The organism is Streptomonospora alba (assembly GCF_000826685.1).
Lineage (GTDB): Bacteria > Actinomycetota > Actinomycetes > Streptosporangiales > Streptosporangiaceae > Streptomonospora > Streptomonospora alba.
Genome location: NZ_JROO01000024.1, coordinates 1 through 44450 on the forward strand (window position 1 = coordinate 1; position 44450 = coordinate 44450).

The 44450-nt window shown below is 69.5% G+C and carries 44 protein-coding genes; 23 read left to right on the forward strand and 21 right to left on the reverse strand.

What is annotated here, in order from left to right; translation table 11 throughout:
• A partial coding sequence (locus LP52_RS27760; protein ID WP_394298201.1) for a flavin-containing monooxygenase occupies positions 1-775 on the forward strand: 775 nt, incomplete at its 5' end.
• 79 nt (positions 776-854) lie between these two features.
• Here LP52_RS27760 and LP52_RS12840 read toward each other — a convergent pair.
• Positions 855-1604 carry an SDR family NAD(P)-dependent oxidoreductase gene (locus tag LP52_RS12840; RefSeq protein ID WP_238580896.1) on the reverse strand — a complete coding sequence of 250 codons (750 nt, stop codon included), beginning with the start codon at positions 1602-1604 and terminating at the stop codon, positions 855-857.
• 116 nt (positions 1605-1720) lie between these two features.
• On the opposite strand from LP52_RS12840, the gene LP52_RS12845 reads away from it, so the two are divergent.
• Positions 1721-2332, forward strand: a complete 612-nt coding sequence (locus tag LP52_RS12845; RefSeq protein WP_040273611.1) for a TetR/AcrR family transcriptional regulator — start codon at positions 1721-1723, stop codon at positions 2330-2332.
• A gap of 355 nt (positions 2333-2687) precedes the next feature.
• Here LP52_RS12845 and LP52_RS12850 read toward each other — a convergent pair whose 3' ends face one another.
• Together LP52_RS12850 and LP52_RS12855 are read right to left on the reverse strand one after the other, a co-directional pair.
• Positions 2688-3545 (reverse strand): class I SAM-dependent methyltransferase, encoded by an 858-nt coding sequence (locus tag LP52_RS12850; protein ID WP_040273613.1) that lies wholly within the window; start codon positions 3543-3545, stop codon positions 2688-2690.
• A 137-nt stretch (positions 3546-3682) separates the two neighbouring features.
• A complete protein-coding gene (locus LP52_RS12855) occupies positions 3683-4288 on the reverse strand; it encodes a helix-turn-helix transcriptional regulator (protein ID WP_040273615.1) in 606 nt (201 codons plus the stop codon).
• A 101-nt stretch (positions 4289-4389) separates the two neighbouring features.
• On the opposite strand from LP52_RS12855, the gene LP52_RS12860 reads away from it, so the two are divergent.
• Complete coding sequence (locus LP52_RS12860) at positions 4390-5397, forward strand: NAD(P)/FAD-dependent oxidoreductase (protein WP_238580897.1); 1008 nt, start codon at positions 4390-4392, stop codon at positions 5395-5397.
• A 387-nt stretch (positions 5398-5784) separates the two neighbouring features.
• On the opposite strand, the gene LP52_RS12865 is transcribed toward LP52_RS12860, so the two are convergent.
• The gene (locus tag LP52_RS12865; RefSeq protein ID WP_040273617.1) at positions 5785-6393 is read right to left on the reverse strand and encodes a TetR/AcrR family transcriptional regulator; all 609 of its coding nucleotides are present in this window, start codon (positions 6391-6393) and stop codon (positions 5785-5787) included.
• A 74-nt stretch (positions 6394-6467) separates the two neighbouring features.
• Here LP52_RS12865 and LP52_RS12870 point away from each other — a divergent pair, with 74 nt between their 5' ends.
• Entirely contained in the window at positions 6468-7289 is an 822-nt protein-coding gene (locus LP52_RS12870; protein WP_040273619.1) for an SDR family NAD(P)-dependent oxidoreductase, read from the forward strand.
• A gap of 93 nt (positions 7290-7382) precedes the next feature.
• Here LP52_RS12870 and LP52_RS28760 read toward each other — a convergent pair whose 3' ends face one another.
• Together LP52_RS28760 and LP52_RS12875 are read right to left on the reverse strand one after the other, a co-directional pair.
• Entirely contained in the window at positions 7383-7511 is a 129-nt protein-coding gene (locus LP52_RS28760) for a hypothetical protein (RefSeq protein ID WP_274518811.1), read from the reverse strand.
• Positions 7512-7565: 54 nt separating this feature from the next.
• The gene (locus LP52_RS12875; RefSeq protein WP_040273620.1) at positions 7566-8369 is read right to left on the reverse strand and encodes an SDR family oxidoreductase; all 804 of its coding nucleotides are present in this window, start codon (positions 8367-8369) and stop codon (positions 7566-7568) included.
• A gap of 97 nt (positions 8370-8466) precedes the next feature.
• On the opposite strand from LP52_RS12875, the gene LP52_RS12880 reads away from it, so the two are divergent.
• From LP52_RS12880 to LP52_RS12905, 6 genes are all read left to right on the forward strand, one after another.
• Entirely contained in the window at positions 8467-9240 is a 774-nt protein-coding gene (locus LP52_RS12880; RefSeq protein ID WP_040273622.1) for a helix-turn-helix domain-containing protein, read from the forward strand.
• Positions 9241-9403: 163 nt separating this feature from the next.
• Positions 9404-9667: a hypothetical protein gene (locus LP52_RS12885; protein WP_052809789.1), complete on the forward strand. Its 264-nt coding sequence runs from the start codon at positions 9404-9406 to the stop codon at positions 9665-9667.
• 60 nt (positions 9668-9727) lie between these two features.
• Complete coding sequence (locus LP52_RS12890) at positions 9728-10414, forward strand: ArsR/SmtB family transcription factor (protein ID WP_040273623.1); 687 nt, start codon at positions 9728-9730, stop codon at positions 10412-10414.
• A 48-nt stretch (positions 10415-10462) separates the two neighbouring features.
• Complete coding sequence (locus tag LP52_RS12895; RefSeq protein WP_157036315.1) at positions 10463-11740, forward strand: MFS transporter; 1278 nt, start codon at positions 10463-10465, stop codon at positions 11738-11740.
• 127 nt (positions 11741-11867) lie between these two features.
• On the forward strand, positions 11868-12458 hold the full coding sequence (locus LP52_RS12900) for a class I SAM-dependent methyltransferase (RefSeq protein ID WP_084723156.1): 591 nt from the start codon (positions 11868-11870) through the stop codon (positions 12456-12458).
• A 190-nt stretch (positions 12459-12648) separates the two neighbouring features.
• A complete protein-coding gene (locus LP52_RS12905) occupies positions 12649-13104 on the forward strand; it encodes a GNAT family N-acetyltransferase (protein ID WP_052809790.1) in 456 nt (151 codons plus the stop codon).
• Between the two features lie 636 nt (positions 13105-13740).
• Here LP52_RS12905 and LP52_RS12910 read toward each other — a convergent pair.
• Together LP52_RS12910 and LP52_RS12915 are read right to left on the reverse strand one after the other, a co-directional pair.
• Positions 13741-15258, reverse strand: a complete 1518-nt coding sequence (locus tag LP52_RS12910) for a serine/threonine-protein kinase (protein ID WP_040273627.1) — start codon at positions 15256-15258, stop codon at positions 13741-13743.
• A gap of 41 nt (positions 15259-15299) precedes the next feature.
• Positions 15300-18398: a type I restriction endonuclease subunit R gene (locus LP52_RS12915; protein WP_040273629.1), complete on the reverse strand. Its 3099-nt coding sequence runs from the start codon at positions 18396-18398 to the stop codon at positions 15300-15302.
• Between the two features lie 194 nt (positions 18399-18592).
• Here LP52_RS12915 and LP52_RS12920 point away from each other — a divergent pair, with 194 nt between their 5' ends.
• The 3 genes from LP52_RS12920 to LP52_RS26560 all read left to right on the forward strand — a co-directional run bounded on the left by LP52_RS12920 (position 18593) and on the right by LP52_RS26560 (position 20367).
• Entirely contained in the window at positions 18593-18862 is a 270-nt protein-coding gene (locus LP52_RS12920; protein ID WP_040273630.1) for a hypothetical protein, read from the forward strand.
• Positions 18855-19472, forward strand: coding sequence for a DUF6879 family protein (locus LP52_RS12925; RefSeq protein ID WP_040273631.1), 618 nt, complete (start codon positions 18855-18857; stop codon positions 19470-19472). Before LP52_RS12920 ends, LP52_RS12925 begins: the two co-directional genes overlap by 8 nt.
• An 88-nt stretch (positions 19473-19560) precedes the next feature.
• The gene (locus tag LP52_RS26560) at positions 19561-20367 is read left to right on the forward strand and encodes a DUF6082 family protein (RefSeq protein WP_238580898.1); all 807 of its coding nucleotides are present in this window, start codon (positions 19561-19563) and stop codon (positions 20365-20367) included.
• Here the strand turns inward: LP52_RS26560 and LP52_RS12930 are convergent.
• The 3 genes from LP52_RS12930 to LP52_RS12940 form a co-directional block, all read right to left on the reverse strand.
• A complete protein-coding gene (locus tag LP52_RS12930; protein WP_040273633.1) occupies positions 20276-22483 on the reverse strand; it encodes a GmrSD restriction endonuclease domain-containing protein in 2208 nt (735 codons plus the stop codon). The genes LP52_RS26560 and LP52_RS12930 overlap by 92 nt on opposite strands.
• A gap of 150 nt (positions 22484-22633) precedes the next feature.
• Positions 22634-22834 carry a DUF397 domain-containing protein gene (locus LP52_RS12935; RefSeq protein ID WP_040273634.1) on the reverse strand — a complete coding sequence of 67 codons (201 nt, stop codon included), beginning with the start codon at positions 22832-22834 and terminating at the stop codon, positions 22634-22636.
• A gap of 11 nt (positions 22835-22845) precedes the next feature.
• Positions 22846-23694: a helix-turn-helix domain-containing protein gene (locus LP52_RS12940; protein ID WP_040273636.1), complete on the reverse strand. Its 849-nt coding sequence runs from the start codon at positions 23692-23694 to the stop codon at positions 22846-22848.
• Between the two features lie 175 nt (positions 23695-23869).
• On the opposite strand from LP52_RS12940, the gene LP52_RS12945 reads away from it, so the two are divergent.
• Both LP52_RS12945 and LP52_RS12950 read left to right on the forward strand, forming a co-directional pair.
• Positions 23870-24256: a hypothetical protein gene (locus LP52_RS12945; protein WP_040273638.1), complete on the forward strand. Its 387-nt coding sequence runs from the start codon at positions 23870-23872 to the stop codon at positions 24254-24256.
• On the forward strand, positions 24256-24726 hold the full coding sequence (locus LP52_RS12950; RefSeq protein WP_052809791.1) for an ATP-binding protein: 471 nt from the start codon (positions 24256-24258) through the stop codon (positions 24724-24726). The genes LP52_RS12945 and LP52_RS12950 overlap by 1 nt, the downstream gene beginning before the upstream one ends.
• Before the next feature lie 48 nt (positions 24727-24774).
• Here the strand turns inward: LP52_RS12950 and LP52_RS26565 are convergent, their stop codons facing one another.
• The 3 genes from LP52_RS26565 to LP52_RS12960 all read right to left on the reverse strand — a co-directional run bounded on the left by LP52_RS26565 (position 24775) and on the right by LP52_RS12960 (position 30206).
• A complete protein-coding gene (locus LP52_RS26565; protein WP_238580900.1) occupies positions 24775-26061 on the reverse strand; it encodes a restriction endonuclease subunit S in 1287 nt (428 codons plus the stop codon).
• Positions 26061-28052 (reverse strand): type I restriction-modification system subunit M, encoded by a 1992-nt coding sequence (locus LP52_RS12955; RefSeq protein WP_040273639.1) that lies wholly within the window; start codon positions 28050-28052, stop codon positions 26061-26063. Before LP52_RS12955 ends, LP52_RS26565 begins: the two co-directional genes overlap by 1 nt.
• A 93-nt stretch (positions 28053-28145) precedes the next feature.
• Positions 28146-30206 (reverse strand): N-6 DNA methylase, encoded by a 2061-nt coding sequence (locus tag LP52_RS12960; protein ID WP_202966102.1) that lies wholly within the window; start codon positions 30204-30206, stop codon positions 28146-28148.
• 164 nt (positions 30207-30370) lie between these two features.
• Here LP52_RS12960 and LP52_RS12965 point away from each other — a divergent pair, with 164 nt between their 5' ends.
• From LP52_RS12965 to LP52_RS12975, 3 genes are all read left to right on the forward strand, one after another.
• On the forward strand, positions 30371-32068 hold the full coding sequence (locus LP52_RS12965) for a TIGR04141 family sporadically distributed protein (protein ID WP_040273641.1): 1698 nt from the start codon (positions 30371-30373) through the stop codon (positions 32066-32068).
• Positions 32069-32290: 222 nt separating this feature from the next.
• Complete coding sequence (locus tag LP52_RS12970) at positions 32291-32530, forward strand: heavy-metal-associated domain-containing protein (protein WP_040273643.1); 240 nt, start codon at positions 32291-32293, stop codon at positions 32528-32530.
• A gap of 32 nt (positions 32531-32562) precedes the next feature.
• Positions 32563-33036, forward strand: a complete 474-nt coding sequence (locus tag LP52_RS12975) for an HAD-IC family P-type ATPase (protein WP_274518812.1) — start codon at positions 32563-32565, stop codon at positions 33034-33036.
• 157 nt (positions 33037-33193) lie between these two features.
• Here LP52_RS12975 and LP52_RS12980 read toward each other — a convergent pair whose 3' ends face one another.
• Both LP52_RS12980 and LP52_RS12985 read right to left on the reverse strand, forming a co-directional pair.
• Complete coding sequence (locus tag LP52_RS12980; protein ID WP_052809793.1) at positions 33194-33433, reverse strand: helix-turn-helix domain-containing protein; 240 nt, start codon at positions 33431-33433, stop codon at positions 33194-33196.
• A 114-nt stretch (positions 33434-33547) separates the two neighbouring features.
• Entirely contained in the window at positions 33548-34186 is a 639-nt protein-coding gene (locus LP52_RS12985) for a TetR/AcrR family transcriptional regulator C-terminal domain-containing protein (protein WP_040273646.1), read from the reverse strand.
• A 69-nt stretch (positions 34187-34255) separates the two neighbouring features.
• Here LP52_RS12985 and LP52_RS12990 point away from each other — a divergent pair, with 69 nt between their 5' ends.
• From LP52_RS12990 to LP52_RS13000, 3 genes are all read left to right on the forward strand, one after another.
• Positions 34256-35218 carry a quinone oxidoreductase family protein gene (locus LP52_RS12990; protein WP_040273648.1) on the forward strand — a complete coding sequence of 321 codons (963 nt, stop codon included), beginning with the start codon at positions 34256-34258 and terminating at the stop codon, positions 35216-35218.
• A gap of 35 nt (positions 35219-35253) precedes the next feature.
• Positions 35254-36441 (forward strand): FAD-dependent monooxygenase, encoded by a 1188-nt coding sequence (locus LP52_RS12995; RefSeq protein WP_040273650.1) that lies wholly within the window; start codon positions 35254-35256, stop codon positions 36439-36441.
• A 516-nt stretch (positions 36442-36957) separates the two neighbouring features.
• Positions 36958-38412, forward strand: a complete 1455-nt coding sequence (locus tag LP52_RS13000) for an MFS transporter (RefSeq protein WP_040273651.1) — start codon at positions 36958-36960, stop codon at positions 38410-38412.
• A gap of 180 nt (positions 38413-38592) precedes the next feature.
• Here the strand turns inward: LP52_RS13000 and LP52_RS28370 are convergent, their stop codons facing one another.
• On the reverse strand, positions 38593-38805 hold the full coding sequence (locus LP52_RS28370) for a hypothetical protein (RefSeq protein ID WP_238580899.1): 213 nt from the start codon (positions 38803-38805) through the stop codon (positions 38593-38595).
• A 601-nt stretch (positions 38806-39406) separates the two neighbouring features.
• On the opposite strand from LP52_RS28370, the gene LP52_RS13010 reads away from it, so the two are divergent.
• Positions 39407-40198, forward strand: a complete 792-nt coding sequence (locus LP52_RS13010; RefSeq protein WP_040273652.1) for a DUF2637 domain-containing protein — start codon at positions 39407-39409, stop codon at positions 40196-40198.
• Positions 40199-40345: 147 nt separating this feature from the next.
• Positions 40346-41860: a hypothetical protein gene (locus LP52_RS13015; protein ID WP_040273653.1), complete on the forward strand. Its 1515-nt coding sequence runs from the start codon at positions 40346-40348 to the stop codon at positions 41858-41860.
• Between the two features lie 146 nt (positions 41861-42006).
• On the opposite strand, the gene LP52_RS13020 is transcribed toward LP52_RS13015, so the two are convergent.
• From LP52_RS13020 to LP52_RS28040, 4 genes are all read right to left on the reverse strand, one after another.
• Positions 42007-42342: a hypothetical protein gene (locus tag LP52_RS13020; protein ID WP_040273654.1), complete on the reverse strand. Its 336-nt coding sequence runs from the start codon at positions 42340-42342 to the stop codon at positions 42007-42009.
• A 123-nt stretch (positions 42343-42465) separates the two neighbouring features.
• Entirely contained in the window at positions 42466-42624 is a 159-nt protein-coding gene (locus LP52_RS27270) for a hypothetical protein (RefSeq protein WP_157036316.1), read from the reverse strand.
• A 75-nt stretch (positions 42625-42699) separates the two neighbouring features.
• Positions 42700-42843 (reverse strand): hypothetical protein, encoded by a 144-nt coding sequence (locus tag LP52_RS27275; RefSeq protein WP_169775367.1) that lies wholly within the window; start codon positions 42841-42843, stop codon positions 42700-42702.
• A 79-nt stretch (positions 42844-42922) separates the two neighbouring features.
• Positions 42923-44450: alpha/beta fold hydrolase (locus tag LP52_RS28040; RefSeq protein ID WP_202966103.1), on the reverse strand; the 1528-nt coding region annotated here is incomplete at its 5' end.

Consider the following 44450-nt stretch of genomic DNA (forward strand, 5'->3'; position numbering starts at 1 on the left):
GTTCCTCCACGGCAAGATCCGGGAGAAGGTCCACGACCCGGGCGTAGCCGAGCAGCTGCTGCCCAGGGGATACCCCCTGGGCGGCAAGCGGATCTGCGTGGACACCGGGTACTACGAGGCGTTCAACCGGGACAACGTTCACCTCATCGACATCAAGGACACCCCTATCGACGCCGTCACGCCGCGCGGACCGCTGGTCGACGGCGTCGAGTACCCAGTGGACGTCATCGTGTTCGCGACCGGTTTCGACGCGATGACCGGTGCCCTGTCGCGGATCGAGATCCGCGGACGCGGAGGAGCCGCTCTCAGCGAGAAGTGGGCCGCCGGGCCGACGTCCTACCTCGGGCTGGCGGTCTCCGGCTTCCCCAACCTGTTCCTCGTCACCGGGCCGGGAAGCCCCTCGGTGTTCGGCAACGTGATCGTGTCCATCGAACACGACGTCGACTGGATCACCGAGGCCGTCGCCCACCTTCGCGAGCGGGACCTGGCGCTGATGGAGGCGACGCAGGACGCCGAGGACGCCTGGGTCCAGCACGTCGGCCAGGTCGCCGACAGCACCCTGCTGGCGGACGTCGGTTCCTGGTACACCGGCGCCAACGTGCCGGGCAAGCCACGTGTGTTCATGGGCTATGCCGGCGGCGCCGGGGAGTTCCGTCGGCGCTGCGAGAAGGTCGCCCGGCAGGGCTACACCGGTTTCGCGCTCAGTGCGGAACCGCCGCGCAGCAGGCCGTTCGGCGACGGCGCGCCCGGCCCGAGTCGGCGGTTATCACCTTGAGTCGGCCAGGTTGGAACAGGACCGACTACGGCCCCTGGCTTGGCGCGATGAATGGGAGCGCATAACGCCTCGGATGGGTTCACAACTGGTTCTCCCCGCCGTCGACATAGAGGTTGGCGCCGAGGACGAAACTGCTCTGGTCCGATGCGAGGAAGGCCACCGCGGCGGCGACCTCTTCGGCGGTTCCCATCCGTCCGACCGGGACCTTCGCCGTGAACTCGGCTCGGACCGCCTCGAGTTCCTCCGCGAGCACCATTCCGGAGAGCGCGGGCGTGTCGATCGTGCCGGGCGAGACCGCGTTCACGCGGATGTTGCGGGCCTTGAGCTCGTTGGCCCAGGTCCGGGTGTAGGACCGCAGGGCCGCCTTCGAGGCGGCGTAGGTCCCGAACCCCTCGACCCCGTCGTCGGCGCGGACTGACGAGTTGATGATCACCGAGGCTCCCTCGTTGAGCAGCGGCAACGCCTTCTGGACGGTGAACAGGGTGCCCCGCAGGTTGGCGTCGATGATCCGGTCGACGTGCTCTTCGGCCGTCTCCGCCAAGGTCGCGAACCCGGCCGCCCCCGCGTTGGCGAACACCGCGTCCAGCCCCGTGCCCCGCGCTCGGACCGCGTCGTAGAGCCGGTCCAGGTCGGCCGGGTTCGAGATGTCGCCCGGCACCGCGGTGGCGGTACCGATCGTGTCGACCGCCGCCTTCAGCTCACTCTCGCGCCGGCCGGTGATGAAGACGTGCGCGCCTTCCGCTGCCAGCCGCTTCGCGGTCGCCAGCCCGATTCCGGCGCTGCCGCCCGTCACCACTGCAGTCTTGCCGTCGAACTGTCCCATCGTCATTGACTCCGCTTCTGAGGGGGTGGTCTGCGGCCACGCGGTTGTTATGTACCGGTCGGTACTGAATGAGAGCGTAGCACAATGTGTACCGATCGGTGCTGAATGGGTAGGATGGTTGCATGCGGGCTCAGCAGAAGGCGCAGCCAGGCCGGCCTCGAGGATTCGATGCGGACGTCGCGCTCGACCGCGCGATGCGCGTGTTCTGGGAGCACGGGTACGAGGGGACGAGCCTGAGCGACCTCACGGACGCGATGGGCATCACGCGGACGAGCATGTACGCGGCGTTCGGGAACAAGGAGGAGCTGTTCCTCAAAGCCCTTCAGCGCTACACCGACGGGCCCGCGTCATACGCCTTCCGAGCACTTCGAGAACCCACGGCTCATGCGGTCGCCGACGCATTCCTCGCAGGGGCGGTCGAGGCCACGACACACCCCGGAGACCCAGCGGGGTGCCTCGGGGTTCAGGCCGGCCTGGCCGTGGGGCCGGCATCACGCCGGACTCAGGAAAGGCTCGCGACATGGCGAAACGACGCCACCGCACTCCTGGCTGATCGATTCCGCCGCGCCGTCGGCGAGGGCGACCTCCCGCAGGACGTCGATCCCGAGCTCCTGGCCCGCTATCTCATGACAGTCGCGAACGGCATCGCGGTCCAGGCCGCCGGCGGCGTCGAGCGCGAAACTCTTCGGCACGTCGCGGATCATGCTTTGCAGACGTGGCCCGTGAGCACGTGACGCGCCGTGGACCGGCTCGGCACGCCCGCGCGAGACCCGCGTCGACGCCTCTGACCGCTGCTCTCAGCCGGTCAGTCCTGCCGGCCGGTCGGCGTCCGGCGAGTCGGCCGCCGCGCTGAACACCACCACCCGCAGATCCGCCGGGTTCACCGTCAGCACGTCCTGTCCAGCGTGAAGGGAGATCAGGGGCGTCGACGGTGAGTAGTCGGTCCGAACCGGGTTGCGGCCGGTCCGCCGCGACCCACGGACGGGCGATCTCACCGCCGACCTCGCGCAGGTCGCGGACGAGGTCGCGCAGTTCGGAGCCGGCAGGGTAGCGGCGGGCCGCGGTACACAGAACTCCGCCCGGACGGAGTCAGAACCGGCGCGCGGCCCAGACGGTTCTCTCGGTGCGTAGCGCGAGGTCGCTACGGCGCAGGATGCTGTGCGGGCTGTCGGTGTCGAGCAGCCGGTCGAGCGCGGTGAGATCCTCTTCCGCAAGCTCGGCTGCGGCGGCGCCGCGGATGCGCTGCAGCACGCCCAGGGCGTAGCGGCCGATCTCCGGGTTGCGGAACCCCTCGATCTCGACGGCGACGGTGAGCTCGTCCGCCACAGCGAATCCAGCGGCGTCGAGCTCGGGTCCCCAGTCGGCGCCGCGGTGGGGCACGTGCTCTGCGTGGAGGCGGTCGGCCGCGGCGTGGACGCGCTCTTCCAGACCGGGCCGGTCGGCAGGGGCGTTCTCGGGCAGGAAGCGGGGGTGGCCGGCCAGCTCGACGACGGCGAAGAGGCCGTCGGGCGCGAGCAGGCCGCGGACGGTGCGCAGGGCGTGATCGGGGTCGGCCATGTGGTGCATGGAGGCCGATGCCCACACGAGGTCGGGCGTCCCGAGGTCGGGCCAGGCGGTGTCGTCGAGGTCGGCCGGCACGGTGCGCACGTGCTCGCCCACGCCGCGGGCGCGCGCCTTCTCCCGCAGCCGCTGGAGATGTTCGGGCGAGGCGTCGACGGCGGTTACGTGCGCTTCGGGAAAGCGCTCGAGGAGTGCGAACGTGCCCGCGCCCGTACCGCAGGCCAGGTCCACGATCCGACGCGGGCGGCTCTCCAGCGGCAGCCACCGGGTGATGACGGTGGTGTGCTCGGCGAGGACCTCCGCGTCCAGGTCGAGGATCTCCGCCTGCCCGTTGCGGGCGTCGTGCTGCGGGTGGGCGTGTTCGTGGTGGGAGTGCTTTTGCGACATACCGCAACGGTAGGCGCGTCATGCGGATTCGGCACATACTATTGCGGATTGCGCAAGGAGATCGTTCGGTGTGCTGCCGGGCGCGCAAGGCGCACCCGTGCGTCGGCTGCATCGGCCGGTGGACGGCGCCGATGTGGCTAGGGGCCGGAGTCTTCCCTGCCGCTGTCGCCGTTCTCGCGCTGACCATCGGTCTCGCGATGTCCGCGGCGGGCGTCGCGGTCGAAGATGAACATCACCTCGCAGGGGCCGCCCTCGGCGCCGATGGCGTGCGGCAGCATCGTCGGGAACTCGGCGGCCTGGTCGGTCTCGATACGCAAGCGGCGTTGGCCCAGCAGCAGAACCGCGGTGCCGGACAGCACGACGAGCCATTCCCGGCCGGGGTGGGCGCGCATCTTGGAGGGATTGCCGGGTGGCGGCTCGGTGAGCCGCCGACGCATGACGCTCATGGCCGGGTCGCCCTTCATGGGCCAGCTCAGGCCGTGGGTGCCGTGGACCATGGGGTTGACGACGACCTCGTCGGCGGCGTTCTCGACGAGCTGATCGAGGGTGGTGTCCAGGGCGCGGGCCAGGGTCACGAGCTGGTCCAGCGCCAGGCGGCGCCGTCCGCTCTCGATGCGGCTCAGCGATGACTGGCTGAGGTGGGCCCGGGCGGCCAGTTCCTCCAGGGACAAGCCCTGCGCCACCCGCAGAGCGCGGATGCGCTTGCGTACGAGGCCGTCTAGCGCACCTTCTTCTTGCGTCATGGGCAACATGGTATGCCAGTTCGGCAGTTCGTGCGTAACGTCGAAGACAGTCGGCCGGGATCTCCGGCTGCGCACGACAGAAGGGGCGTGAGGAGATGTCCGTGCAGACGTCCGCGTACACGAGCGACGCACTGCCGGGTGCGACTGTGGACGCCGTGGTGATCGGCGGCGGCGCCGCGGGCTTGAACGGTGCGCTGATGCTCGCCCGCTCCCGCCGCTCCGTCGCCGTGATCGACAGCGGCACACCCCGCAACGCGCCGGCCGAGGCCATGCACGGCTTCATCGTGCTGGACGGTACGCCGCCCACCGAGATCCTGGAACGCGGCCGGGAGCAGGTGCGCCGGTACGGCGGCCGGGTCGTCTTCGCCGAGGTGGCCTCGGCGGAGCCTGCCGCCCCTTCGGCCGACGGGGATCTGCGGTTCACCGTCACCCTGGCCGACAACCGAGCGATCACGGCGCGCCGCTTGCTGGTGGCCACCGGCCTGCGAGACGTGCTGCCCGACGTGCCCGGGTTCGCGGAACACTGGGGGCGCAGCGTCGTGCACTGCCCGTACTGCCACGGATGGGAGGTACGCGACGAGCCCATCGGCGTCCTCGCCACCGGCCCTGCATCCGTCCACCACACCCTGCTGTTCCGCCAGTTGACCGAGGACCTCGTCTACTTCACCCGCGGCACCGCGCTCGACGAGAACACTCGCGCGCGCTTCGCCGCCCGGAACATCCGTGTCGTCGACACCCCCGTGAAAGGGGTCGAGAAGGCCGCCGACGGCGGTGTCGCGGGCGTGCGCCTGGCCGACGGCGCGTTCACGGCCCGCCGCGTCCTCGCGGTCGCCACCCGGATGCAGGCCCGCACCGAGGGCCTGGCCGGACTGGAGCTGCCCATGGAGGACCTGCCCGAGGACACGGGTCGCCGCTTCGCGTCCGGCATGGCCGGAACCACCGATGTCCCGGGGGTCTGGGTGGCCGGAAACGCCACCGACCTGTCCGCCCAGCTCGGCGCTTCCGCCGCGGCCGGTGCCCTGGCGGCATCCCACATCAACAGCGTGCTGGCCGCGGCCGATACCGACGCGGCCCTCGCCGCGACCCGGAGCGGCACCACCGCCGCCTGACGTCCGCGGCGCGCCTCGCCTCCTTCCACCCGTGTTCGGGCTTCCGGGCAGAGCCGATCGGCGTCGCCGGAGGCGGCGGCGTCCTGGGCATGCTCCGGTCCGCGCTTCTCGCCGATGTCGCGGACCGGAGCTGGCCGTCCGTGCTACCGATGGCCCTGGTCGGCATAGCCCTGGGCATGACGCCGACGTCGGCGACCTCCTGTTGAGGCGCACGCCGCCTCCGAGCGGTCGGCCGATCGAGCGGTCGTCATGGCTCGGCTGCGCCGCTCAGGGGCGGGACGGCGAAGGTTGGAGGCGCGTCGCGGTCACACAGCACCCGGCAGGTCGCCGGTGTGTTCGCGCACGCGGGGTGGTACGTCGTGCGTCGGGTGTGCGTGCAGGGCGGTGTCATGATCTGACGGCGGTGACGGCCTCGTCCCAGAGGTCCTCTAGGGGCACGGTGCCGTTGCGGTGTACCCATGCTTCGGTGGCGACGTCGAGGCAGGTCAGGGCGGTGGCGATGATCGCGGTGGCGTGGTGGGTGGCGCGCATTTCGTCGATGTCCGCCGCGGCGCGCAAGCGTCGGGTGAGTTCGGGGACGAGCATCTCCTGCCAGGCGAGGTGCTTCTCCAGGTGGCGTGCGCGCAGGGACGGCGCCTGGAACAGCATCCGGGCGATGCGCAGCTCTGTCTCCGTGCCGGCCCACGCTTCGTCGCGTAGCTCCAGAAGCGCGGAACGGATGGCGGTCCAGGGTTCTTCCCCGGGAGGGCGTTCGGAGAGTGCGGTACGGACGCGGTGCCCCCGGTCGATCAAATCGCCCAGGACGACGTCCTCCTTGGTGGCGAAGTAGCGGAAGAACGAACGTCGGGAGATCCCGGCGGCCTCGGCGATCTGATCGACGGTGATCTCCTCGAAGCCGTGTTCGAGGAAGAGGGCCATGCCGGTCTCGGCGATCTCCCGGTGTATCGCACGGCGTGTGCGTTCGCGCAGACCGGGCTTGGCTTCTCCACTGTTCACGGAGTTCACCCTATAAGACGAGTCACTTAGCGCCGAGTATGGCACTCGGTGTCATCTTGGCATACGGTGTTGTCATGGCTATCGACCATTCCTCCCAGACCACGCTCATCACCGGCGCCAGCTCCGGGATCGGGGCCGACCTGGCCCGCAGGCTCGCCGAACGCGGCACCGCCCTGGTGCTCGCCGCACGCCGCACCGAACGACTGGATGCTCTGGCTGCCGAACTGCGCACGGCGCACGGTGTCCGGGTCGAAACCGTGTCCGCGGACCTCGCTCGGCCCGGGGCGGGCCGGGACCTGGCCGCCGAGGTGGACCGCCGAGGCGTCCGCGTGACCAGCCTGATCAACAACGCGGGGATCGGTTCGGACGGAGCCTTCGCCGATCAGGACCCGGACGAACTCGAAGCGCTGCTCGCCCTCAACGTCACCGCCCTCGTGGACATCACCCGAGCCTTCATCGACCGACTGAGCCGGGCAGAGGGCGGATACCTGGTCAACATCGCGAGCGGGGCGGCCTATCAACCGATCCCGGGCATGGCCGTCTACGCGGCGAGCAAGGCGTTCGTGCTGAACTTCACCGAGGCGCTGTGGTGGGAAACGCGCGGGAGCGGACTGCGCACCATGGCGTTCTCGCCGGGGCTCACCCGCTCGGAGTTCTTCGACGAGATCGGCACGCAGGGGTACGGGAGCGGATTCCAGACCCCCGACGAGGTCGCACGGGCGTTGGTGCGTGCCCTCGACCGGGACAGGTCCGTGCCGAGCACGGCGGCACGAGCCAGTACCGCCTTCGCCGCAGGGCTGGTACGGCTCTTCAGCCGTAAGGCCACTGTTCTGCTCACGGCGCGCGGGGCGGGGTCGGCCGGTCTGATGAGTAAGCGGCGCCCTGTCGCACCGTGAGCGGGGTATGCGTTCCAGGCGCATACCGTCCGTCGGGACGGGTGAACACGACCGCGGTCACGGGTGCGGTGCAGGAGGCGCAGGAGCGCTCGATCATCGCCCGGGCCGACCGGGGCTTGGTCGCAGACCTGCGGTCTTCGCACGGCGGGGGATCGAGGAGAGGACCTCGGCGCAGAGCGCGTCGAGGTCCTCGCGCAGCTCGTCGACGGCGGCCGGATCCACGACTGCGATCGTTCCGGATCGGCACGCGGAATTCCGGCACGTGACGAAGTGCTGCTAGATGATCTGCTCGGTCGGAAGGATGGTGATCTCCGTGAGGTTGACGTGCTTGGGGACCGCACTCATGAAGGCGACCGTCTCTGCTATGTCTTCGGACTGGAGGACGTCGATCTGGGCGATCAAGTCGGCCATCAGTTCGGTCGCCGCCGGGTCGGTGACGTGGTCCGGGAGCTCGGTGTTCACCATGCCCGGTTCGATCGTCGCCACGCGGATCTTCTTGCGGCCCAGTTCGGTGCGGAGCAGTCTGGCCAGCTGGGTGACATAGGCCTTGCTCGCCGAGTAGACCTGGAAGCCCTCCAGGATCCGGACGGCGGCGATCGAGGACGTAGTGATGAGGTCGGCCCTCCGGTCGGCGGCCGCGGCCGCTTCCAGCGACGGCACGAAGGCCTGGATGGTGTTCATGACGCCGTTGATGTTGAGGTCGATCTGGGCGTCCCAGTCCGCTGTCGCCAGATCGGTGATCCCGGAGATCAGCTGTACGCCGGCGTTCGCGAAGACCAGGTCGACCCGGCCGAGCTCGTCGGTGATCCGGTCGGCGGTCTCCAGGACGGCGGCGCGGTCGGTGACATCGGTCGGCAGGGACAATGCGGTACCGCCGTCGGCGCGGATGCGGTCCTCGACCTTGTCGAGCCGGTCGCCGCGGCGGGCCACCAGCGCGACCTTCGCCCCGAGTTCCGCGAAGCGTGCGGCGGTCGCTTCGCCGATGCCGCTCGACGCACCGGTTACGACGGCGACGCGTCCGGCGAGCGGCGTTCCGGAGACGACACGGACGGGGGACTGGTTGCTCTGCGTTGTGGTCATACCGAAGAGCCTGCATGCGGTGCGGGCGATTCGGGGGGTAGCGATACGGCCCCCCGCCGACCCGGTCAGGAAGCCTGTTGGCAACTAGAATCTCCGCATGTCGCGCACCGATTTGGGCGAGTTCCTCATGACACGGCGTGCCAAGGTCGCGCCGGAAACCCTGGGAATGCCCGCGGTGGGCGATCGCCGTGTCCCCGGTCTGCGCCGCGACGAGGTCGCCGCCGATATGGGAGTCAGCGTCGACTACTACCGCCGTCTGGAACAGGGCAAGGAAGCGCACCCTTCCGAGGCGGTCCTCGCCGGGATCTCTGCGACACTGCGGCTGACCGCGGCCGAAGAGCAGCACCTCTATGCCCTGGCGGGTGTCGCGCGGCGGCTGGGCGAAACCGCGACGACCCGGCCGGTGCCCCCCGAACTGCTGAACCTGATGGACTCGTGGCACGAGGCCGGGGCGATCGTGCTGGATCCGGTACTCGACGTCCTCGCGATGAACGCCGCCGCGCAGGAGCTGCTATCCGGCTTCTGCGAGACCGCGAACCTGCTGGAGATGGTCCTGCTGGACCCCGAGGGGCGCCGCTTCTTCGTGGACTGGGCGGCGTCCGCTGAGGCGACCGTGGCCAATCTCCGCGCCAGCGCCGATTTCGCCGTGGCCCCCGCCCGGCTCCGTGAACTGCTCACCCTGCTGGAAGCGGAGAGTCCGGAGTTCCCGGCGCTGTGGGCGCGCCACGACGTGCGGCCCAAAACCCACGAGACGAAGCGGCTCAGCCACCCCACCCGGGGGCTGATAAGCGTCGATTTCCACGCATTCAACGTCGCGAGCGTGCCCGGGTATCAGCTGCTGGTCTACCGGGAGCGCCCCGGCAGCACCTGAACACCGCCCGCTCCACGGCTGGCTTTCGCCGGCTGTGCGCAGCCGACGATGAGCACTCCGTTCCCACGGACGAGGCTGAGCCCGCTGCCAGCCGGCGCCCACCGGTCGGTCCGAGGTCGAGCACACTCCCGAGTCCGAATCGGGTAGCCGCCCACGGCTACACGTGGTCGAGGCAGCGGAGCCCGGGGCGACCATCGCCACGGAGACCGCGAGCCCGTCGGATGCGGTTCCGCGGGTTCGGGTCGAGGCCTGCCACCGGGTCCTGGCCAACTGCCGCGAGGACGGTTCCCTGCCCACGGATTGCGAGATCGCGGCCCGCTTCGGCCACAAGGACCGCTGGGGACGGCCGATCAAGCAGTGGGGACAGCAAGGCCGCGTCGACAAGGCGGTGGTGTGCGTACCGAAGCCCGGATCCCGGTTTCACTAGCGGCGGATACCCCACGAGTCGGGCGTTCCACTGGAGCCTTCGATCAGATACGCTATTCCAATGAATAGTGGAACAGATGGTCGGGAAGCGGGGCGCGCCGAGTTGTGGGGCGAGTTCGCCCGGGTCGGCAAGGCGCTGGGCAGCGGCACCCGCCTGCAGATGCTCGACCTGCTGGCCCAAGGCCAGCGCTCGGTGGAGTCGCTGGCCCAGACCCTGGGGTTGGGCGTCTCGACCGCCTCGGCGCACCTGCAGACCCTCAAACGCGCGCAGCTGGTGCGCACCCACCGCGTGAAGAACCACGTCTTCTACACACTGGCGGGCGACGACGTCGCCGCCCTGCTCTCGCTGGTGCAGCGGGTCGCCGGCACCCATCTGGCCGAGGTCGAACGGGCCTGGCACCACTTCACCGGACCCGGCCAAGGCGAAATCGAGGAGGTCGACCGCGCCGAGTTGCTGGCCCGCCTCGATCAAGGCAGCGCCCTGGTGCTGGACGTGCGGCCCGAGGCCGAGTTCGCCGCGGGCCACCTGCCCGGGGCGGTGTCGATCCCCGTCGACGAGCTGACCCGGCGCCTGGACGAGGTGCCCGAGGACACCGACATCGTGGCCTACTGCCGCGGCGACTACTGCGTCATGGCGGTGGACGCGGTGCGCGTCCTGCGCTCCCACGGCCGCCGCGCCTACCGGCTGAACGAAGGACTGCTGGAATGGCGCGCCTCCGGGCGCCCCGTCCACACCGGCTCCGCATAACCCCAGGGCACTCGACGCAGATCCGCCCCCATGGAAGGGACGCCGCACATGGCCGCCACCACCTCTCATGCCCGCGGCGCGGGCGCCGTTCCCGACGCGCTGCAGCGCCGCACGCTGATCACCGTGGCCGCCGCCCAGGTCCTGGGCGGCGCCGGGCTGGCCGCCGGAGTCACGGTCGGCGCGCTGCTGGCCCAGGAGATGCTGGAGACCAGCAGCCTGGCCGGGCTGCCCGCCGCCCTGTTCACCCTGGGCTCGGCCGGCGCCGCGTTCCTGGTGGGCCGGATCTCCCACCGCCGGGGGCGGCGCACGGGTCTCGTCGCGGGCTATGCCGCAGGCGCCGCGGGCGGTGCGGGGGTGGTGGCCGCGGCCGCACTCGACAGCATCGGGCTGTTCTTCGCCGCGCTGCTGGTCTACGGCGCGGGTACGGCCACCAACCTGCAGGCCCGCTACGCCGCAGCCGACCTCGCCGAGCCCCGCCGGCGGGGGCGCGCGATCAGCACCGTCCTGGTCGCCACCACTCTGGGCGCGGTGGCCGGACCCAACCTCACCGAGGCCACCCAGCCCCTTGGACGTGTCGTCGGGGCGCCCGCCCTAGCCGGTCCGTTCGTCCTGGCCGCGGCCGCCTACGGCCTGGCAGCCCTGGTCCTGTGGGTGTTCCTGCGCCCCGACCCGCTGCTGCACGCCCGGAACGTCGCTCTTACGCCGGCGGCCGCGGGAGTGCCCGCGGGTGAGGAGGCGTCCGGAACTCCGGCTCCCGCGCGGGGGCGCTTCAACCCGGGTATCGCGCTGGGCGGGGCCGCGATGGTGCTCACCCAGATCGTGATGCTGGCCATCATGACCATGACCCCGATCCACATGCAGGCCCACGGCCACGGCCTGGGTGCCACCGGGCTGGTCATCGCCGTGCACATCGCCTTCATGTACCTGCCCTCGCCCCTCACCGGCGTCCTGGTGGACCGCATCGGCCGCAAACCCGTGCTGGTCGCCTCGGGTGCGACGCTGCTCGCCGCCGGCCTGGTAGCCGCGACGGCCCCGGTCGAGTCGGTGGCCGTGCTCGCGACCGCGCTGGCACTGCTGGGGCTGGGCTGGAACTTCGGCCTTCTCGCCGGTACCGCGATGGTCACCGACGCCGCCGCCTTGGCGACCCGGGCCCGTACCCAGGGCGGGGTGGACGTGGGCGTGGCCCTGGCCGGTGCCGGCGGCGGAATGCTCAGCGGTGTGGTGGTCGCCGCCGCGGGATTCCCCGCCCTGGCCGTGGGCGGGGGCGTGCTCGCGCTGGCGATCGTGCCCTTCGCCGCCCGGCCCGCCCGCCGCCCGGCAGGTTGACACGGTCCCGCACCCGCCCTCCACCCGCCACCCGTCGAGAGGAGTTTCGCCGTGCCCACCGAACCGGACTCGTCTGGCAGAGCAGCAGCGCACGCATTGGCAGCACACCTATACCGACCATCCGCGCATGTACGGCCGCGCTCCCTCGGCCCCGGCCGTGCACGCCGCCGCGGTCTTCGCCGACGCGGGGGCAGGTGATGTGCTGGAGCTGGGTGCGGGACACGGGCGCGACGCCCTGCACTTCGCCCGCGCGGGCTTTCGCGTCACCGCCACCGACGTCAGCCAGAGCGGCCTGGCCCAGCTCCGACACGACGCCGAGGCCGAACGGCTCACCGGTCGGCCGGCGACCGTGGCCCACGACGCCCGCGACCCGCTGCCGCTGGCCGCGGGCAGTGTGGACGGGGTGTTCGCGCACATGCTGCTGTGCATGGCACTGTCCACCGCCGAGATCACCGCCCTGGTGAGCGAGGTCGCGCGCGTGCTGCGCCCGGGCGGCACCTTCGTCTACACCGCCCGCCACACCGGCGACGCCCACTACGGCGCCGGGACCGCCCACGGCGACGACATCTTCGAACACGGCGGATTCGCCGTGCACTTCTTCTCCCGGCGATTGGTCGAGCGCCTCGCCCAAGGGTGGGACCTCATCGAGGTCCATCCCTTCGAGGAGGGCGACCTGCCGCGCCGCCTCTGGCGCATCACCCAGCGGCGCCGCCGGTGAGCGGCCCCGCGCCGATGCGGGGCGCCGATGCGGTCGTCGGCATCCGGACGCCGTTGGCGCCGTCGGAGACCGGGATGGCGGATCCGGTCTCGAACCTGGACCAGTCGCCGAGGTCGACGGCTGCGGCGTCCCGAACGGTGAATTCGGTAGCTTACCTTTTAAAGCACAAACCCACGAAACGAGGCACATTGTGAGTGGAACCATCGCGGCGGAGCCGTGGGACAGCGGGGACGGCGTCCGGCTGCGCCGCGATATGCAGGTCGAACTGGCCGCCCGCTACAACATGCCCGACCAGGAGACCGAGCCGCCGACCGCCGAAACGGTGAGCGTGTTCCTCATTGCCCGCGATCCGGGTGGCGACGCGACCGGTTGCGGCGCCCTCCGCCTGCTGGACGACGGCACTGCCGAGATCAAACGGATGTACGTGACCCCGCAGGCACGCGGCACCGGCGTGGCGATCCGCATTCTGCGCGCGCTCGAGGACCACGCCCGGTTGCACGGGATCAGCTCACTGGTCTTGTCGACGGGCGTGAAGCAGCCCGACGCGATCCGGTTCTACGAGCGTGAGGGCTATCAACGGTTCGACGGCTACGGGCCCTACGTCGGCGAACCGCTGGCCAAGTGCTTCACCCTTCAGCTCAGCTGAATAGGGGCTGATCGGGGCAGGTGGGCGAAGGGCTGCGCCCCCGGGCTACGCGCAAGCGTCGACTGTGTGGCGACGATCTCGGGCCACCGGCCGCATGGCCTTCGTGACATCCCCGGCGCCGCGACTGCGGAGCCCGGAACGGCCGAATCGAACGAGCTGTTGCGCCGGCCCGGGTGCTTCGCGTTGCCGCCCGGTGGCACCGATCCGGCGAAAACGTGAAAACCGCCCGGGGAAAGGGCTCTTCTTCCCAGATTCGTAGGTATCGAGCGAGAACGGACACCACGGAAGAAGAGCCCGGTGGAACCGTATTGGGAAGCCGCCAGGCGGTCGCCGTCGAAGAATGATCCGCCGAGGTAGACCAGCGGCGCGGCACCGCACCTGGTCGATCAGTGGGGCGTCGACCCACGCCGCAGCAGTGGGAGTTGCCACGTGGGGGGCGCCGTCTTCGGCGGCGGGATCCGATCCGGCGACCGCTCCGCATGTGCGGTGGATCTTCGCGGAGCGGCCGGCCGGGCGGAGCAGGGCCGGTATCGCCCGGTGGCTCAGCGAGCGGGGGTGGCGTGCCCCTCGGGCGCGGATCGGGAGCGCAACCTCCATCGCGCTGGAGAGGTGTGGACGGTACTTTCCCGTTCGACGTTAATTCAGCACTAGCTGCACCTTTCTAGTGAGGGGGTGATCGGGGCCCAGGACGCGCACGGCGTCGTCGCCGTGGAGGTCGCGCAGCCGGTTCCGGGCGTTGTCGAGCTCGCCCAGAGCCGCGTAGCAGCGGGCGAGTTCGAAACGGACCTCAATGGCGTCCTCTGTCTCCTCCTCGCCGAGTGCGCGGTAGTTGTCCAGCAGGTCGAGCAGCACCTCGACGGCCTCGGCGTAGCGGTCCAGCTCGACCAGGCACGCGGCCAGAGCGTCCCGGCAGTCGATGACGTCGGTCGCCCCCTCTCCGTGATGCTCGATGAGCAGCGGGAGCAGCCTCCGGTACTCCCGCTCGGCCTGGTCGATGCGGCGGGCGTAGAACCAGGTGTCGGCCCGCATCCGGGTGAACCGCAGACAGACGTCGTCGGGAAGCTCCTCCGCGTTGACGAGCGCGTCGGACAGGACGTCGCCGGCCTGGATGAATCGCTGATCGTCCACGAGGCGGTCCACCTCGTCGTACACCTCATCCGGGTCGATCGGCCCGGTCGGATACGGCGCGGGGAAGGCGGGAGCGGCCGCCCGCGCGGTGCCGCCGCCGGTTCGGGAACGGGGCGCGAACGGGTACCGGAACGGGCGGGTCGGGTCGTGCTCCCCGCTCGTGTCGGGGGTTCCCACCGGTCGCGGTGCCGGCAGGAAGGGAGCCAGCCGGGTGAGGACCTCGTCGGCATGGGCCGGGCGCTCGGCCGGCTCCTTGTGGAGGAGGCCGGCTATGAGCGCGGCGAGCGGCGCGGGCGCGTCGTCGCGGAGCTCGCCCAGAGGGGGCGGTGCGGTGTGCACCTGGTGGAACAAGAGCGCCTCGGTGCGCGCGCCGGTGAACGGGGGACGGCCGGTGAGCACCTCGAACAGCAGGCAGCCCAGCGAGTACAGGTCGGTGCGCGCGGTGGCGTCTGCGCCGGTACAGACCTCGGGAGCCATGTACGGAGCGCTGCCGAGGGCCTCGTGGCTCCGGGTGAGCCGGGGGATGCTCGGATCGAGCAGGATCGCGATGCCGAAGTCGAGGAGTTTCACGGCGCCGTCGGGGCCCACCATGACGTTGGGGGGCTTGATGTCGCGGTGCACCAGGAAGCCGGAGTGGGCTGCGGCGAGGACGGAGGCGAGCTGCGCCCCGATGGCGACCGCGCTCTCCACGGGCAGCGGGCCCCGCTGCGCGAGGAAATCGCCGAGGTTCCGCCCCTCCACGAGCTGCATGACGAGGTACAGTTCCCCGTTCTCGGTTCCGGCGTCGTAGACGGCCGGAACGCCGGGGTGCTCGACGCGCGCGGTCATCCTGGTCTCCCGCAGGAAGCGTTCGACCAGCACGCCGGCCTGCGTGTCGGAGGCGCTCAAGTCCTTTTGACTCATGAGTTTCACGGCGATCCGCCGGTCGAGCCGGCGGTCGTAGCCGCGGAGGACCACGCCCATGCCGCCCTGGCCTATGGGGGTGGTCAGTTCGTAGCGGTCGGCGATGACGCGTTGCTGGAACATCGAAAAACCGTGATTCCGTGATTCCGTGGAGCAGGGGGCACTCAGGCGGCGTCGCGGCGCAGCCGCCGGTAGGCGCGTCCGCGGGCCTTGCGCACGAACTCCTCCCGGAATTCGTCGTTGTCGCTGAACATCCGCAGGAACTCGGTCCGGCTCTCGGCGATCTCGTACACCTTGTCCTCGAAGGCGGTGTCGAAGACCAGGCCGAAGTCCTCCTCGCCGTTGGCGTCGGCGGCGCTGGCCATCTCTTCGCCGAGGACCGCGTCGAGGGGGTCGCCCATGTCGCCCGGGTGCGCGTTCCCGCCGTACTTCTTGTTGAGCTCGTCGATGAGCTCCTGCAGGGAACCGGTCTCGGGTTCCTCCGCGGTGCCGCTCCCGCCTTCGGAGAACCCGGGCAGCACCTGAGCGCCCTCGGAGGCCAGGCGTTCGTCGTGCACACCGGTCTGCTTGAGCCGGAACTGCTCGACGGCGGTCCCGGAGAGGTCGATGTCGGATTCCTCCTTGCGGTTGGGCAGCCGGTTCAGCAGCAGCTTGCCGTACTGGAACAGCCGCTCCAGCCCGCTGTCGGTGAACGGCACGATCTGGGCGAGGAAGGCGTACATCCGGACGAAGTCCCGCAGGGCGGCGCGGAAGGACTCCGCGGCGTCGGGGTCCTCCTCCTGCAGCCGGACGAACCGTTTCGCGGCGGGTTCGGTGTGCCGGTTCATCTCCGCGTGCAGGCGCTGCCGTTCGCGGCCTTCGGCGGGGGAGCGGTCGGCGGCGGCGAACGCTTCGGCGAAGTCGGCGAGTTCGTGCTCGACGAGCAGCTGGTGCTCCATGACCTCGCGTTCGGCCGTGTAGAGCAGGTTGGGGTCGGTGGGGGTGGTCAGGGTGGTCTCGTAGTACCGCTGGAAGGACTTGCGGATGTCCTCGGCGTCGTTGGCGAAGTCGAGGACGAACAGGTCGTCCTGGCTTTTGGCGGGGTGGGTGCGGTTCAGCCGCGACAGGGTCTGCACCGCCTGCACGCCGGTGAGTCTGCGGTCCACGAACATGGTGGTCAGTAGCGGCTGGTCGAAGCCGGTCTGGTACTTGTCGGCGACGACGAGGATGCGGTACTCGGGTTTGCCGTTCGCCGGGGCGCCGGGGTCGTCGGCGCGCGTGTAGCCGAACCGTTCGGGCAGTTCCTTCTCGCCGAACCCGTTGAGGGTGGTTTCGGTGACCTTGTCGTCGGGGTTGCCGTCGACCTCCAGTTCGCCGGAGATCGCGACGAGCGCCCTGCAGTCGCCGTATCCCAGTGTCGCCGCGTACTCGGTGATGGCCCGGTAGAGCTTCACGGCGTGGTTGCGCGACCCGGTGACGACCATCGCCTTGGCGCGGCCGCCCATGCGGCGCCGGGTGTCCCGGTGTACGTGCTCCACGATGACCTCGGCGCGCTGCTGCATGCTTTCGGGGCTGAGCATCGCGAACCGCACCAGCGCCGAGCGGGCTTTCTTGGTGTCGACTTCGTGGTCGTCTGTGTCGGGGCCGGCCAGTCGGAAGTAGTTGGCGTAGGTGATGTAGTTGCCGAGCACGTCGAGGATGAAGCCTTCCTCGATGGCTTGGCGCATCGAGTAGGTGTGGAACGCCTCGGGGGTGCCGGTGACCGGGTCGGGGGTGCCGAACAGTTCGAGGGTTTTGGGTTTCGGGGTGGCGGTGAACGCGAAGAACGACAGTTCCGGGTGGCGGCCGCGCGCCAGAGCCGAGGCGGTCAGGGGGTCGCCGTCGGCGTCGATGTCGTCGCTGCCGAGTTTGCGCAGGGCCCGCTTCATGGCTGAGGCGGAGTCGCCGGACTGGGAGGAGTGGGCTTCGTCGGCGACGATCGCGTACCGGTTCCCGCGCAGCGCGGTGACCTGTTCCAGCACATAGGGGAAGGTCTGCAGGGTCACGATGATGATCTTCGTGGTGGCGTCGGCGAGCGCCGCCGCGAGCTGGCCGGACTTGCTGCCGTCGGTGGTGGTGATGCGTTTGACCACGCCGGGGGTGTGGTCGAACTGGTAGATGGTGTCGCCGAGCTGCTTGTCCAGCACGGAGCGGTCGGTGACCACGATGGTCTTGTCGAACACCAGCTGGTCGGCGCCCAGCCCGGCCCCGGGGTCGAGGTCGGCGGGGTCGGGCACCGTGTGCAGGGTGGACAGCCGGTGCGCCAGCCAGGCGATGGTGTTGGACTTGCCGGAGCCGGCGGAGTGCTGGACGAGGTAGTTGCGGCCGCTGCCGTGCCGGGCGACGTGGTCGGTGATCCGTTCCACGGCGTGCCACTGGTGGTAGCGCGGGAAGATGAGCCGCCGTTCGTGCGGGGGTGTCCTGGCGCCTTTCTCCGGCAGTTCCAGGTGCAGGAACCGGCGCAGCAGGTCGAGCCAGGTGTCGCGTCGCCAGATCTGTTCCCACAGGTAGCCGGTGGCGTACCCGGAGGGTCCGGCGGGCGGGTTGCCTTTGCCGCCGGAGACACCGGGGCCTCTGGAGCCGGTGTTGAACGGGAGGAAGGAGGTGGCGTCCCCGGCGAGCCGCGTGGTGAGGTGCACCTCGTCGGTATCGACCGCGAAGTGCACCAGAGCGCGTTTGCGCAGCAGCGGTTCGCGGGGGTCGCGGTCGGTGCGGTACTGCCGTTTGGCGTGTTCCACGGTCTGCCCGGTGAGGGGGTTTTTCAGCTCGGCGGTGGCGATCGGTACCCCGTTGCAGAACAGCACCAGGTCGAGGGATTTCTCCGGCGTTTTCGCGGAGTAGTGCAGTTGCCGGGTGACGGTGAGGATGTTGGCGCGGTATTCGGCGTGGGCGTCGGCGCCGCCCGCGCCGGCGGGTTTGAAGAACGCGAGCCGTAGCTGCACTCCGCGGTCTTTGACGGGGTGCCGCAGCACGTCGAGCGCTCCTCGCCGGTCGATCTCGCCGGCGACGTGTTCGGCGAAGCGCCGCTGGAATTCCGCGGTGTCGCCGCCGTAGAGTTCGGTGAGCCGTTCGCACTCGTCGGGCTGGGTGCGGCCGAGGAACTGGAACAGCCGCCGGGTGTCGAGCGCGAGCCGCTGGTCGTAGTCCTGCTGGAGTCCTTCCACCCATTCGCCGGTCCCGGTGAGCGAGTCGACGATGACCGTCTCGAACGCCGCTTCGTGATGCGGGGGTTTCGGCGAGGGCATACGGGGCGGCTCCTTGGGCGCTGGGCTCCTTCCGAGGCCCCAGTATGGCCGAGTTCACCGGCCACGGCGGCGAAACAGGGTGAATCGGTCATACATCCGCCTGGCCGGATCGCGCCAATCGGGGGGTATCGAGTGTCCGACGCGCCGAGGCGGGAATGGTTTCTGGCCCGCCCCCTGCACATGGGAGGATCCCAGTGGAACGCCTGTGGGATGTCGACCTTTCCGCTCGTTTCGCGCGGCGTATGGGCAAGACCGCAGCCGAACTCGACAAGAGCCGGGTCAACGACGACTGCCCGGAGATCTGGGAACTCGACAACGGTGATGTGGCGATCGTGGGGCGCGACGTCACCGAGCGCTTCAGCGACCGCCTCCCGGCCGGTCTGAGCATAAGCGCCGATGAGCGGCTGGTGGTCATCCCCGGTGAGATGCTGCGCGCCGCCAAGGAGGACATCGCCGATGTTTGACGGTATCCGTGCCGCCGAGGGCACCTACCTGGACCGCCGCGCCTACCACGCCGACGCCGCCGCCCTGCGCGCGAACCCGGCCATGACCGGCGAGGTCTGGAAACTGGAGCGGTCGCAGTTCTTCCACGAGACCGGGGACCCCGCCTGGGAGGCGTTCTGCTCCGGCGACTGGGGCCGCGTCCTGGAGATCTTCGAGAGCGAGCGCACCGCCATCCGGGGCGAGGCCGAGGAGTACGCGCGTCTGGGGCTTAGGCTGCGGCGGCTGCGTATCGTCGAACTCCCGCCCACCCCCTACCTCCGGTGGGAGATGTACAGTCATCGGATATTCGTCGAGAGCGGTTTCGAAATCGGAGTACTCGACGCCGGCCGGGTCCGCTGGTTCGAGCGGGAACGGCCCCTACCGGAACTCATGGTGTACGGCGGAGAAGTTGTCTACCAAGTCCACTACGACGAGCATTGGGCCCCGGCCGGGGCGAAGCGGATCGATGATCCGGCGCTGGCGCGTGCCGCCGCACGCACTGTCTCCGCTCTGTACCGGCAGGCCGAACCGTTCATGGAGTTCTTCGAACGGGAGATCGCTCCCCGGACTCCGGAGCCCGTCACGGCCTGAGCCGAGGCGGTGGACGCTCGGGCCGTCCTCCGCCGCCGATCGCGGAAGCACCCGGCCGCTGACGGTTGCCACGGTTCTGCTGCTCGTCGTGGTGGCGGTCGCGCTCGTCGGCGTTTCCCCGCTGGGGTTGCGGGCCTTCGGCGGGGCCGACGGGGAGTGGGAGCGGTTGAGTCTCATCGGGCAGACCTACGGCGCGGTCTCCGCGCTGATCGCGGTCCTGGCACTGGTCGGTGTGGCGGTGACGCTGGTCTTCCAGGCGCGGGAGACGCGCCACTCGGTCGAGGAGAGCCGCCGCCAGGCGATGGGCGAGCTGCTCCAAATGGCCATGGACGATCCCGATCTCGACGAGTGCTGGGGACCGGTGCCCGGTGACGAGGATCCCAAGACCCGCAAGCAGCAGCTCTACACGAACATGATCGTGACGCAGTGGGGAACGGCGTTCCGGGCGGGCGCGATGCCGGAGAGGCGGCTGCGGGCGAACGCCGCCGAGATGTTCCGCGGGCCGGTGGGGCGTGCCTACTGGGCTGCCGCCCGCGAGTCCCGGCTGAGGACGACCGGCCATCGGTTGGACCGGCGGTTCAACGAGATCCTCGACGAGGAGTATCAAAAGGCGGTCCCTGCTGAGCCCGCGCAGCACGGCGGCAACCGGGAGGGCGCGCCCCCGGAGGGAGAGGAACGCACCCGCAGCGGCGCGGGGCGCCTGCTGCTCGCTTTGGCGAGCGGAGCGGCGATCGCCGGTGCCGCCGCCGGAATCGTCCAGTACCTGCGCCGGAATCGTCATCTCTCGCAAGGAACATCAGGACCTACTCAAGAAGTGTCGCCTTGTCCCGAAGGCCCGCCTTCAGGGCGTCGTCGCGGACGCTTTTCAGCGTGGCCTTACCGCCGGCTTTCTTGACGTGCCAGAAGGTCCAACCGTTGGCGGACTGCCGGTTCAGGACGAACATGGCCGCCGATGACACGGCGGTGAAGATCTCCCCGGAGTCGACCTTCACATGGCCGTCGCCGAGGATGGTGGCGGTATAGCGCTCACCGGCGCGGGTGCCGAATATCTCCTGCCCGGCAGCCAGGTAGCCGTTCTGGATGAGTTCGCCCACGGTGACGTCGTAGCGCGCTCGGCCTCGCCGGGCGGCACGCCGCTCGGGCGTCACCTGCTTGGGGATCTTGAATCCGTAGTTCTCCGGTGCCCACACCAGTTCGCACAACCGCTGGTACAGCTTCTGGCGCTCGTCGATGGCTTTCGCGGTGAACTCGGAGTCGTCCTTGTAGCTCTGGAACAGTTTCGCCAGCCCGTACTCCCTGTTGTTGCGGAGCTTGCGGAAACCGGGGTTCCTGGCGCGGTGGAACTCCGGGTGGAGTGAGGCGGCGAGCACGTTCTGCTGTCGGTATGCCGCGATCTTCTCGCTGAGGGGAACGTCCCGGTAACTCGCGTTCTCGCTCTTGTTCAGGAGCAGCAGGGCGCCGAGCCGGTCACGCAGGGCGTTGAACTTGGCGAGTGTCGGGGCTTCGGACTGGTAGCGCTCGGGCTTGTTGGCCCAGATGTGTTCGATCTCGTACGGGCGCTGCCGGTCCAGGTAGCTGGCGATGGGGTCGGGTTTGCCGCATTCCTTCTCAACCCAGGCGGTGACCCGGGCGAGCAGGTAGCGCACCTGTTTCCTGTTGTCGTGCCGCAGGCCGAACTTGGTCGCGGTGATCCCGGTGAAGTCATCGTCGAGTCCGGCGATCTCCTGGCTGAGCAGGTTCCTGACGTCCTCACTGGTTCGGCAATCGCGGAGCCGCGGCACCAGATGGGCGACGTCGTCGTCCAGGGCGTCGGGTTGGCGCGCCTTGTCGTTCACGAAGCGGCGAACGTAGAGGAGGTCGAGGTATCCAGCGACCAGGACCGCCTTGCTCCAGAACTCGTCGAGGTCGTCGGTGGGGGAGACGGTGGCGAGGATTGCGGTGTACTGCTGGTCGAGGCCGTTCACCGCGTTGTGGAAGAGGGGCTCACGGTCCTTGTAGGGCTCTTTCGCGGCCCGCAGCAGGGAGACGTACCGGTCGGCGAGACCGCAGATTTCCTTGGTGACGAAGCGGTGGTACGAGTCCTTGCCGTGCAGGTTGAGCCGGCCGTGGTTCTCGCGGACCCATTCGTGCGCCGCCGTGCCGATCCTGTCGGTGTCGCTGCCCGGTCCGGTTTCGGAGAGATCGGCGTACTTGGCGGTCAGCATGGCGGTGATGAAGTCGCTGGGGGTGTAGGGCTCGTTGGCGATGATCCGGGCGAGCATCGTGCGCCATTCCACGTCGAGTTGGTGACGGTCGTGCGCGTGGGAGAGCAGGAAGCCCTTCAGCAGTTCGATGGGGTCGAGCTTGACGCCCCGGTCGTTCATCGTCTTGAAGATCTCCCAGCCCTGTTCGCGGCTGTCGGCTTTGATACCGACGAGGCACACGCGGTCGCGGAGCCAGTCCAGGAAGGGGAGGAGGCTTTCACCGCGTAGCTCGGGCGGGAAGGTCTCGTCGAGGTCGCGGGCGCGTTCGTAGAGGTTGCGCACCGAGGGCGTGGAGTTCTCCGGGAGGGTGTAGGGCCCTCCCTTGTAGATGGAGTCGAGTAGTGCGCTCCGCTCGTCGATGGCGATGGTGTAGGTGCGCCGGCCGTGTTTGGAGACGCGGATCAGTTTGTCGAGTTCGCTCAGGTCGTCGTCGGCGTCGATCTGCTGCTCGACGAGCAGTCGGCGGAGGTGCATCAGCAGCAGGTGGAGCGTGGTGATGCGCTGCTGGCCGTCGACGAGGTAGGTGGTCTCACCTTCCTCGAAGTACACGAACGGCCCGAGGAAGTACGGGGCGTACTCGGACGTCTGGGACCTGCTGTGCTCGGGGTGCCACGAGGCGGCGAACCGCTGGTACAGGTCCTCGACGAGGGAGCCGACGTGCTTGCGGGTCCAGACGTATTCACGCTGGTAGTAGTCCAGTCCGAACCGCTGCCCGGAGAAGAGTTGCTCGATGGTGAAGCCGTGACCACTGATGGGGGATTCGGCCATGCGGGGCGACGCTCCTCGTTGATCGACGCGCTGCACAGGGGACGCTGATCGTCGTACCCCTTGGACGGGTGGAGCGAATCCCGGTTGGTGACCTGACCCGGCCACTGCGACTCCCGAGCCACCGGTATTCGGCCGACGAGTCGAAGAGTTCTACAGGCGGGCGGCCTTCACAGCGGTGAGGAACGCCGACCACTCGGAGCCGGAGAAGGACAGGTGCCCCGCCTGCGGGTGCTTGGAGTCCCGCACGGCGACCGAGGAGGGGAGGGCGGCGCTGGAGCACTCGACGCAGTCGGCGTTAGTTCCGCTGTAGGAGCTCTTGCGCCAGGTTTCCGCTGAGAGTCGGGTGCTCATAGGGGATGCCTTCATTCCTGATCGAGTTCCTTTGCGATGGCCGCAACAGTATCCACGGAGTCTTGGCGCGTCAGCGCGACTGACTTCAGCCTATCGGCCTCGGTTCGGAAGAAGGCGACTTGCTCGGGTTCCTCCAGGAAGAGCCCGGAGATCTTGTGGTCCAGGTAGACCACGGGGCCGTCCTTGACGAAGTCGAACAGCGCGAAGGCGCCGTCCAGGCCGGTGTGCGCGCCCACGGTGTAGCGCAACACCCACAGGTGCACGTTGGGACGCTCGGTCGCTTCGGCGAGGTGGCGGAGTTGGCGTGCCATGGTCTTCGCGCTGCCGACGACCCTCCGGAGTGCGCACTCGTCCAGGATGACCTCGAAAGTCGGGGGGTTCTCCCGGCTGAGGATCGCCTGCCGGCTCATTCGCGCCGCCACCCGGATCTCGGCGTCGTCTTCCGAAACGCCACCGGCTTTCATCAACGCCCGAGTGTAGTCCGGGGTCTGCAACAGGCCGGGCAGGAGCAGCGGCTGAAAGTTGAGGATGCTGGTCGCGGCGGGTTCGATCTGGATGAGGGTTCTCGACTCCTGGGAGAGCGGTCCCTGGATCTCCCACAGGTTCGGTTCGTCGGCCCGCTCGGTCTTGGCCAGCAGACGATCGCGCTCCTCCCCGGTGACGCCGTAGATGACCAGGAGCGAGGCCACGTCTTCGGTCGTGATGCCCTGCTTCCCGGTCTCGATCCGGGAGAGTCGGGAGGGTTGCCAGCCAAGTTGTGTTGCGACGTGTCGGAGGCTGAATCCCCGCATGTTGCGCAACGCTCGCAGATCAGCTCCCAAGCCGCGACCGGCGATGGTGCTCTGGCGTGCGTGGGACATGCGTTCCTCCGTGGCTGGTTCGCGGGCGTAGCGGGACGACTGGGAGTACAGACTTCGCGAATGTGGACATGTTTCTCGGGTTTCGAGTTTTTCTGGGAAAGCCTGTCACGTTGCTTCGGTGTTGAGCTACTGTTGCGGCAATTATAGCAACACTTCAACGTTGGGAGGAGTCAGCATGCCCATGCCCTCGCCCGAACCGTCCATAGGATCTGTCCGCCGCTCCCTGCTCTCCCGCTTGCAGGAAGAGATCCACGGGTTCGGCCGGCCCGCTCTGATCGCCTTGGCGGGTTCCGACCATCCGGTGATGCACACCATCGGTCCCGACGGCCGCCGGGTCGCCGTCGTAGCCATGTGGCTGGGGGACTCCTGGTGGTTCGTCTGGGGCCGGGACGGTCAGGCTCCGGCGGACTCTCCGCGCGACGTTGCCGCGATCCTCGCCGGGCTCCGCCCGGCGGACGGGGGCGGCGCGGGAAAAGTCCGGGATCTGTTCAGCCGCCGCCCTCGCGCACGTGGTAAGCAGGTCGCGCACGCCGCCTCGGGTGCGTTCGCGGAGGTGGCGTGATGGAAGACGTACTCTCTCCGTTCACGCTCAGCGCCTACCGGTCCTTTCCCGGTACGGCGGAGCAGTGCCGTGAGGTCCGCCTTTGGGCGCGGGCGCTGGTGCGCGACTTTCACGACGTGGCCGACGCCGTGGAAGTGGTCGCCAGCGAGTTCTTCAGCAACGCCCTGCGCCACACCGCCTCAGGCCGCCCCGACGGTGAGGTGGACGTGGGCTTGGTGGGTCTGGCGGCCGGTGTCCTCCACCTGGAGGTGATCGACCAGGGGCAGGCCATCACCCGAGCCGAGAGCCGCCCCCTCGACCCGATGCGCCCCGGCGGCTGCGGCCTGGCCCTCGCCGGTGCCCTTTCCCACGGCTGGGGCCGCGTGCCCGCCGAAGCCGACCCGTGCTGCGGTGTCCACACCCCCACCCCCGACGACTACACCGGCCCGATGGTCACCTGGGCCCACTTCCACACCAAGATCAGACGCTGACCCTCACCCCCCTGTCCGGTAGGGCGGCCGTCGATCCGCGCCCCGGCGTCACCCCACGGCCGCCCGCCCCGCTGTCGTGACATCGAGCTGGCCGGTGACAGCGGCAGTGATGAGCGCCTGGCGTCGCTCAGCGAGGAGGGAGAGCTGGCGGTCGATTGCGTCTTTGGCTTCTCTGATGCTTTCCAACGACTTATAGACGGCGGAGACCAGTTCCCGCTGTCGGGAGACCTCAGGTAGCGGAATGGGGAACGCAAGAACCTTGCTGCTGTTGGTCGAAGCGAGATTTGTGCTGCGCACACCGGTGCTCTCGAAATAGCAGCGTCCATGCAACGACCGTGTGAGAAGGGCTAGGTAATCGGGATCGAGATGGTCTTTAGACGGGCGCAGAGCGAATATGTGATTTTGGTGTAGCGCGCCGGGGATCTCGCCGCGCCAGACCGTCCCTCGTCCCAATTTGTCGATGTCTCCTCCTTCGGTCATGAGAACATCGCCTGCCCGCAGTGTGGAACGCGCAGCGACTGGAACCGGGACCGTGATCTGCGACACGGAAGAAAGGTCCACATGATCCGCTTGTACGTTGGCGACACGCAAATAGGGAAGGGTGACGCTTCTTTCGCCAGTATCCCTGGACTCGTCGAGGGTAACACCGCCCTGGATTCGACATACGTACCCGAGTCGGACCAATGGAGTGGAATCCTCCAGTCGTGGGAGCCATTTCCAGGGATATGTTCCGAGTGGCGAGGTGAGGATTCCCGGAAATAAGGACTCCGATACTTCTGCATAGGCGCGTTCGGCGAGTTTGTTGGACTGGCGTTCACGGGTTTGGATTAGCCGATCAATCCGCCCCGTCTCGGTATCGAGAAAGTCGGCGATGCGTCGTTGGTCGTCCATGCTGGGATTGGGTAGGGTGAGGTTGCCAACTTGTTCGGCGTTGAGGTTTGATTGTGTGTTGCTTCGCGCGAATTGATGGATATTGGGGCGGATGCTTATCAATGCATAATTGAGGAAGCGTCCGTCAACTGTTCTGTTTGGGGTAATACCGAGGATTGCCTGGTTCCAAGTTCCGCTCGGTTCAAGCCAAGCGGTGTGCCCTAAACTGGCGTACATGCTGAAAAGTAGTGTTTTGGGAGGGGAAGGTCTGAGTCGCGCGGCGACTAACCCCTTCTTAGTGATCCGGCTATTTGTGCCAGTGACCTTATCGTGGGTTGACATATCAGATATGGAAACCCAGGGGTATCCGTAATCGTCATCAGACCAGTATTCTTCTACGTCTGATTTCGGTGTTCCCCCGGCTGTTAGTTTGGCTATGTATTTAAGGCGAACGGTTGGCCACATCACTCCGTCACCTCCCCCAACAAACACTGGATCTCTCCCTCAAGCTCCTTAAGCTCGGCATCGATCTCTTCCAGTGGTCTTGGAGGGGTGTATTGGTAGAAATGCCTGGTGAAGGGAATCTCGTAGCCCACCTTGGTCTTACTCTCGTCGATCCAGGCGTCAGGGACGTGCGGGAGGACCTCGCGCTCCAGGTAGGCGTGGATGTCCTCGTCCAGCGGAACGTTTTCGTAGTCGCGCAGGTCCGTGTCGGGAAGGACATCGCCCTTCTTGTCCTTCTGCAGCTCGCCTTCGGGGTCGCTGACGCCGACCGCGTTCCACACCTGCTTGGTGACGGCGGCCGGGATGCCGGTCAGCCCCGCGTCGGCGTAGGCGGCCTTCAGCGTGGCGTCGAAGTCGGCCCTGCTGTAAACCGGATCCCGGCCGGCCAGAGGGCGCAGCGCGGCGAGGACCTTGTCCCGCAGATCGGTGTCCTTGGCGAGGGTCTTGTTGGCCTCCAGCTCGGCCAGCGCCTCCTCGGTCACCTCGAAACGCAGCCGCAGCGGGCGCTCGACCGTGATTCGCCGGTACCCGAAATCCCTCGGCCGGAACACCTTCACCCGCGAGTCCGACTCCGCCTCGGAGAGGGCGTTCACGTACACCTTCGTCAGCTCTGCGATCCGGTCGTCCGGGATGAACTTGCGCTTGTCGCCGAGACTCTTGCGCATCTTCTCCCACTCCTCGCGGGCGTCCAGCAGGATCACCCTGCCCCTGTGGGCCGGATCCTTCTTGTTCGACAGGATCCAGAAGTACGTAGAGATCCCCGTGTTGTAGAAGAGCTGGTCCGGCAGGGCCACGATCCCTTCCAGCCAGTCGTTCTCCAGGATCCACCGGCGGATATTGGACTCGCCCGACTCCGCACCGCCCGTGAACAGCGGGGAACCGTTGAACACGATCGCCACGCGCGCTCCCCCCTCGTCGGGTGTTCGCATGTGGTGGATCATGTGCTGCAAAAAGAGCAGCGAACCGTCGTTGATCCGGGGCAGCCCCGCCCCGAACCGGCCCCGGTACCCCTTGTTCTCGTGCTCGGCCTCGACCTCGGCGCGGGCCTGCTTCCACTCCACCCCGAACGGCGGATTGGCCAGCAGGTAACTGAACGACCGTGCGGCGTGCCGGTCGTCGGTGAAGGAGTTGCCGAGCTTGATGTTGTCGGCCTGCTCACCTTTGATCAGCGTGTCCGAGCGGCTGATCGCGTAGGACTCCGGATTCATCTCCTGGCCGAACAGCTTCACGGTCGCGTTCGGGTTGTGCTCGGTGATGAAGTCCTCGGCCGCGGTGAGCATGCCCCCGGTTCCGCACGCCGGGTCCAGCACGGTGAAAACCCTGTTCGGGGTGAGTAGATCGGCCTCGTCCGGCGACAGCAGCAGCTTCACCATCAGGTTGATGACCTCTCGCGGGGTGAAGTGCTCACCGGCGGTCTCGTTGGAGATCTCGGAGAACCTGCGGATCAGCTCCTCGAACAGGTAGCCCATTTGATGGTTGGACACCCGCTCCGGGCTCAGATCCACCTCGGCGAACTTGCCCGCCACCTGGTACAGCAGTCCCGACTTCTCCAACCGGGCGATCTGGTTGGTGAAATCGTAGTGCTCGAAGATGTCCGCGGCCGTCGTGGAGAAACCGCCGATGTAGGTACGCAGGTTCCGCGCGATGACGTGCTCGTCGGTCTCGGACCCCACGATCCTCGTCAGGCTCAGATTCGACTCGTTGAAGAAGCTCAACCCCAGCGGCCGGACGAACGACAGGAGCTGGCGCTCCCGGTTCTCGATCCCCTTCTCCTTGAGCTCGTCGCGCTTTTCGATGATGGCGGCCTTGTGCGGCTCCAGCACGCACTCCAGCCGCCGCAGCACGGTGAACGGCAGCACCACCCGGCCGTACTCCGACTGCTTGTAGCTGCCGCGCAGCAGGTCGGCCACCGACCAGAGGAAGCCGGCGAGCCGCTGGTGCTCAGAACTCATTGCGGGTTTTCCTTACCGAGAACGAAGGGGGGTCAGGGAAAGTCTGGGACGCGGTTACGACAAGCGCGACCGGTTCCGCCGATCCGGCGCCGCTCATCCGCCGGGAGTGCCGTCCGGCCCGTCGGCGATCGGGCGGAGCGCGCCGTGGATCAGGCCGTCGACCATCGTGCGCCGCGCCTCGTCACCCGCCCGGTACAGCCCGTCAAGGGCGGTGCGGAACTCATCCAGCCGGCGGAAGGCCGCCCCGATCCGCTGCTGGTCCAGCAGCGGCAGGCGCGGTAGCTCCACCCGCCGGACGTCGACGAGGGAGGAACGGTGCAGTGAGGAGGAGCGCTGGGCCACCTCGGAGCCGCTGAACACGGCGGCCAGGAACCACGGATCGACCGCGTCGGGGTCCGGGCGCACGACCACTACGTTGCCCGCGACGGGTGTTCCCGCTTCGGTGTCTGCGACCACCCGAGCCGCCGGGCGGGCGAGGGGCGCGCGCGGCACCAGCACATCACCCGGTCGGGCCCGCACCGTGTCCGCACCCTCCGGTATCCGCTGCGACGGCGGGCCCCCGGACAGCACGTCCTTGACCGTGAACGCCAGAAGGGCCTCCGGCCCGGCGGCGTCGTCCTCCCCGCGGCGGTGCGACGGTGTCCAGAGCAGCTCCACCTGCCCGCGGCGCACCAGATCATGCACGGTCACCGCGGCCCGCGACCCGGGCGACGCCTCGGCGACCTCCGGCAGCAGCCCCGGGAGCCGCCCGGCGAGCCCGGCCAGGGCCTTACGGGCCTCACCGAGCCCGGACACATCGGGGGCGGCCGGGCTGAGGTGCCGGGCCGGGGTGACATCCACGTCCTCGCCGAGAAGGTCGACCACCGGCACCGCCCGTCGGTAACCGGCCTCCTCGCCGCCGGTCTCCCGGCCGGCCGCGAACGGCTCGTAGGCGTCCAGCACCGCCTCGCGCACCTTCGGCCAGGCGGGTTCGGCGACCGCCGCGGCGGCATCCACCATCAGCACATCGGAGGGCGCGGGCTCGTTCTCGGCGGGGCGCCGCAACACCCACAGTGTGAGGGGAACGCCCATCGGGGGTGCGAGCCCGGCGGGCAGGGCGACCACCGCGCGCAACGCCCCCCGGCGCAGCAGCTCCGAGCGGATCCGGCGCCCGGAACGCCGCGACGCCACCCCTGGCGGGAGGACCACGACGACCGCGCCGCCGGGCCGGACACGGGCGAGTGCGTGCTGCACCCAGGCGAGTTCCGAGTCCCCTTTCGCCGGCAGCCCGTACTCCCAGCGGGCGTCGAAGCCCAACTCTTCGACACCCCAGTCCCGCTGGTTGAACGGCGGGTACACCAGGACCGCGTCCGCAGACAGATCGGGGAAGGCGTCTGCGCGCAGCGAATCGCCCGCGCGGATATCTGGTTCGGCACCGGCCAGCGCCAGCCGCACCCTGCCCAGCCGTGCCAAGCCCGCGGCCAACTCCTGACCGACGGGACGCACCCCCCGGCCGCGCAGGAACGCCGTGCGCAGCAGGGTGGCCGCCCCGCACGCCGGGTCGAACACGGTGCCCCCGGGGCGGCCGGCGAGATCCACCATCAGTTCGGCGAGCTCATCGGGGGTGGCGGTGAACTGGCGGGTGACCGAGGTGAGGAAGCGCTCGTAGAGCCGCTCGAAGGCCTCCTGCGGGCCGCCCTCCTCACGGGCCAGCTCGGCGAGGGCCTCCAGTGCCTCCCGGAACGTGTGAACAGGGGGGAGCTCCGGTGCGCCGGTGTCGGGGACGGCTGTGAACACCGCCCGGATACGGTCGTCCAGCTCGGCGTCCGCCACTGCCGCCGTGTCGCGCTCCGAGGCCGCCACCAGCAGTGCCGCACCCGCGAACGCCACCGCGTCGGCGGTGTCCAGCCGGCCCCGCGCGGCGTCCATGAGCTGCCACACCGACTCCACGCTCGGCGCGCGGGCGAGCTTGCCCTGCTGCTCCAGCCAGCCGCGCACCTCGCGCAGGTCGAACGACGGGCTGGTGTCCGTGCCGCCCACCGGTTCCGGGAAATCGCCGTACCTGCGCCGCCAGTTGCTCACCGCGGCGCGCCCCACCCCCGCCAGGCGGGCGATCTCGGCCGCGCTGACGGTCGCGGCGTCGCCGTCGCCGGTGTCCGGCATCGATCCTGCCATGGTGTTGACCCTATCGCAGCCGTATGTGCAGGGGAACACCCGTACACAGAAGTATGTTTGTTGACTACGTTCACAGTCATAGTTTACATTGACGGAGTCGCCGCAGAGATTGTGTTCGGCGATGTGTTCACGACAGTGTCCCGCTACTTCCCCGGGAGATCGCAATGACCCGAACGGCACTTCCCAGCCCCCAGCCGCCCCAAGCCGCCCGCGTCCGCGAGGTCACGCTGTACCGGCTGACCGGTGTCGGCGCGGACGAGCAGAGCATGCGCGCCGTCTTCGACGAAGCCGGAACCGCCCGCCGAGAGCTCGACCTCAGCACAACCCGCATCGACGGCATGCCCGCGGTGGTGCTGTTCGGGATGCGCGGCGGAGAACGCCCGCCCGACTGGCAGGCCGACGCCACCCGGACCACCGATGTCGACCTGGACCTGCGCGCGACCTCCCCGGTCGCCGCCGTCCTCGTCGCGGTGGACGACCGCGTCTACGCGTTCAGCTACGGGCACGGACACCACCTCATCCCGAGAGACCTCAGGGATCCGGACTTCGGACGGACGTTCGCCGCCTGCGCCCTCGACCCGGCGACGGTGGCCACGGTCAACACCCGCGACATGGACACCGTGAACCGCTACGGCAGTATCCACATCCCCAAGGGGCGGGAGGTGCGCACCTTCGGGCTCCAGCACGAAAGGGAGCTGGTGAACCGCCTCAAAGCCAGGTGCGGGCTGAACGAGCTCACCGCCGCGCGGGGCGGTGAGAAGGCGCGCTTCGCCGAATGCGGGGACGCCATCCGCACCCACTTCGGAGTCGAGCAGGCCGACCTCGTCAACGACATCCGATTCATCGCCGCGACCGTGGAAGAACACTCCGTGCGCAAGGAGCTGCGGTTCCTTCAGGACCGCAAGGAGGTCCGCTCCCCTCAGCAGGCCGAGACGCTCTGGTCGCTGGTCGAGGAGGGGCTGCGCGACCCGGAGTCCATCGGGCTGGCGATCTCCCCGCCGCTGGACGTCTTCGACCAGCTTGAGGAGGCGCGGTCCTTCCAGGTCCGCATCGGGCCCGCAACGTGCCCGCTGCGTACCGAACTCCGGGTGGAGGACCTGGTGGCGCGGCTCCGCCACCTGAGGAAGGGGACCCTCGCCCAGGCCCTCAAGAACGGGTGGATCAAGCTGTTCGAGGACGTCGGCGGCCGGCGGGAGATCGCCACGCACCGCAACCTGTGCTACTGGATCGAGGCCACGGTGTCGCCGGGAAGCGAGATGTACGTGCTGCGGGACGGGCGCTGGTACGAGTACGGCCCCCGCTACCTGGAGGAGGTGCGCAGCGAGGTCGCGGACCTCCTCGCGCGCGGCTCCTGCCTGGACCTCCCCGACTGGCCGGCCCGGCTGGCATACCAGGGCGACAAGGAGTCCCCCGAAGCCGCCTACAACCGGCACGCCGGCAAGACGCAGGGCTACCTCTGCCTGGACAAGAACCTCGCCCGCACCGGGGTCCACTCCGGCAAGGGAGTGGAGCTGTGCGACATTCTCGGCCCGGGCAACGAGCTGGTCCACGTCAAGCAGGGGGCGTCGGCATCGGGCCTGAGCCACCTGTTCAACCAGGCCAAGTCGGCCGTGGAGAGCCTGCACTACGAGAAGCAGGCCCGCGAGTGGTTCGCCAACGCCGTGGCCCGCATGGAGCCCGAGCGCGATCTCACCGGTTTCCGGCCGAGGACCGTCGTCTTCGCCATCCGGCTGGCCAAGCACTCCCAGATCACCGTGAACAACCTCTACCCGCTGGCCCAGGTCGAGCTGTACCGCACCGCCGTGGCGCTGCGCCGGTGCGGGATCGAGGTGGAGGTCGCCGCCATCGGGCACGGCGGCTGAGCGGCACCGCATCCACCGAGCGGTCCGCTCGTGCGCACGGTCCGCGGCATCCGCGGGGGATCCCGGGGCACCAGGCCCCGGGATCGATCCGCCCGGCGCAAGCGCGGTGTGTGTCCACCGACCAGGCGGCTTGACCTACGTCAAGGCGAGGTGGGGCGGTCATTCCTACGGCTGTTCCTGAAAGCCCTGAACAGGGAGAAAAACACACCGGGAGGAACGGCCATGAGCGCCACAACCCCCAGCACGACCACCACGATTCTGCGGGCAGAGGGCTTCTCCTGCCCCTCCTGCGTGGCAAAGATCGAGAAGCGGGTCGGCCGCCTCAAGGGCGTGGAGTCGGTCAAGGTGCACTTCGCCTCCGCCCGGATCGCAGTCCAGCACGAGCCGACCGTGTCGAGTGCCGAGGACCTGGTCGAGGCAGTCGGCAAGGCCGGATACACCGCCCGGCCTGCCGCGTTCTGAGCCGACCGCCCCGACGACGGCCGCGACGGCTGCTGCCCGAGCAGAAGCTCGAAGCCGTGGACGGCCTCAAGCGCCAGGGCCACACCGTGGCCAGGGTCGGTGACGGCGTCAACGATGCGCCCGCGCTGGCCACCGCCGACATCGGAGTGGCCATGGGAGCGGCCGGCACCGGGGTGGCGATCGAGACCGCCGACATCGCTCTGATGAAGGACGACCTGCTCAAACTGCCCCAGGCGGTCTCCCTGGCCCGGCGCACGGTCAACAACATGCGCCAGAACATCGTCGTGGCCCTGGGTACCGTCGCCGCACTCCTCGGCGGTGTCCTCTTCGGCGGCCTCACCATGGCCATCGGGATGCTGGTCCACGAGGTCTCAGTCCTGGTCGTCATCGCCAACGCGATGCGCCTCCTGCGCCGGCGGGCCCAGGGGCGGGCCCGGCGGCACACCGGCGAGGCCGGCGAACAGGCGGGCATTACCGGGGAAGCCCGTCCCGTACAGGCGACCTGACCGGCACCCCGGCGACCGACCCGGCCGCGCGACCCCGGGAAAGGGGCGTCGCGCGGCCGATCGCATGGACACGGCGTCCCCGCAACGCCCTCCGGGGGCGCAGGGGTCGCCCGTCTCCACTCCGGCCGCTCTGCCGGCCCGAGTCGGCCGGGCCGGCTCAACCCTGTGCCGACAACTCCATCAGCGAGTCGAGGTCGCCGATCACCAGTCTGCGTCCCTCCTGGGCGATGATCACACCGGACTGCCGCAGCCGGCGCAGCTCGCGGCTCAGCGACTCCGGCGTGGTGTCCAGCAGCGAAGCGACGTCCTTCTTCGCTACCGGCAGCTCCACCTCCAGCCCTCCCCGGTGCGGGCGCCCCGGCAGCGACAGCAGGTAGTCGGCCAGCCGGGAACCCACATCGTCGGAGATGACCGACGCCAGCCGCGTTTCCGCCTCCGATCCGCGCGGGGGCGCTACCCGGCCTCCGGCCCCGGCGCCACTGCCGGTCCCCTCGCTCTCCGCGCCGGGGCGTCAGCGGTCCAGGTCGGCTGCGAGGCCGTCGAGAACGACGCCGAGCTGCCGCTCGAACCTGTGCTCGCCGTCGTCGCGGAGGTGCCCGGCGGCCTTGACCAGTTCGGCACCGTCGCCCAGCCACGCGTCACGCTCGGCGAGGGAGTAGCGGTCGGGGTCTGCGCCGAACGACTGGCCCCGCTCCTGCTCCTCGATCACGAAGCCGACCACGAACGCGGTGACCAGGTCGAGGGCGTCGTCCGCCCCGGCGAGTGTGAAGCCGGCCCCCCTCAAGCGCGCGAGCCAGGGCTCTTTCGCCTTCACCACGTCGGGATCGGAGATCCGCGTGCCGCTGAAGATGCGTGCCCCGTCCCGGTGGAGCAGGTATTGCGAGCGCAGGACGCGGGCGTAGGCGGCCACGTCGTCGCGCCAGCTCGCCCCGGGAGGGACCTGGGAGAGCGCGTCGGTGACGCGGCGCATGACGAACGTGCTCATCTCGTCGAGCAGTTCCTGCTTGTTGCGGACGTGCCAGTACAGCGCGGGGGCCGCTACCTGGAGCCGGGAAGCGAGCGCGCGGACGGTGAGGGCGTCCATGCCCTGGTCGTCGAGCAGTTCGAGTGCTGCCGCCACGATGCGTTCCCGCGTGATGCCCTTCGCCACGCTTGACAGTTTAACAAAGTTCAGTGACGGTGGGGAGCAGTCGAATTGAACTAAGTTAAGGAACTTGCCGTGCGTGCTGCAGTCGTCAACACCCCCGAAGCGGTCCCCGTCTGCGCGGACTTCCCGGACCCCGAACCGCGGCAGGACCGGCCGCCGCTGCGACTCGTGGGCGCGGGTCTGCACCACGTCGTGCGCGGACTGGCCTCCGGCCGCCACTACGGCAGCGGACAGGCCTATCCCCTCGTGCCGGGCATCGACGCCGTGGCCCGGACCGACGACGGGCGGTTGGTCTACACGGGCCTGGCCCCGTCGCCGTGGGGCACGATGGCCGAGCGGCTGGTCACCCCGTTCGAGGTGGAACTGCCCGCCGGGGCCGACCCGCTCGCGGTCGCCGCCGGCATGAACCCCGCCATGTCGGGCTGGATGGCGCTGGCCGCCCGGTGCGAGGAGGCCGGCGAGCCGGGCACCGTGCTGGTGCTGGGCGCGACCGGCATGTCGGGCAGCCTGGCTGTGCGGGCGGCGCTGTCCCTCGGCGCGAAACGCGTCATCGCGGCCGGGCGCGACCACGAGTCCCTTGAGCGGCTGCGCGGCCTCGGCGCCGTCACCTTCGCCCCCGCCGGAGACGGGCCCGATGCCTGGGCGACCGCCCTCGGCGCGGCCGTCGCCGAGGCCCGGCCCGCCCTCGTCCTCGACTTCGTGTGGGGCCCCGTGGCCGAGGCCGCCTTCACCGCACTGGCAGGGCCCGGCCCGGACGACGACGCCAGCGGGACCCTCGACTACGTGCAGATCGGCTCGCTCGCCGGAACCGAGGCGGCGCTGCCCGCGGCGCTGCTGCGCAGCCGAAGGATCCGCATCAGCGGTAGCGGCGCGGGCTCGGTGACGAGGGAGCGGATGATCGCCGAGGCTCCCGCGGTCATCGCCCGGTTCGCCGACGGCACCTTCGACGCGCCCTACAGCCCCTACCCGCTCAGCCGCGTCGGCGAGGCCTGGGCGCACCAGGGGCGCACCCGCGCCGTCGTCGTCCCGGACTGAGGCAGCCGATTCGAGGAGCGAAGGAGAGCGGCATCGTGCACAAGCGCGCATTGGTCGTCGGTTTGGGGATCGCGGGCATGTCCGCGGCTCTCGGGCTGCGCCAGGCCGGCTGGACACCGGTGATCGTCGAACGGGCGCCGCAGCGGCGAACGGGGGGCTACTTCGTCGGCCTGATGACGGAGGGCAGGCGGGCGGCCCGCGACCTCGGTATCGCCGGCCACCTCCACACCCGCAACCCGCCCGACGGCGGGAAAGTGTGGTCGCTGACCCGGCGCGGCGATCGCGAGCCGGGCCTGGGATTCCTGCACCAGCCGGGCGACCCCGCGGCGGTGGTCCGCGGCGACATCGAAGCCGCCCTGTGGCGCAGCATCAGCGGAGAGGCGACGGGCGAGCCCGTCGAGGTGCGCTTCGCCACGGCCCCCGTAGAGATCGAGGACACCGGCGGCGGCGTGCGGGTGCTGCTGGAGGATGGCGGGACCGGCACACGCTACGGCGAGGACTTCGACCTGGTCGTCGGCGCCGACGGGTTGCGCTCGCGCGTGCGCCGCATGGCTTTCGGCCCGCACGAAAACTACATGCGGGACTGGGACGCGATGATCTGCGCGTTCGAGCTCCAGGAGCAGATGCCGTCCTTCGCCGCGGCCGACAGCCTCATCAGCGCCCAGGCGGGCCGTGCGGTGTGGGTGTTCGGGTTCGCCGACCGGCCGCCCACCGTCCTGCTGACCTACCGCACCGGCGACACCCGGGGGCAGTTCGCCGGATCCGCGGTCCAGCGCCTGCGTGCGGTCTTCTCCGGGATGGAGGACCCCGTGGTGCGGCATGCCCTGGCCGCCCTGGAACAGGCTCCGGAGTTCGTGTTCGACTCGGTGCACCAGGTGAGGATGCCCCGCTGGAGCGAGGGGCGGGTCCTCCTGTCGGGCGATGCGGCGTGGTGCCCCAACCTCTACTCGGGCATGGGTGCCACGGCCGCCCTCTGCGGCGGCGCCGAGCTGGGCAGGGCACTGCGGGAGTCCGCCGACGACCTCGACGCCGCCCTGGAGGCATGGGAGTCGCGGTTGCGCCCGTTCATCACCAAGCACCAGCGCCTCGCACGCCTGAAGCAGCAGATGTTCGTGCCGTCGAGCCGCCCCGTCGAGGCACTTCGCTCGGTGGTCCTGCGCGTGGCGTGCACGGTGCGGGAGCGGCGGTTGGCCAAGCAGGCCCGGGCCGGGATACCGGCGTGAACAAGGCAGCGGTACGCAGGCGGCAGCGCGATCGACCGGCGTCCTACAGCAGCGGCGCAACGCCGGCTTCGGACGGCCGAAAAGACCGCGATCGCGCCTGTGTGACCCGTAGTACCGCGTCTTGTGCGGTGAGGCAGCGCAACCGGAGTGCGGCCGGCTTCGAGACGCTGCCTGCCTGGTCGAACGGCAGCGGCGGTTGCCGATGTGGCCGGGCCCCGGAGCCCCGGGGCCGCCTGGTGGAGGACCACCCCACGGACTGCACCCTGCACGCCGGAGACGCCCGCGCCCACCCGTCCGCAGGCGGCCAATGAACCCCTGCATCCGGGGCCGCCTGCGCCCCCGGTCGGCAACGCGCCGGTGCGCTCGGCGGCGCCGTCCCCGGGCCGGCGGACACCTGCAGCCCGGACACCGCACGGCCGCCCGCCCGTGCGTCGGTACGGCGATGAACGGGCGGTTCAGCCCCTCCCGGGCTACCCGGTCTGCGCCATACGATTCCAGAAAGGGCCCTGAGCGCCTATGCACACCGGTATCGACGACAGCCCGCCCGAATCGTCGGGCGCCGGCAAACACACCCGCTGGAGCGCCCTCCTCTTCAGCCAGTTGGCCGCACTGCTCGTGGTCAACGCCCTGGCCGACACGGTCATCGTGGCGCCGACAATGGTCCTGCCGCAGCTGCTGGAGCACTTCGGCACCGACCAGGCGGCGTGGCTGACTTCCAGTGCGATGCTGGCGGGAGCGATGTGGGCCCCGCTCATCGGCAAGTGCGCCGACATCTACGGCAAACGCAGAATGCTCGTGATCGCGCTGCTCAGCGCCTGTGCAGGCTCCCTCGTGTGCCTCGCGGCACCCAACATCTGGGTGTTCGTCTCCGGACGCCTGGTGCAGGGAGCCGCCGTGGCAGCGATATTCCTCTCGATGGCCATCGTCCGCGATCTCTGCACACTCCGTATCGCGATGCCCGTCATCGGCATCGTGGGGACCGGTGCCGGAGTACTCGGCATGGCCACCCCCTTCCTCTACGAGGTGCTGTCCGCGGAGTTCGGCTACCGGATCGTGTTCGTCGCGGCGGCGCTGATCGCGCTCATCGCGGTGATCGGCGTGCGCTCCCTCATCCCCGAGTCCGCGAACAAGACACCGGGCACCATCGACGTCGCCGGAGCCGTCCTGCTCGGCGGAGGCTTGGCGGCGGTACTCAGCTACATCAGCCTCGGGCCGGAGTTCGGCTGGCTCGCCGGGGGGCCGCTCCTCGTTCTCGGCGGCGGCACCGCGGCCCTGGCCCGGTGGTTCCTGGTATCGAGCCGCAAGCGCGAGCCGGTGATCGACATCCGGAACCTGGACGGACCGCTGGCGCTCACGCTCCTCGTGATCGTCCTCGGAGCCGGGGCGGTCCGGGCGATCGACCCGATCATCAGCATCATCGCGCGTGTCTCGCCGGATGAGCAGCTCGGCTACGGGATCGCCGGTCCGACGGGTACTGTCGGCCTGCTGTTCGCCCTACCGGGGGTCGGAATGCTGATCGCGGGAACGCTGGCCGGATGGGGCGCCACGCGCGTCGGACCGCCCGCGACACTGGCCGCCGGCGCGGCCATCGGCACGGTGGGCACGATCGGCATGCTCCTGGGGGCCACCGACCTCTACGCCGCGCTCTTCTTCTCCTTCCTGATGGCCCTCTCGGCGGGGGCGCTTATGACGTCCGGGTTCAACATGGTGGCGGTCCATGCCCGCGAAGAACAGCAGGCCGTCATGTCCAGCCTGGTCACGGTCATGACGGCGATCAGTTCAGTGGTCATGACGTTCGTGGTCTCGGCGGTGTTCTCAGCCACCGACACGGTCGTCGCCGGAGAGAACGTGCAATCGGCGACGGGGGTGTTCGGCAGTATCGGAGTCCTCGCCGGTTTCTACGCGCTCGCCGCCGTGGCCGCCGGCGCCCTGGTGCGGAGGCTGGGCATCACGTCGGCCTACCGCGTCTAGCCGGACGGACCCTCCCGAACGCCTGCGCGCGCAGAGCGGGTGCCCGCGATCCGGCGCGGCCCGTAGGACCGCGTCGACGCCGCTCCGGCGGCGCGTGGATTTCACCGCTGCGCGGCGCTGTACGCAGAAAAAACCGTGCGCCGGATGGCGTCACGGGAGGGCCCCACGCCGGGTGGCGTGTCAGGACCGCCAGGTCCGCACCACGTGCAGCACGATCGCGACCACGGCGAGGATCGCCCACGGCGGCAGCGCCTCGGGGGCGGACTCGGCCGCCCAGGCGGCGGCGATACCAAGCGCGCCCCACCCGGCGACCTTGCGCGTCCGTGCGCTGCGTGTGGCGGAGCCGGGCCGATCACGCTCCCCCTCGCGCTCCGGTGCGGTCTCCGATTCCATGCGCGTGGCCAGCCAGTCGGCGACCTCGGTGTCGAACTCCGGGCCGAGTTCGCGTCAGGTGGAGAGCGCGGTGGTGATCTCGCCGTGCAGGTCGGTGGTGCGGCCGGGGGGCGTGGTGGCCATGGCGCTACTCCTCCGACGGTGTTGCAAGCCGTGGCCGCCCGAGGGCGGAGCTCTCAGTGTATGGGAGACGGCGTTCCGGGGAGGGCCGCGGCACGGTCTCCGCGGCACTGCTCCAGGGTGTAGCCGCGCGGGGCAGCCTGCTCCCCGCGCACGCGGGGATGGCCCCCCAGGACGACATCATGAGCATCGTTGACGCGCTCGGCAACATCGCCGAGGTGCTCCATGACGCGGAGCCCGCGGACAAGAGCGAGGTCTATAAGGGGCGGCCTGCGACAGCGCTACAAGCCCGTAGAAAACACTGTGCGGGCCGAGATGAATCTCGACCCGCACCACGTGATCAACCAGTCCCATGGGGAAATGGTTCGTGTCCGAGGGGGGACTTGAACCAAATTCCTATAGCCCCTCGGCCCGCTCGTCCTTCTCCACCACTCGGGTCCGCCTGACCGCCCAGCTGGATCTGGCGGGGCGGTGACCTGGTATGAGTTCTTCCCGCTGGTCGCGCTGGACAACCATTCTCGCCGTGTTCATGCTGGCCGTGATCGCCGCGGTGGTTAGCTACAGCCACATGTACGAGCTGGCCCATCGCCACGGCGAGCCCGCCTGGCGCGCGGCCCTGTTCCCCCTATCCGTCGACGGGATGATCGTCGCGTCGTCGATGGCGCTGCTGGCCGACGCCCGGCACGGCCGGCGCGGCGGCCTGCTGCCGTGGACGCTGCTCATCCTCGGCAGCGTCGCGAGCCTGGCCGCGAACATCGCGGTGGCCGATCCGACCCTGTGGTCGCGGGTGATCCACGCCTGGCCGAGCTTCGCGCTGATGGGTGCCTACGAGTTGCTCATGCGCGAGTTCCGCATCGACGCCCGCGGCGTACGCACGGCGAACGCCGACGATGAGCAAGCGGTACGCACAGCCGGGGCCGAACCAGCCGATCCGGAGGTGCCCGCTCCGTCCGAGGAGGTCGATACGCCCAAGGCGACCGGGGACGGCCGTCCCCGGCTGCACGTGGTCGAGGCAACCAACGAAGCCACATCGGCAGTCGCTACAGAAACCGCCGTCCCGACGGAGTCGGTACCGCGGATTCAGATCGAAGCCTGGCACTGGGCGTTAGACAACCGCGGCGAGGACGGCTCGCTGCCCACCGGCCGCGAGATCGCGGCCCGCTTCGACCACAAGGACCGTTGGGGCCGGTTGATCAAGCAGTGGGGCCAGCAGGGACGCTTCGACCGGGGAGCGACCACTTCACCGGCCTCCTTTTCCTCGCATGCGGCGTGATCTGCCTTTCGCTGCGGTGGGTGGGTCTCTTATTCCCATTCGGCTCTCGGGCAACGGCGGGTTGATGTAGCTTCGGATGCTGACTACTCGCCGGGCCTACCTCTCACTCAGCCGAAGCACACCTGCACTGTCCGGACAAGGAACGGCATGGGACGCTGGGATCCGCTCAACGAACTGCAGTTGTCGGTGCTGTCGCGGATCGCTGACGGTGACGACCTCAGCGATCCGGCGCAAGCCGGGTACCGCCGTTCGGCCTACGTGCTGCGCGATCGGGGCCTGGTCACGGCGCGCAAGCGCCACGGCCGGTGGCAAGCGCACATCACGGAAGCCGGCCGCTTCTACCTGGAGAACGGACGCCACCCGGACAAACCAACCGGGAAGGCGTCCACGAAACGGACACCTCCCGCCGGCGCAAAGCAGGCGAAGTCTAAGAGCCCCCAGGCCAGGGCTGGGAGCGACGCCGCGAAGCTGATCGAGCAGTTGCTCTCGGCCGAAGGCGGTCTGCACATCGAGAACCCGGATCCCGAGACCCGGGCCCGTTACCGCAGGGCACTGGACCGCGCCAAGCGGGACGGGATCGTCCCGGCGGGTAAATCGCTCCGGCACACCGGGCGCAGTTCCGGAGACCTGATCATCCAGCTGATCGATCCGGCCAACGGCGGCGAGACAGAGTGGAACCGGATCCGGGGTAGCGCTGGCACCACATGCACCGGTACAGCGGCGATCGTGGACGAGCTCCGTCGTGATCCTTCGATGGTTCAGGTGTCCGAGCAGATGCGGCCTCGCGCCATAGCTGTCATCGAGGCTGTCGGCACCGCGGTGAACAAGAGCGGCTACCGGCTCGTGCTGACCAGGAAGCCCCGAAACACCGGCCTGTTCGTCACGGTCGACGGTCACCAGTACGACCTGACCGTCACGGAGGATAAAGAGCGGGTGGGGGAACCGACGCCCCCGGGATTCAAGCGCTCAGGCGACCGCTATCGGTGGCATCCGCCGAAGTACAAGCACAGGTGGACCGGTCGGCTGCGACTCGGGATCTCACCGGAGACGCACGCCGAATGCGCCGACTGGAGTGACAAGGGGCGCCGCCGGCTGGAGAACCAGGTGCGGGCTCTTGTTCCGGAGTTGAAGCACCGTTCACAGGCCGCGGACGAGGAGAAGCGCGCCCTGGAGCGCCGGCTCAGGGAGTGGGAAGAGGAACAGGAGCGCCGGGACCGCGAAAAGCGCGCCGCGTGGGAAAAGGCGATGGCCGAAGCCCGAAGCCAAGCTGTCGTGGCGAAACGCAATGCGCTCCTGCGCGAGGCGGTCGAATCGTGGACCACGGTCGGTGAGATCCGGCGCTTCTGTCGGGACTTGGAGGAAGAGGCCAGCGGCTGTGCCGATCCCGAGCACGCCGAGCGGCTGAGGCAGTGGGCGCAGTGGGGCGAGGAAACCGCCCAGGGCCGGGACCCCGTCCGATCCGCCTCAGGGCTGCGAAGCCAGTCCTTCGACGCAGCCCCCACTCCGGACGAGCTGCGCCCCTTCCTCGGGGACTGGAGCCCTCACGGGCCGCACCGGGAATACCGGTACCGGCCGTTCCCGAAGGAGTCGCCGTCGGAGGCGCCGGAGTACAGCGACGGCGGGTACTTCCGCAATCGGGGAATTCCGTCGTGGCGGCGTTGACCGCTCCCGCTCGGCAGGCAGAGGGATGAACAGCCCCGTTCGCGCATGCGCTTGCGTAGGGGGTGGCGTCGATGCCCGGCGCGGATCTCGCGCCACCTTCGCCGGTTCGCTTGCTGCTCCCTCTGCCGTCGCAGACTCGCCGGAGATCACCCCACGCCCGGTGGCCTATCACCAGGCGGGGCGCTCTGCACGCACAGGGTGGGCCGCAGCGGGGCGCGCACCAGGTGGTCCTGTTCGGGCTGGATGGTGACGACGATGTCGCGCATCGGGCCGGTGCGGGGCCGCTCGATTTCGGCCGTCAGCAGCGACTGTCCGGCGTCGCCGTCGTGCGCGGCCCCGGAGGCGGTCAGGGGCTCGTCCTCGTAGGCGGTGAGCTCGGCGTCGTCGGAGAAGCCGTAGCGGCGGCGCAGCAGCGCGCCCTGGGGATCGCCGGGGCCGGCGCTGTAGAAGGCGGATGAGACGCGGGCGTGCCAGTCGATCACCAGGGGAGCGCGCCGTCGATGTCGTGGACGTGGCGGCGCCCGATGTAGACCCGGTCGCTTTCGCTCGCGCGGGTGCGGGTGGCCGGCTCTTGGGGTTCGCGTTCGTAGACGGCGCCGGCCGGGTTAGTTCATGCGGCCGAAGAACAGCGGGGTGTCGCCGAGGTCGACCAGGGCGTCGGCGCGGCGTTGGCGGTCGGCGACCAGGAGCCGGTTGGTGAAGGTGTAGTCGGCGTCCTCGGAGTAGTCCTGGACGGTTTCGGTGGTGACGACGTCGGTGTGCATGCGGGCGAGGGCCGCGCGCGCGTCGGTGAGGAAGGCGCGTTCGGCCCGGAGTTCGGCGTCGTCGGAATGGTCGCGCTACTGCTGACCGCGCGGCGCGTCGCTCTCGGCCGTCAGCTCGCCGTCGCGGTCGAATCCGTAGCGGCGGCGCGCGCGAACGTCCATGGGGTTCTTGGAGTCGGCCTGGTCCAAGGCGGTTGCGATGCGGGCGCGCCAGTCCACGACCATCCGCGCGCCCGCCGCATCGTGGACTCTCGCCTGGCAGGGCACGGGCCGTGGGGCGTTGCCTGCGGGCGAGTTTTCAGGTCAAGGGAGGATCGGTGAGGAACTTCAGAACCAGGTCGGCGAACTCTTCGGGGCGCTCCATGAGCAGTGCGTGGCTGGATCCGGGGCCGGTGAACAGTTCGAACGAGGCAGTCGCAATCGTTTCCGCGACGAGGCGCCCTTGGTAGGCGGGCGTGAGCAGGTCCTTCTCCCCGGCGACGACGAGCGTGGGCGCCGCGATGCCGCCCAGGCGGTCGAGGCTGTCGTGTGCGAGGTCCGCATCCCACTGCTCGGCGACCGTGGCGAGCTCTTCGTCCGTACTGGGAAACAGCGGATCGAGCTGTGCCATCAGCGGGCCGAGCTCCTCGGAGTCCAGCAGCTCCCGCGAATAGGTGATGCCGAGCGCGGTGAGTGCTCTGTCCCGGTGTCCGGTGTGCCAGGGATGGGCCAGCGCGGTGACGAGGGGCCGTTGAAAGGCGTCGGTACGCCCCCAGGTGCCGCACAGAATCAGCGATGTAACAAGATCGGGGTGGCGCAGCGCGAACTCTTGGACGACCGCGCTGCCCAGCGACCAGCCCAGCACGTGGGAGGGGGCGGCACCGAGCCCCCTCAACAGGTCGGCGAGGTCGTCGGCGAGGTCGGCCATGGTGATGGCCCGGCCGCCGCGTTCGGAGCCGCCGATGCCGCGGTGGTTGTAGGTGATCACCCGGTGCCGGCAAGCCAGTGCGGGCAGCAGTGGGGCCCATAGCCGGTGATCCTGGCTGTTTCCGCACACCAGCACGAGGGGTGTGCCGGTCCCGGTCTCGGTGATTTCGAGCCGGGTGCCGTCGCCGAACGGCCTGCTGCGCGGCGGTTCCGGCCTGAGCGAGAAACCGGTGTAGCCCTGCCGGGCGACCTTCTCGCAGCGCCGACGGAACTCCCCGGCACCGCCGGCATAGCCCATGAACACACGTGGCTTGCCCGGCACGTTGGCGCCGGTGTACCAGGAACCGACGTCCGCCAGCAGGGTGCTGTCAGCGACCTGCCCGACGTGCTGGACCCAGGCGTCCTCGGCGTCCTGCGTCGCCTCCATCAGCGCCAGGTCCCGCTCGCGAAGGTGGACGACGGCCTCGGTAATCCAGTCGACGTCGTGTTCGATGGACACGATCACGTTGCCGAACACCGACGGGCTTCCCGGCCCGGTGACGAGGAACAGGTTGGGGAAGCCGGAGACCGCCAGCCCCAGGTAGGACGTCGGCCCGGCGGCCCACTTCTCGCTGAGAGCGGCTCCTCCACGTCCGCGGACCTCGATCCGCGACAGGGCACCGGTCATCGCGTCGAAACCGGTCGCGAACACGATGACGTCCACTGGGTACTCGACGCCGTCGACCAGCGGTCCGCGCGGCGTGACGGCGTCGATCGGGGTGTCCTTGATGTCGATGAGGTGAACGTCGTCCCGGTTGAACGCCTCGTAGTACCCGGTGTCCACGCAGATCCGCTTGCCGCCGAGGGGGTATCCCCTGGGCAGCAGCTGCTCGGCGACGCCCGGATCGTGGACCTTCCCCCGGATCTTGCCGTGGAGGAAC

Coding starts and splice junctions, on each gene's coding strand:
- LP52_RS12840 (WP_238580896.1), bottom strand. CDS start 1,604: ATGACGATGGGACAGTTCGACGGCAAGACTGCAGTGGTGACGGGCGGC.
- LP52_RS12845 (WP_040273611.1), top strand. CDS start 1,721: ATGCGGGCTCAGCAGAAGGCGCAGCCAGGCCGGCCTCGAGGATTCGAT.
- LP52_RS12850 (WP_040273613.1), bottom strand. CDS start 3,545: ATGTCGCAAAAGCACTCCCACCACGAACACGCCCACCCGCAGCACGAC.
- LP52_RS12855 (WP_040273615.1), bottom strand. CDS start 4,288: ATGACGCAAGAAGAAGGTGCGCTAGACGGCCTCGTACGCAAGCGCATC.
- LP52_RS12870 (WP_040273619.1), top strand. CDS start 6,468: ATGGCTATCGACCATTCCTCCCAGACCACGCTCATCACCGGCGCCAGC.
- LP52_RS12875 (WP_040273620.1), bottom strand. CDS start 8,369: ATGACCACAACGCAGAGCAACCAGTCCCCCGTCCGTGTCGTCTCCGGA.
- LP52_RS12880 (WP_040273622.1), top strand. CDS start 8,467: ATGTCGCGCACCGATTTGGGCGAGTTCCTCATGACACGGCGTGCCAAG.
- LP52_RS12890 (WP_040273623.1), top strand. CDS start 9,728: ATGAATAGTGGAACAGATGGTCGGGAAGCGGGGCGCGCCGAGTTGTGG.
- LP52_RS12895 (WP_157036315.1), top strand. CDS start 10,463: ATGGCCGCCACCACCTCTCATGCCCGCGGCGCGGGCGCCGTTCCCGAC.
- LP52_RS12900 (WP_084723156.1), top strand. CDS start 11,868: ATGTACGGCCGCGCTCCCTCGGCCCCGGCCGTGCACGCCGCCGCGGTC.
- LP52_RS12910 (WP_040273627.1), bottom strand. CDS start 15,258: ATGTTCCAGCAACGCGTCATCGCCGACCGCTACGAACTGACCACCCCC.
- LP52_RS12915 (WP_040273629.1), bottom strand. CDS start 18,398: ATGCCCTCGCCGAAACCCCCGCATCACGAAGCGGCGTTCGAGACGGTC.
- LP52_RS12925 (WP_040273631.1), top strand. CDS start 18,855: ATGTTTGACGGTATCCGTGCCGCCGAGGGCACCTACCTGGACCGCCGC.
- LP52_RS12930 (WP_040273633.1), bottom strand. CDS start 22,483: ATGGCCGAATCCCCCATCAGTGGTCACGGCTTCACCATCGAGCAACTC.
- LP52_RS12935 (WP_040273634.1), bottom strand. CDS start 22,834: ATGAGCACCCGACTCTCAGCGGAAACCTGGCGCAAGAGCTCCTACAGC.
- LP52_RS12940 (WP_040273636.1), bottom strand. CDS start 23,694: ATGTCCCACGCACGCCAGAGCACCATCGCCGGTCGCGGCTTGGGAGCT.
- LP52_RS12945 (WP_040273638.1), top strand. CDS start 23,870: ATGCCCATGCCCTCGCCCGAACCGTCCATAGGATCTGTCCGCCGCTCC.
- LP52_RS12950 (WP_052809791.1), top strand. CDS start 24,256: ATGGAAGACGTACTCTCTCCGTTCACGCTCAGCGCCTACCGGTCCTTT.
- LP52_RS26565 (WP_238580900.1), bottom strand. CDS start 26,061: ATGTGGCCAACCGTTCGCCTTAAATACATAGCCAAACTAACAGCCGGG.
- LP52_RS12955 (WP_040273639.1), bottom strand. CDS start 28,052: ATGAGTTCTGAGCACCAGCGGCTCGCCGGCTTCCTCTGGTCGGTGGCC.
- LP52_RS12960 (WP_202966102.1), bottom strand. CDS start 30,206: ATGGCAGGATCGATGCCGGACACCGGCGACGGCGACGCCGCGACCGTC.
- LP52_RS12965 (WP_040273641.1), top strand. CDS start 30,371: ATGACCCGAACGGCACTTCCCAGCCCCCAGCCGCCCCAAGCCGCCCGC.
- LP52_RS12970 (WP_040273643.1), top strand. CDS start 32,291: ATGAGCGCCACAACCCCCAGCACGACCACCACGATTCTGCGGGCAGAG.
- LP52_RS13000 (WP_040273651.1), top strand. CDS start 36,958: ATGCACACCGGTATCGACGACAGCCCGCCCGAATCGTCGGGCGCCGGC.
- LP52_RS28370 (WP_238580899.1), bottom strand. CDS start 38,805: ATGGAATCGGAGACCGCACCGGAGCGCGAGGGGGAGCGTGATCGGCCC.
- LP52_RS13010 (WP_040273652.1), top strand. CDS start 39,407: ATGAGTTCTTCCCGCTGGTCGCGCTGGACAACCATTCTCGCCGTGTTC.
- LP52_RS13015 (WP_040273653.1), top strand. CDS start 40,346: ATGGGACGCTGGGATCCGCTCAACGAACTGCAGTTGTCGGTGCTGTCG.
- LP52_RS27270 (WP_157036316.1), bottom strand. CDS start 42,624: ATGCACACCGACGTCGTCACCACCGAAACCGTCCAGGACTACTCCGAG.